This window comes from Bifidobacterium porcinum (assembly GCF_055378475.1).
The window spans coordinates 1209412-1267082 of record NZ_AP029603.1 but is presented as its reverse complement, the minus strand read 5'-3'; the positions used below and the strand labels follow the sequence as shown (position 1 = coordinate 1267082).

The following is a 57671-nucleotide window of genomic DNA, read 5'->3' as shown; positions in this document are numbered from 1 at the left end:
CGTGACCCCGTAGCGCGAATGGATGCGGGCGTCGCCGACCGAATACCCGACGACCTGCGCAGGCGTGTGGATCTTCACCACCGTATGAGGTCCTTCAAGCTCGATGTAATCCAGATAATCCCCGGACACCAGATGTCCGACGCGTTTGCCCGCGTCCATTTCCGCGTTGATGACATGGCGTGCGCCGATGCGTTGCAGGATACGCGCATGCTCCTTGGATACGGATTTCGCCCACAGATCCGTTATTCCGGCGTCCAGCAGATTGCCGGTGGCGATGACGGAAGCCTCGACGCTGTCGCCGATGGCGACAACCGCGGTGCCGAATGTACCCGCATCAATCTGTTCGACCGCAAGCGCATCTGTCATATCCGCCTGGACCGTCGGAATGGTCGACGACCAACGGTTGACCAGCTCGGGATCCTTGTCCACCGCCAGCACGTCCTGACCAAGCTCGTCAAGCGTGGAAGCCACCGAACTGCCGAATCGGCCGAGCCCAACCACCAGAACGCTTCGATTATTGTCTGCCATCAATCCATCCCTTTCCGACACATCCGGCGCATACGGCACTTCCTGATGCGCCGGCATATCCGACGCTTTCACTCGCCAGCCGTCGCCTTCCACAGCTGCGCCACACTGCCCGACAGTATACCCGCACGGGTATTCAGCCCACGATAATCGGCTCTTCGGGGAAGCTCACCGCCTGAGCCTCGGACGGCCGGTTGATTGCATACGCGATGGTCATCGGCCCGATCCTCCCGATAATCATCGTCATGGCGAGCAACAGTAACGCCGCCGGGTCGCTCTGGTCGGCGACGCCGACCGTGTATCCGCCCAGTCCGAAGGCCGAGCAGGTGTCGAACAGAGCGTTGCTCAACGAGCAGCCGGACATCGCCATCAATGCCAGCGACACCGTGAACACCAGTATTAGACATGTGGTCATGATGCTCACCGCGGTCATCGTTGTGCGCTCGTTGATGCGCTTGTGGAAAACGGTAACATCGCGCTTGCCGCGGAACGCCGCCCGGCATACGAGCAATACCACGGCGAAGGTCGTCACACGGATGCCGCCGGCGGTGGAGGTGCTGCCGCCGCCGATGAACATGACCGCGCTCATGAACACTTTCGTCGGATCGCTCACATCCGGCACCCACGAGGGGTCGAACCCGGAGGTGCGGGGCATGACCGCCGCGGTGAGCGCGTATCGCAGCCGCGTTTGCAGGTCGGCGTGCGAGAACAGGATGTGGTTGTTCCACTCGATGCACCGGAACCATAGCAGCGAGACCGCCACCATGCAGAAGGTACCGATTAGCGTGATTTTGGTGTGCAGAGTCCAGCGTTTCGGCGGCGTGTGCTTGCGAGCGGCGCGCACGAGGTTGAGCAGCACCGGGAAGCCGAGCGTGCCGCAGAACGCGCTGAGCAGCACTGGAAGGCCGACACCCCAGCTGTTGACATGCAAACCCGCGCCATCGGGCGTGAAACCGGCGTTGTTGTATGAGATCACCGCGAAGAACAGCGCTTCCCACAAGGCGTGCCGCACATTGCCGTGATTGACGTGCAACAGTCCGGGGAACAAGGCAAGGAAGGTGATGACCTCGATGAGCAGGGTGGTCACGAGGACCGCGTTGAGTACGCCTTTTGTCTCACTCAGCTTGGTCGCGCCGAGTTCCGTGGCGGTGAGCATGCGCTGCGATGCCTTGATATGCTTGTTGACCGCCAAAGCAATCAGGGACGCGAAGGTCATGACGCCGAGGCCGCCGAACTGGACCGCCAGCAGAATGACCGCCTGCCCGAACAGAGACCAGTGGGTGGTGGTGTTGACCACTTGGATGCCGCATGTCGAAGCGGCTGAAACCGCGGTGAAAAACGCGATCACAGGATCGGTCACCTTGCGGTTATGGGCGCTGATGGGCAGTTCCAGCAGAACCGTGGCCAGCGCAATCAGCGCAAAGAAGTACAGGATGGTCAGCCGACCGGGGTGCGACCACAGTTTCGCCGAGAGGCTGCGGCGCGGCGGACGGCGATTCTGCGCAGCCTGACGTTCGAACGCGTCGCCGGAGAACCACCAGCTGTAGCCGCGCGAGGCTTCGCGGTTCATGGAAGACTCGTCGAGGACGAGGTTCGACATTTTCTGCGCTCCTTACGCGTGCCGATACATGGGCTCAGCCGCTATTCTAGATGAAGTTCAGCTAGGATGGAGCAGTAGGACGGGCGCGCCCACCGGTGGCGGACCCGTGTTCGAGGTTGAAAGGGCGGCGTATGGCTTTGCAGCGGCGTGCTGTTGTCGTGACGCATACCAGGTTGCGTCAAAGCGGCACTGTGGTTTCCGAGGCGGTGGACCAATTACGTGGCGCTGGGTTCGAGGTTTCGATCATCGACAATGTCGAAGCCCCGGGATTCGCGGAACCGACCGCCCAGATTGACGACGATACCGAAATCGTCGTCGTCCTCGGCGGAGACGGGACCATCCTGCGCGCCGCGGAACTCGTACATTGCACGAAAGTGCCGATTCTCGGCGTGAACCTCGGGCATGTCGGCTTCCTCGCGGAATTCGAAAGCTTCCAGATGAGCGACGCGATTCAGCGTGTCGCCGCCCATGACTATTCCATCGACGAACGCATGATCGCGCATGTCGATGTGTGGCTTCCGGGGGCGGACAAGCCGCTGAGCGATTGGGCGCTTAACGATATCACGCTTGAACGTTCCGACCGGGGCAAAATGGTTGAGCTGTCCATCCGTGTCGATGACGTGGAGATGAGCTCGTTCGGCTGCGATGGCGTCATCGTCTCCACGCCGACCGGTTCCACGGCCTACGCATTCTCCGCCGGCGGGCCGATCATCTGGCCAAACGTCGAGGCCTTGCAGCTGGTTCCGCTCGCCGCGCACGCCTTGTTCGCAAGGCCTTTGATCATCGGGGCCGGCTCGTCGTTCACCATGACCATTCTTGACAATTCGACGTCGGATGGCTGGATTTGCTGTGATGGGCGTCGTCAGCGTGCATTGCCCAAAGGCACGCGCGTCGAGGTGCGCGAATCGAAGAGCCGTTTGAGGCTCGCACGGTTGTCCGGCGTGCCGTTCACTCAACGTTTGGTTACGAAATTTGACCTTCCAGTGGTTGGCTGGCGTGAGCATAGCCGCACCCGGCAGACGCACCATACGACCGGAGAAGACACGGCAGGGGAGGATGCCCGCTGATGCTTGAGGAACTTGAGATACGCGATCTGGGGCCGATTCACCACGCGCGCATCGCACCTGCGAGGAGTATGACCGCCATCACCGGTGAGACGGGTGCCGGCAAATCCATGCTGCTGAACGCGATCCGCCTGATTTCCGGTGGTCCCGCCCAGTCGAGGCGTGTCGGCCCGGGAGCCCAGGAAGCGTGGGCGCAAGGCGTATTCGCGGTCGCTGAAGACAATCCGGCCGTCATTCAGGCCAAAGACGCGGGCGTCGATGCCGCCGCGGATGAAGGCGAATTGTACCTGTCGCGCACGGTGCCGGTGGCTGGTAGGTCGCGTTCGGTGCTTTCGGGGCATACCGTGCCGCGTTCTGTGCTGCAGCATGTGTCGGAGCATCTGGTGACCATCCACGGGCAGGCTGACCAACTGCGTATCGCTTCTGCCGCCCGCCAGCGTGAGGTGCTTGACGCCTACGCCGGTGATGCTGCGCTGTTGGAGGCCTACGGCAAGGCGTGGAATGAGCTCAAGGCGATGGACGACCGGTTGGATGCGCTCGAACACCAGCAGGCGGATGTCCGGCAGCGTGCCGATTATCTGCGCGAATCCATCGAACGGATTAACCAGGTAGACCCCCAACCGGGGGAGGACGAAGACCTCAAGGCCAAGCGTTCGCGCATCGAAAACGCCGCATCCATCCAACAGGGTGTCAACGGGGCGATCGCCGCATTGGACGCTTCGCAACTGGACTCGGACGGCGATTCTAATGGAGCGACCGATCTGGTCAGGCATGCCGCGCAGAGCCTGCGTGCCATCCGCGTCGACGGCGACGATACCTACGAGAAGCTCGCTCAGCGGCTTGATTCGATTGAAGCCGATCTGTCGGACGTGGTGTTCACGTTGTCACGCCAGACCGATGACGATGATGATGAAGGCGATCTTGACGCCATCAACACGCGTATCCATGATTTGGGGGAGTTGACACGGCGCTGGGGGCCTGGGCTCGCAGACGTGATCGCATGGCGGGACAAGGCCGCGTTCGAGGTGGAGGATCTGGATGCCAGCCCGGAAAAACTTGAACAATTGCGTACCGACCGGGATCATCTGGCTGCAAAGGCATTGGACGCTGCGCGCGAGTTGAGCGCCGCCAGGGTGAAAGCCGCAGACGAGCTGGGTGAGCGCGTTACCGCCGAGCTCGCTGAACTGGCGATGGGCGGGTCCCGGCTTGAGGTCCGGGTCGTTTCGCGTGCCACAGAATCTGGTCCGGATGCTGGTGCCGGTGCCAGTGCCGGTGCCGATGTTGCCCAGGTGCTCGACGCCCACGGCATGGACGACATCATGTTCGCATTCACCCCGTTCCCCGGTTCCGAACCGCTGCCAATGGGCTCAAGCGCTTCAGGCGGCGAATTGAGCCGTCTGATGCTCGCCCTCGAGCTCACGATTGCGGAGCGGCGTGGCGAAGCAGCAGATATGACCTTCATTTTCGACGAGGTTGACGCTGGTGTCGGCGGCAAGGCCGCGGCGGAACTCGGGCGTAGGCTTGCCAAACTCGCGCGATCCTCGCAGGTCCTCGTTGTCACGCATCTGGCGCAGGTCGCCTCGTGGGCGCAGGAGCAATACGTGGTGAGCAAAGGCCCGACAGCCCCGGACACCCCTGACGAGCCGGGCGCTGCCGGGGTTACCACCACTGTGACCCGTGTGGACGGGGAAGACCGCGTGCGGGAGATTGCACGCATGCTTTCCGGCAGTGAATCGGGAACTTCACTCGACCATGCACGGGAATTGCTCGCGGCGAGTGTAGAGTAGCAATAACGATATGTCCCGCCGTAATGCGGCGGCGGGATTGACGAAAGGAGCCTCAAATGGGTGCCAACAGCGGCAAGGCGGCAATTTTCGACCTCGACGGGACGTTGCTTGATTCCATGGGTGTGTGGGATCAGGTTGATATTGATTTCCTCGGCAAACGCGGCATCGAGGTGCCAGACGACTACATGACGACCGTGTCCTCGATGCAGTTTCGGCAGATCGCCGAATATACCATCAAACGGTTCGACTTGGACGACACGCCGGAAGATCTGATGAACGAGTGGACCGAAATGGCTACGCACGCGTATGCGACCATCGTCGAGGCCAAACCCCATGCCTTGCAATATCTCGCGTATCTGCGGCAAAGCGGGGCCAAACTCGCGGTTGCCACGACGCTGTTGCCAAGCATGCGCGTCGCCGCAATGAGACATACCGGGCTGGACGAGTATTTCGATGTTGTGTGCAGCGTCGATGAGGTCGGTGACACCGGCAAGGAGGAGCCGGATGTGTATCTCAAGGCGGCGCAGCTTTTGGGTGTCACCCCGCAGAACTGCACGGTGTTCGAGGATATTCTGATCGGTATCCGCTCTGCGAAGGCTGCCGGCATGCGGGCATGGGCGATGCATGATGACTCATCCGATGCGGACTGGCCGACCATTTGCGATGAAGCTGACGGCATCATGTTCGATTTCAATGATGCCCCGGTGCGTCTGTAGGCGTGAAGCCCGTGGCATACCCGACTTCCGGGGGTTCAGAATCATCTGCTGAGTGATATACTGATTATCAGAACAGTAGAACAGTTTGTGGCGGTGTGTACATCACCGATTGCGTGTGCGCATGCGCACACCACCGCAAGCCGAAGACACGCATGATAGGGAATGGCATGAAATTCTCGGTATCCGATGATTCAGACAAACCGAAATACGAGCAGCTGAAAACCCAGATCAGGTCGGCGGTGTATTCAGGCGAGCTCACTGAAGGGCAGGCTCTGCCGTCGCTGCGCAGGTTGGCCGCTGAACTCGGGGTGTCCGTCCTCACCGTCGCTCGCGCCTATGATGAACTCGCCAACGAGGGCATCGTGCGCAATGAGCAGGGCAGAGGCACGTTCGTGGCGTTGCGCAGCGGTGAAGTGCTGCGCCGTCGCCTGCTGACCAAAACACGGGAAAACTTGGAGGAAGCGTGCGCCGCCGCCCAGCGTGCGGATATCTCCATGCAGGAACTCGAACAGATGCTCGCCGAAATCTACGCCGACATCGAACAGCAGCGCCTCGGCTAGTCACGCGGATTCTCGCGGTCTTCCGATGCCTCGTCCGTAGGGGAGGGCGGGGACGCAGGACGGATCGGCTCACATGCCCCGGCCGGTGAGGTCGCGGCGTCGGCAGTCGAACCGTCATTGTCGTCCACATCGATCAGATTGCTGCGATACCGCACGGCTCTCAGCAACAAAACCAGTCCTTTCGATTACCACGATTCCGCGACCGTCGATATGTTCATCCGCATAGTTGAAGGCTGCAAGGGAAGGGCATAAGCCATGCCGGCGGAACCGTCGGGTGTTTCACGGTCTGTCGGGTGAATCATAGCCGACAACCGGATGTAACCGGGAGAACTGGCGGATTTGCTTGAACCTCGCATAAACTCCCACACGGGGAGCGGGAGTTTATGGGGAAACATCATCCTGCGGATAATCTCCCAACAGGAACGTTGAAAATCCGCGGTTCAGAACAACCGCCCTAACAGCCGGCATCGGGAGAACGCACGCGAATCCGCAGAATTGCGATAAACTCCCACGCTAATCCGGGACTTCATCGTCCTTTGCTGATGCCGAGACAATCTCCCGCATCAACACGAGACAATGCGCGTCTGACTACCAACATGAAGTCCAAAGCAATATCTTCGATTCCGATATCCCATGGCAGCGGCGCAACGATGCGCCCATATCCCATTCTCGCCAAGAAAAACAACGGCCCGGGACGAAAAACGCCCGGGCCGTTGTTATCAGACCGTGTTACAGCCGATCCGCCGCCTGCTCCACGTAGGCGGGCATGCCGTCGATATCGACGACGTCCGTGAACCGGACATCCGCGTGCTCAAGGCCGCGCAGTGCCTTCGGGGCGGTGGTCCCGCTGTGCTCGGCGAGCACGTCCATGCAATCGAAGTCGGAGCCGGACGCATCCCAGCCCAGCGCCTCGTTGACCACGCGCGGGAACTTGTACGGGCTCGCCGTGCTCAGCAGTACGCGCGGGGTGAGCGGATCGCGCGGCATCTGCTGCATCACGTAATAGCCGCAGGCCGTATGCGGGTCAATCACGTAATGGTTCTTCTGCCAGCAGTCGGCGATCATCTCGCGCACCTGGTCCTCGTCGGCCCAGCCGCAACCGAACAACTGCCGGATCTTCGCCAGCAGCTCGGCCGGCACTTCGTAGGCGCCCCACTGGTTCAGGTCGTTCATGAGCATCTGGATGAGGCGCGTGTCCTTGTCGGACATGTAATACAGCATGCGTTCGAGGTTCGAGGAAATCAGGATGTCCATCGAGGGGCTGATCGTCTGGAAGAACGGGCGCTTGCGGTTGTAGGTGCCGGAGGTCAGGAAGTCGAAGAGCACGTTGTTCTTGTCGCTGGCGACGACCAGATGCTTGACCGGCAAGCCGAGCATCTTCGCGTAATAGCCGGCGAGGATGTCGCCGAAATTGCCGGTCGGCACGCAGAACTCGACTTCGTCGCCCGCGTTGATGACCTGACGTTCGAGCAGCTGCGCGTACGCGGAGAAGTAGTAGACGACCTGCGGCACCAGACGGCCCACGTTGATGGAGTTGGCCGAGGAAAGCACCACATTCGCCTGGTCGTCGATGCGCTTGGCGAGTTCATGGTCGCCGAAAATCCGCTTGACGGCACTCTGTGCGTCGTCGAAATTGCCGCGCACCGCGCACACATTCACGTTCGAGCCCGCCTGCGTGGTCATCTGCAGCTGCTGGACCTGGCTGACCTTGCCTTCCGGGTAGAACACGGTGATGCCCGTGCCCGGCACGTCGGCGAACCCGGCCAGCGCGGCCTTGCCCGTGTCGCCCGAGGTGGCCGTGAGGATCATGATTTTCTCGTTCGGATCGCCGGTCGGGGCGGTATGCGCCATAAAACGGGGAAGAATCTGCAGAGCGACGTCCTTGAACGCGGACGTCGGGCCGTTGAACAGTTCGAGGATGTAGTCGTCGCCCAAGGGCTTGAGCGGTGTGATCGCCGGATCCGACCATTGTTCGCCGTAGGCGTCTCGCACACATTGCGCCAGCTCGTCATCGGTGAAATCCGGCAGCAGCGCGCCCAGCACCTCCTGGGCGATCTGCTGGTAGGACTTGCCGGCAAGGGACGCGACGTCGATCTGCGTGTCGCCGAGCGCGTCGGTGACGAACAGGCCGCCGTCGTCGGCGATGCCCTTGCGGATGGCCTGCTTGGAAGTGAGTGAATCGGTGGTGCTGCGGGTGCTATGGAACGTGATCACGAATCATCCTTGCAAAGTTAAGTGGATCTTATGGGCGGTATTCTACCGGGAACCATGGGCATGTCGGCGTCGCCGTTCCCCGATATGGACACCGTCGTCGGCACCGCCAAGGACGGTGTATCGGCCCGCCGCGGGTCATCCTTTGGCAATAATTGACCCGCCGTGTGAACGGAATCGGCGCGATGCCCGCGGTGTGCGCTACTGTTTTGGCTATGACGAACCAAGAAGACAGCGGGCAGGCCGGGCGCGTCGACGCGCAGGTTTTCAGCGCCGTATGCATGATGGCGGACGCCGCCGCCCAGGCCCAGCGCGCACTCGAACAGGCGAACACCGAAGCGAAGAACGAGCTGCTGCTCGCCATCGCCGACGCCCTCGACACGCATGCCGACGACATCGCCGCCGCCAACGAACAGGACATGCAGGAAGCCTTCGAATCTGGCATGGATGAAGGAAAACTCGACCGCCTGCGTTTCGACGTGGACCGCATCGCCGCCAGTGCACAAGGCGTCCGGCATGTCGCCACGCTGCCCGATCCGGTCGGACAAATCGTGCGCGGGTACAACCTGCCCAACGGGCTGCGCCTCAACCAGGTACGCGTGCCCATCGGCGTCATCGGCATGATTTACGAGGCCCGGCCCAATGTGACGGTCGATGTCGCCTCGCTGTGCCTCAAATCGGGCAACGCCGCCATCCTGCGCGGTGGCCATGCAGCCGAACGCACCAATGCGGCCACATTGCGTGTCATCCGCGAGACCATCGCCGAACACGGGTTCGATCAGGCGCTTGTTGCCACGGTCGACGCCTACGGCCGCCAAGGCGCTACCGCGATGATGGAGGCGCGCGGCCATGTCGACGTGCTCATCCCGCGTGGCGGGGCCGGCCTCATCCAGGCCGTGGTACGCAACTCCAAAGTCCCGGTCATTGAAACTGGCGCCGGCAACGTCCACATCTACGTTGACCGTTCCGGCGACCTCAACAAGGCCATTCCTATCATCCTTAACGCAAAAACCCAGCGTGTCGGGGTCTGCAATGCGGCGGAGAAGCTGCTCGTACACCGCGATGTCGCCGAAGTGTTCCTGCCTCTTGCCGCGCAGGCGCTCGCCGAGGCGAATGTGGTGCTGCGCGCCGACGAGCGAGCCTATGGCATCATCGACGCCGCCGGCATCGAGGGCATCGATCTCGAACAGGCGGACGAACAGGATTGGGACACCGAATATCTCGCGCTGAAAATGGGTGTCAAGGTCGTCGATTCGCTGGACGAGGCGATCGGGCATATCAACATGCATTCGACAGGGCACACCGAATCGATTATCGCCGAGGACTATTCCGCAATCGAGCGGTTCACCCGGCTCGTGGATTCCGCCGTGGTCATGGTCAACGCATCCACGAGGTTCACCGACGGTGGCGTCTTCGGTTTCGGCGCCGAACTTGGCATTTCTACGCAGAAGATGCACGCGCGCGGCCCGATGGGCTTGCAGGAGATGACCACCACCAAGTGGATTGGCTACGGCACCGGGCAGGTACGTCGGTAATTCGCGGCGCAGCACCGAAAGGGGCGTTGGCGATACATCCCGGCATCCCGGTATGACGGCATCAGGGGCGGTTCGTAGGAACCGTGAAGGAAACGAAGGTGACACAAGTGGCAGTGAATGAAGCATTGGCGCGAGACCGCGGCATCGATCTGGACGACCCTAAGCTCGCCCTGCGGGTTGCGGCGGAACGGCTGAGTACCGTGAGGTATGTGTTCCTCGTGCAGATTGAGGACGGTATCGCCACCGCCGCCCAGCGGGCGTCGTTGGAATACGCGGATGCGGTGCTCATCGGGTGGCCGGAGAATGATGCGCCTGACGTGGTCGACCTCGACGAGCAACAGCAGGCGCAGGTCGCCGAGCATATGCGCGTCATGGAAGACCACATCCGCAAGTACGCCTCCATGGAGCGCGACTGGGATATCGACGGGATGACGGATACGCTGATCCGCATCACTGAACGGGTGGCGGAGATCCGGCGCCTGTATCAGCCTGATTTCCTGTTGCCCACCTTCGCGGAGATCCGGCGGGTCGTCCAGCAGGAATGGGACGAGGACATGGGCAAGATCGATCCCAAGGAGCCCGACCCGACCGCCGAACAGATCGAGGAGCAGACCGAGGACGCCGACAAGCAGCAGCGCCAGATCGCCGAGCATGCTGAACGTGCCGAGCATGCCGATCGTTCCGGGCAACCTGAACAGCCCGGTCAGCAACATGCGGGCCATCACGGCGAGCACCACGGAGACAAGGCATGAGTGACAGTCCATCCGAGACGAGCATGCCGGCGCCAGGCCAGTCCGATGCAGGCCGGCGTATGTCGGACCTGCTGCAACGCCCGCAAATCGACACGCCCGGATCATCCTCGCGCAGGTCCGCGCGCGGCAATTGGCATAGCCGGCCACGTATCGGCATCATGGGCGGCACCTTCGACCCCATCCACAACGGGCATTTGGTTGCTGCCTCCGAAGTCGCATGGGTATACGACCTCGACGAGGTGATTTTCGTGCCGACCGGACGTCCGGTGTTCAAACTGGACAGGCATGTCACCAACGCCGAGGACCGGTACCTCATGACTGTCATCGCCACCGCCTCGAACCCAAAGTTCACGGTTTCCCGCGTTGATATCGACCGTCCCGGGGTCACCTACACCATCGACACGCTGCGCGACATCCACGCCCAGCATCCCGACGCCGAATTGTTCTTCATCACCGGAGCGGACGCGGTCGCGGAGATTATGCGTTGGAAGGACGCCGACAAGATGTGGGATCTCGCGCAATTCGTCGCGGTCACGCGGCCGGGGTATACGAGCCCGTCCTCACAGCTGCTTAGCGAAGGTCATGTGGACACCTTGGAGATTCCGGCATTGGCGATTTCGTCGACCGACGTGCGGCGGCGGGCGGCCCATGGCGAGCCGGTGTGGTACTTGGTGCCAGACGGTGTCGTGCAGTATATTGGCAAGCATGGCCTGTACCGCGGGATCACCGGCGGCGCCAAGGACACGCACATGTCCGCCTGAGCCGGTCAATGCGGATGGCTACTATGAAATACGTCCACTTCAGCGAACAACGTTTGGAGACACGGTGAGCGCAATCCTCGAAGGAAAGCCAGATAAAAACCTCATTCTCGTCACCGGCCGGGCGCACCCCAGGCTGGCGCAGGATGTTGCCAAGCAACTTGGCATCGACGTGCTGGAAACCACGGCATACGATTTCGCGAACGGCGAGATGTATGTGCGCTACACCGAATCGGTTCGTGGCGCCGACGTGTTCGTGTTGCAGAGCCACTGCAACCCCGTGAACAAGTCCATCATGGAGCAGCTCATCATGATCGACGCGCTCAAGCGCGCATCCGCCCGCTCCATCACCGCGGTGTGCCCGCTGCTGGGCTACTCGCGCCAGGACAAAAAGCATCGCGGCCGCGAGCCCATCTCCTGCCGTCTCATGTTCGATCTGCTCAAGACCGCCGGTGCCGACCGCATCATGAGTGTTGACCTGCATGCGGCACAGTCTCAGGGCTTCTTCGACGGCCCGGTGGATCATCTGATCGCCATGCCGGTCCTGGTCGATTACATTCGTGACCGTTTCGCCAACCAGCTGGACAATGTCGCAGTGGTCTCCCCGGACGCAGGCCGTATCCGTGTGGCGGAGCAGTGGGCGCAGCGCCTTGGCGGCGGCCCGCTCGCCTTCATTCACAAGACCCGCGACATCACCCGGCCGAATCAGGTCGTCTCCAACCGTGTGGTCGGTGAAGTCGAAGGCAAGGATTGCGTGCTCGTCGACGATCTGATCGACACCGCCGGCACCATCGCCGGTGCATGCCATGTGCTGCGTGACGCGGGCGCGAAGTCCGTGACCGTTGTCGCTACCCACGGTGTGCTGTCTGGTCCTGCGGTCGAACGGCTCAAGAACTGCGGTGCGCGCGAGGTCGTGCTCACCGATACCGTGCCGATTCCGGAGGAGAAGCGCTGGGACGGCCTGACGGTCCTGTCCATCGCGCCGCTGCTTGCCAGCGCTATCAAGGCGGTGTTCGAGGACGGCTCGGTCGCAGAGCTCTTTGACACCTATCCGGTGCATCACGGGCAGGGCTTCCTGTTCGCTTGAATTCTGCGGTTCGTCGGTCCGACAGCGCTGAAAGACGCGCGGACGGATTGACGAAACGCCAGAGTATGGCATAATAGCAACTTGGCGATGAAAACCGCCGATCCCCCATGGTGTAATGGCAGCACACGGGTCTTTGGAACCCTTTGTCTTGGTTCGAGTCCAGGTGGGGGAACTCGAAACGGTTCCGCGCGCGAAACACGGAACCCACGCCGGCCGGGCCCGCGAGTCCGGGTCCGGCAACGGCATCACAAACGCACGCGGCCCAACGGCCCCGTGCGTTTTGCTTTCACCGCCATCCTTCCCACACTCCCTACAAACTGTCTACGCTGAGAGGACTGTCAGCGTAGACAGTTTCGGGGTATCTGCCAACGTGGGCATCCGACGCTGACTTGTTCTTAGGTATCAGCAGAAGCGAACCAAAGCCGCTTCCTCATTTGGCGCTGACATCAGTCAGGCATGGATGACAGCTTGTGCTGACGCCCCCATGTCCGCCCCCGACGGTTACAATCCTCGAAGCATGGCGTGCCGCCGTCAGACGCCTCACGCATGGTCGTCCGGCGCAGCGCCGTTACGAAGAATTGGAGATTTCATCGTATGACATTGTCAGCCGCAATCATTCTTGCCGCAGGGGAAGGCACCCGGATGCGTTCCGCCACGCCGAAGGTGCTGCATACGCTCGCGGGCAAGACCTTCCTTGAGCGGGTCATGGCGTCCGTCGCAGGTCTTGATCCGGAAACCCTCGCCGTTGTCGTCCACTACCAGGCCGATAGCGTCGCTGAGGCGGCACGCTCCTACAACGAATCCGTCGAAATCGTCAACCAGGACGATCTGCCCGGCACCGGTCGTGCAGTCCAGTGTGCGATGAACCAGCTTGCCGCCGAAGGCAAGGCCGACGGCACCGTGCTCATCGCGGCATCCGACATGCCGCTGCTCGATACCAAGACCTTGTCCGGATTGCTTGACTACCATCGCACGAGCGGCAACGACGCGACCGTACTGACCACCGTGCTCGACGACCCGACCGGGTACGGCCGCATCATCCGCGACAGCGACGGCAGCGTGCTGCGCATCGTCGAACAGAAGGACGCCAACAGCAGCGAACTGGCCGTCCGCGAGGTCAACACCTCTGTGTACGTGTTCGACGCGAAGGTTCTCGCCGCCGCGATTGCCGGGCTTGACTCCCAGAACGCGCAAGGCGAATTCTATCTGACTGATGCCCTCGAAACCGCTCGCCACACCGGTCGGGTGGGAGCGTGGGCCGCTCCCGACCCCTTGAGCGTCGAAGGCGTCAACGACCGCGTGCAGCTGGCCGCGCTCGCCGCCGCTCACAACCGTCGCGTCTGTGAATACTGGATGCGTCAGGGCGTGACCATCCTTGATCCGTCCACCACCTGGATTGATGACGACGTGCGCATCGAACGGGATGCGCAAATTCTTCCAGGCAGCTTCCTGCAAGGAACGACCACCATCGGCGAAGGCGCGGTCGTAGGTCCGTACACCACGCTCATCGACGCGCGAATCGACGCCGAAGCGCATGTGGAACGTTCCCGTGTCCAGGAATCGTATGTCGGGCGGGCTGCGAATATCGGCCCGTGGACCTACATGCGTCCGGGCAATGAGCTGGGCGAGGAAACCAAGGCCGGCGCGTTCGTCGAAATGAAGAAAGCCCATATCGGCAACGGCACCAAGGTCCCGCATCTGAGCTACATCGGCGACGCCCAGCTGGGCGAGCACACCAACATCGGCGGCGGCACGATTACCGCCAACTACGACGGGGTGCACAAGAACCGCACGAAGATCGGCTCCAACGTCCATGTGGGTGCCGGCAACATGTTCGTCGCGCCGGTCGAGGTCGGCGATGGTGTCACCACCGGCGCCGGGTCTGTCGTCCGTCACGACGTGCCCGACGATACGATGGTATACTCCGAGAACACACAACACAATATCGAGGGCTGGAAGCCCGCTTGGGAGCGCTGATATGACCGCATTGCAAAGTTCCATCGACGCCGTCCGCATCGCCGCAGCCGCGGCCGACCGCATGAAGGGCACAGATATTGTCGCCTTCGATGTGACCGGGCCGATCGCCATCACCGACGTGATGATGATTGTCACCGCGTCCAACGAACGTCAGGTGCTTGCCGTCGCTGAGGAAATCGAGAAGGACCTGTACACCAAGGGCGGCCATTTGCAGCCGCGCTCGCGCGAAGGCCTGCAGGAAGGCCGCTGGGTGCTGCTTGATTTCGGCGATTTCGTGATCCATGTGATGCACGAGGAGGAGCGGCGCTTCTACCGGCTGGAAAGCCTGTGGAAGGATTGCCCGGCCATCGACCTGCAGCTGCCTGAAGCACCCGAATCCTCCGGCGCGTCCGAACCCGCGTCCGCGGACGCCGACGAGCAGTGAGCATGGTGAATCGTACACCCGGTATGGGTGGGGAATACCAAGGTCCTGAGCATCGTCGCGTCCAGCCGACCGGCCCGCATGTCAGGTCGATTATCATCGTGCGGCATGGCCGTACCGCCTATAACGAGCAGCATCGCTTGCAAGGTCAGGTGGATATCCCGCTCGATGAAGTCGGCGAATGGCAGGTCCGTCAGACGGCACGGACCTTGCGCGATTTGTATGTCGATGGTCGTCCGGATATCCCCAAGCAGCTGATCGTCTGCTCAGATCTTGGCCGGGCTGTGCAAACCGCGCACGCCTTCGCTGATCCGCTCGGGCTTGACGTGCACCCGGATGCACGGGTGCGTGAACGCAGTTTCGGCGCGTGGGAAGGCCTACGGCTTGAAGAGCTTGAACGCGATTTCACCGAGGACTACCAGTCATGGCGGCATTTCGCGGGCGGAGAGCTCAAGCATGGCGCTGAGCCGAAAGGCGCGGTCGGGGAGCGTGGCGTCGAGGCGATTGACGACTGGTCGCATCGCGCCGGCCCGGACACCACGCTGTTCGTCTTCTCGCATGGGGCATGGATTTCCCAGACCTTGCAGACTTTGCTCGGCATGGCGCAAGGCAATCATGACTTCGGGGCGATGACCTCCATGTTCAACGCTCATTGGGCGCGTCTGACCGGAGCTGATCAGCCGGACGGCACCGTGCGCTGGCGGATGACCGAGTATAACCACGGCCCCGCGATTGCGGACACGGACCAGTGGGAAGCCCCGACGCTGCCCTGATTGCTTGGCAATCTATCCTGCCGCCGCAGCTCCCTCTCCCTCACCAACTGGCTACGCCAAGAAGCAGTTAGGCGTAGCCAGTTGGTATGCGTACCCAAACTGGTGACGCAACGGAGGCCGTGAGTGTAGATAGTTTGAATAGTTACTCAAACTGGTTACGCCAGGACCGCCGTGAGCGTAGACGGTTTGTGAATGGGCGCGCGCCGGATCCGAACATCCGCGCATCTTGCATGGCAACGGTTCGGTGGTGCCGGCCGTGTCGCTTTGCAGACCGTGTGGCGCTGTCGGCGGTGCATCGGTGCTCGTCGTGCGCCGGTCCCAGCCATGTCGCGTGCCGACCAGGTTGCGGGGCATACCATGCATTGTGTTCACCGCTTGTTCATCTCTTGCCCGTCACTCGATTATCATCGAAGGGGAGAGGTGATCGCCATGACCACACCACATGAGCATATGCCCGGCAGCGACGTCGCGGCAGGAACAGAACGACGCAAGCCGCGCATACCGACGTGCGCGAACCCGATCTGGCAGGGGGCAATCCGCCAGCCCGCCGTCGCCGGAACGTTCTACCCGGCCGATCCGGACGCGCTACGCGGCATCATCGACCGCCAACTCGACTATGCGCGCACCTTGCTAGACCACCATCACAATCTGCTCAGCCGCTTGCCCCAAGGCGTCCCGAAAGCCATCATCGCACCCCATGCCGGGTACGTATACTCCGGCACCACCGCGGCACTCGCCTACCGTCTGCTTGCGCGCGGCCGTGGACAAATCCGCCGTGCCGTCATCATCGGCCCCACTCACCGCGTGCCGGTAGACGGCACCGCATGCTGCACCGCCGGTTCATGGCGCACCCCGCTCGGCATGGTGCCCCTTGACACCGAAGCCGAATGTGCCGCGCTCGACGCCAATACCCCCGGCTTCATCGTCAACGATGACACCCACCGGCGCGAACATGCCGTCGAAGTACATATCCCTTGGATTCAACGTGTCCTCGGCCCGCAGACCAGCATCATCCCGCTCAACGCGGGGGACACCACGCCCGGCGAACTTGGTATACTAATTGACCGGTTCTGGACGGACCCCGCGACCGTCGTCATCATCAGCTCGGACCTGTCCCACTACCATCCAGAACACGTGGCACGCCAGCTTGACGATGACACGATTGCGCGCATTACCGCCGGAATTCTGCCGATTGTGCCCGATTACGCCTGCGGCGCCTACCCGATTAACAGGCTGATTGACGTGTGTCGGCGTCGCGGCCTTGCCATCAGGCCGCTCGGCTGCTCAACATCAGGCGACGGGGGAGTGCTGGCGCTCGCGGATTCGGGATTGCCGATGCGCCGCCCGGACATGGCCGACCCCGATCAGGCGGTTGTCGGCTACGCTTCTTTCGGCGTGTGGGAGGGTGACAATGACGGCGACAGTGAAGACCGCAAGAACGATGGCGATTGCGAGCACAGCGGTCATGCCGCCCGCAATGCCCGCAATACCGTCAATGCCTGCACAGATCCGCAGAATCAGCAAGAATCCCTGCCGCAGGAAGCCGCAGAAGTATTGCCTCGCCTCGCTCGGGCGGCGCTCGCCAGATATTGCGGCATCGACATCGACGGACCGACCGCAGCGGAAACAAGCGAAGCCCACCCGTGGCTGAAGCATGACGGCGCCTGTTTCGTCACCTTGCACGAGCAAGGCGATTTGCGTGGGTGCATCGGATCGCTCGAGCCGACCCGTCCGTTGGGCGAGGATGTCGCCTGTCATACCGTGGACGCCGCCTGCCATGATCCGCGCTTCCGCCCGGTGGAACCGTGGGAATACCCCGCCATCAGCATCGAAGTGTCCGTCCTGTCCCCGAAGCGGGCGTTGCCTGTGACCTCGCGCGCGCAGCTGGAAGCCTCGCTTGTGCCCCGGCGTGACGGATTGGTCATCGATGACGGGCACGGGCACTGGGCCACGTTCCTGCCACAAGTGTGGGATCAATTGCCGCATCCGCATGATTTCGTCGGTCATCTGCTGGCCAAAGCGGGCTTGCGCGCGGACACCACGTGGAATGATGCGCGGTTCGCGGCATGGACGTACACCGTCAGTACCTACGATGAGAAGGGAATACAGGACACGCGAATCGGCACGTCGGAGACTGATGCAGATGCCGCCGGTGCCGCCGCCCCCGACGCAGCCGACACCGATGCTACCGGCAAGGAAAGGAACCACCATGCATGAGCGCGAATCACAGCCGTCACACGGATCCACGGATGCCGGGCAGCCGATCGATCAGCCCCACCCGGACGAGGTCGCGGCATCGATGCGTGGGGGATTCCAACCGACCAGCCCGTTTCCGCACACCTATGAGGCGCCGTCCCCGCGCCCGGACGGCCGACGCGAGGTGACGACGGGTCCTGTTCCCGGCGATCCGGCGATCGGCAGATGGCAGCATCGTCTGGAGGACGGCCGTGTGCAATGCGACTTGTGCCCGCGCGGATGCAAGCTGCGCGACGGTCAGCGGGGCTTCTGTTTCGTGCGTTCCAACCATAACGGTGTCATCACGCTGGACACGTATGGACGCAGTTCGGGATTCGCGTTGGACCCGGTGGAGAAAAAGCCGCTCAATCATTGGCATCCTGGCACCGCGATCTTGAGCTTCGGCACCGCCGGATGCAACAGCGGCTGCCGGTTCTGCCAGAACTGGGATATTTCGCGGTCCCGTATCTGGGATACTTACGCGGTCGATGCTCAGCCCGATGACATCGTATACGCGGCGAAGGGGTGCGGCGCGTCGTCTGTCGCGTTCACGTACAACGATTCCATCGTATTCGCCGAATACGCCATCGACACCGCCCACGCCTGCCGCGACCATGGCATCGGCACGGTAGCGGTCACGGCGGGGTACATGTCCGCCTGCGCGCGGCCTGAATTCTACCGGTACATGGATGCGGCGAACATCGATTTGAAAGGCTTCACCGAGGATTTCTACTGGCATGACACCGGCACGCATCTGGCTGATGTACTGGCGACAATCGACTACGCGGTCAACGGCACGGACACCTGGGTGGAATTGACGACATTGCTCATTCCCGGTCATAACGATGACGACGGGACTTTGCACGCCGAATGCGCATGGCTGCGTGAACATTGCGGACGCGATGTGCCCCTGCATTTCAGCGCATTCCATCCCGACTACCGCATGCGTGACGTGCCTCCGACACCCAAGGAGCGGCTCTTGCACGCACGCCGGATTGCGCTGCAAGAGGGATTGCGCTACGTGTATACGGGCAACGTGTCGGACCGTGACGGCGGCACCACATACTGCCCGTCTTGCGGGGCGAGGTTGATTGAGCGCGACTGGTACGACATCACCGGATACCGGCTGACCGCCGACGGGACATGCCCTGATTGCGGGGCGATTATTCCCGGCGTATGGGATGAACATCCGGGCACCTTTGGCGGGATGCACGTGCCGGTTGATATCCGCCGCTATGCAGGCCGGTAGCGGGGTTGTGACAGAAGCAATATAACGAAAAGCGGCGGCAGACGGGTTTCCGTCATGCCGCCGCCCGCGTTCTTGCCCGCGTTCAGTCCTTTTCGATGACCGTGCCGGCCTTCGCGCCCGCGGTCAGGTCGTCGATTTCGGTGACCTCCAGCACCGGCACGACCGCCGGCTTCTTGGTGCCGTTGCGCTCCGCGACCTTGACCTGCTCCTCATAGATCGCGTCATCACTGTGCAGCGTCACCTTGCCGCGGAACCGGTAGCCGGTCTTGGTCTCCAGATCCGCGACGCCGATGACCAGCTCGCTGCCGTCCAGCAGATTCTGGTAATGCTGGCGGGCGGTACGCTCGTGGTAGGCGATGTGATGGTCGTCAAGCACGAAGGTGGACATCTTCGGGCCGATGTTGAGCTGTCCGTCCTTGCTGATGGTAGCCACCCAAGGCAGGTGGTTGGCGATGAATTCCTTCATTTCCGGGGTGATGGTGGCCATGATGTTCCTTTCGCTTGTGGTTCATGGTACTGGTCTGCGTGTGCCGTTCGGGCGCCTTGTGCGCCGCCGCGTCGCGGCTGCCGACCGGGTCGTCGGCGCTTGTACGAACCGGTGATACCAGCTTACGGCAGTTCCCGGGTCATTGCAGGTATGACACCGCGGATTGTGAGGTATCTCACGACGGTTTCGCCGCGGGCGTCGAGACCTTCGAGTCGACACAGGTCGTCGTCGGCTGGACCCGTTCGACATTGCCGAGACGCCCCGCTTCAGACGGCGGCGTGAGATTTCAACGAGGTGAACCTTGTGAAAAATCGGATGACTTCCGGGCGTGTTCTTTCCGCGCGATGGCTATCGTGAGTACGGCAAAACCGGCGATGGCCAGCACACCCACGCCGGAATCATCATGCCGAGCATCGAAGCCCGCGAGGCGAAGGAGGAGAGATACATGCGTGCACGCAGCCGCTTTCAGGAATTCCGCAGCCGTATGTCACGTACCTTCCCGCCGAACCTTGCGCGTGTCATGCTGTTGTGCTGTGCCGCCCTGTGGGGTGGCAGCTATCTGGTCGCGAAGGTGGCGATGAGTGCCATTACGCCCCAATGGCTCATGGCTATGCGTATGACCGGCTCCTGCTTGATTATGTTCGTCCTGTTCCATCGGGTAATCATTCCCGCGCTCACCCGCGAGATCATCATTCCCGCGCTGGTTGTGGGCATCACCTACTACGGCACGATGGTCATGCAAACCGAAGGCCTGAAAACCATTGATCCTGGCCGCAGCGCCTTCCTGACCGCCTCGTATTGCGTGCTCACCCCGTTCGCCGCATGGCTGGTCGCCAAACAGCGCCCTAAACTGATCAATCTTGTCGCCGCAATCATCTGCCTGACCGGCGTAGGCTTCGTCGCCCTTAAACCCGGATCAGGCTCGCTTGCGCTCAGCCAAGGCGACTGGATGACCATCGCGAACGCGGTGATTTTCTCGTTCAATCTCACCTTCCTGGGACGCTACACCCAGCACTTCCATCCAATTGCCGTCACGTTCATGCAATTCGCCGTCGCCGACGTGTTCTTCCTGATTGGCGCGCTGCTGACTGAACCGCTTCCGAACGCGTCATGGCTTGCGCCCGATGTCATCATGAGTTTCCTGTATCTGCTGATCGGAGCGACCACGATGGCGCAGATCATGCAGAATATCGGTCTGGCGCACGTGCCGCCGTCGAGCGCGGCCATCATCATGTGCACGGAAAGCCTGTTCGCCGTCGCATTCTCCGCGATGTTCTGGGGCGAAGCAATCGGCTGGACCTCGATTGTGGGTTTCTCGCTGATTTTCGTGGCGGTCATTATGTCCGTGGTAACCAAACGCAAATAATCCTGCCGTCGGTCTTTGTGGCTGTTTCCGAAACTGGTCACGTTAGACGGGACTCGCATATCAGCGGTGCGGGAAAAACAAACCCTACAGTGTGTTGCGCGTGTGACCTTCTACCGACACTGAGGGACGCTTCAGCGTCGGTAGAAGCAGAACACCAACCTTCTGCCAACGCTGAAGCAACTCCCGGTGTCGACAGAAGATCGGTAGCCGTCCCGGTTTCTGCGCGAATCCAATACCGTGGCATACTCAGCGGCGGCACACTACCGGAACGCGAGGCAGCCAAGTCGTATCCAAGTTGTATTGATGCGTGGAACCGGTATCCCCGGCAATCACTTCTCGAGCGAACCGAGCTCCATGAAATTCGCCAGATCGTCGAGGCCGAGCCCCACATAATCCTTGATATTGGTCACCTGAGGACCGTCGAAGACCACGCCTTCTGGTGTGAACCCGGTGATTGCGACGACGGTCGCGCCGCTCGCGCCGCCGGACTGCAAACCGACAGGGGAGTCCTCGAACACCAGGCAGTTGGCAGGGGCAGCGCCCACGATTTCTGCGGCGCGCAAGTATGGTGCCGGGTCCGGCTTCGCGGGCAGACCGTCCTCGCCGCACACGTATCCGACGAACGCGCCCTGGGGCGCTTGGCGGGCCATGTTGTCGACCATCGCGCGAGGGGAAGCGGACACGATCACGTTCGGGATTCCGGCCTGCGACAGCACGTCAAGCAGTTCGACCGCACCGGTCGCCCAACATGGTTTCTCGCGCTCGCGGTCAATCACATAGCCGATGATTTCAGAGCGCAGTGTATCGGGGTCCACATGCGCGGGAATGTACTCCTGCACAATCTGGAGCAGACGCGGGGTGGACTGGCCGCGCGCACGCAGTGGTACCTCGTCGCTGAACGTGCCGCCATGCAGCTCGATGACATGCCGTTCGGCCGCCGCCCAGTAAACTTCCGAATTGATCAGTGTCCCGTCCATGTCCCAGAACACAGCTTCCGGAAGGCCTTCCGGTGCATCGAGTACGGCGGACGATTGAGAAAATGTCAAGGTGTCGTTGAAAGTCACCCGGCTTATTATTCCCATACGCGCGAACAAACAGCCCGGCCGTTGAACGGACCTGAGCCGACGTCGCACCGTGTATACGGCGGGAAGGAACGACAGCGCAACGACTTAACCGATACATCTGCCGTTTGCGACACGCATCCGCATTGTGAGCATGGCGCGATTTTTCAGCCCACGCCCAGCGTGTTCCTGCTTTTTTCGATACAGTCAGCAATGTGAAGAACTTTTTCAAGGGAATCTCTGTACCGCAACTTGTCGCCGGTGCGCTCGCGGCGGTCACCTCGTTCCTGCTGTCAGCCAGAATCGGCATCGCCGGATCGGTGATTGGCGTGGCCGTCGGCTCGATTGTATCCGCGGTGTCCTCGCAGCTGTACCAGAACATCCTCAAAGCGTCTTCGGAAAAACTCCAGGATGTCAAAGGCGGCGATGACGAGCAGATCGAGGGGGAGCAAACCGACCAGACCGCTGATGCGGACGGCGCGAGCGGGGAAACCGCGAGGCAGCCTCGTCGTATCAGCAGTGACGAGACCACCGTGCTGCCCGTGCAGGGCGCCCAGAGTGCCGCGAACGCAAGGAATATCCAGGGTGCAGGGGAGGCCAAGTCCGATGCAACGCGTGCCATGCCCACGGTTGGTGCTGCGGACGTGACCACGGTGATGCAGCCTGCGGATGATGCCACTCGTGTGATTTCCGGTGGTGTTGTGGATGATGCCACCCGTGTTATCTCCGGTGCATCCGCGGCCGCTCATGCCCATGCCGGTGCGGACGGCCATCAGGGGCGCGTTATTGTTTCCGGCAACGAGACCGGGACGACGGCCGCCCGGCACCTGTCTGGTTCGGCGAACACTGAACGCGCTCGCAAGACCAAACGCGTGGCGATTATCATCTCCGTGGTCAGTGCGCTGGTGGCGGTGGGTATCACCGCAGGCGTCATCATGCTGGTCACCCGCGGCCAGGGCACGGATAGCGTGGTGCGTGACATGGTCGGCAATGCGCGGGTGACTCCGACCCCCAGCGATTCGCAGACGCGGCGTGATGACGATCATCAGCTCGAGAAGCCAAGCGACAAGCCGTCCACGACCGCGAGCCCGTCCCCGTCCGCAAGCTCCAGCGCCTCAGCCTCGTCGACTGCAAACCCGTCCCCGTCCGCGACTGCCAGTGCGTCCCCTTCGGCCAGCGCGTCGAGCAGCTCGAGCGCAGCCTCGGGTTCAGATTCTGGTTCGTCGGCGGGTTCAAACGGTGGTGGGACTTCTGATTCCAGCACGACCGACGGATCTGATTCGGGTACTACTGGCACAGACTCGGATACTTCTGGAACCGGTTCGTCGTCATCCGGTTCGACTGATAGGTCTGGTACTGCGACGAAATAATCAATCGATAATATCGATGACAGCAATCTCCGGTGGGCGGTTACGCGTTTGCGTGCCGCCTGTTGTTGTTGGGTGGTTGTGCGGTTTGCAACCGATGGATGGCCGGTAGCCGACTGGGTGGCTTGCATTATCTAGCGCCAGACGCAACGATTCGCCCCGGTTCGAGTATCAGCTCGGTCATATGCCGAACGCGTGCCCCTTGACGAGAATCACCACACCGAGCGCGATGAGCACAAGTGGGAACAGGTACCGGTCCGAACGCTCGAGCCATTCGCCGATTCCCGGTCGGGTCGCGATGAAGCGCGCGAGCAGCACCAGGACGGTGACCAGAACAAGGAATACAACGCAATACACGATGACCACCGGGAGGCTGTTGGATACGAATACCGGCACGTACACGCCGATATTGTCTCCACCGTTGGCGAAGGTGACCGCTGCGACTGTCGGCAGGGTGATGCTTTTGCCCTCGCCGGTGTCGTCATCGTCTTCGCCACGGATGCTGTCCCATGCGGCTTTGATGCCCAGTGCCAGCGGAATCAGACCGAAGTAGGGGATTGCTTCGGCAGGAAGCAAGGTCACGGCACCGTATGAGGTGACCACGGCGATGACGAGGATGCCGAAGAATCCGAGATACTGGCCGAGCAGAATAGTTCGCGTGGTGTTGCGTTGTTTTGCTCCGCGGGCGAAGAACAAGGCAAGCACGATGATGTCGTCGATGTTGGTCACGGCGAATAGCGCCACGGCTTGGATAATGGATGCGATCACGGTGGACCTTCCTGTTTGGTTGGTGTGTAGCTGATTCTTGGTGTGTGGTGATCGGTGTGCGGTCGTCGCTGTTGGCTGCCGGTTACTGGCCCCTGCGTCTCTTTTGGTTTCGATCGATTGACATTTTAACTCTAGTGGACTTCAGAATTTCTGTCGGACTCTATTGTCGCCCCTGAACCGCGGTCCCGGAAGCACGATATTCCAACCAACAGCAACCCTTCAAGCGGTATTCCTGACGAGGATGTGCCGTCGTGGAATCAAGTGCGACACGCCGAGAGGGGTGGTCGATTTTGATATCAGCCAATGGTGTTGTAATGTATACGAGGTCCGCGAAGAACGGACGAGATAACTGAAGACCGACCGGGGCTATGGCGCAGCTGGTAGCGCATCTCCATGGCATGGAGGGGGTCGGGGGTTCGAATCCCCCTAGCTCCACGGACAACCCGCATCGCAAGAGCGATGCGGGTTTTTCATTTCAGGTGACATTCCCGGAGTCGCGGATGTCGTCGTCCCGTCATCTGGTCATCTCGTCCTCACGCCATCCCGCACGTGTCGTGCCATGTCGTCCGTGTGCGAAACGCGCGTATAGGAAGCAGACCGCATGGGAACCAAAGCGAACCAAGGCGTATGAAAGCCAACGGTGTTGCCTGAGACGTTCCATCTGGTTGCGTGTGCGGCGGCATACGCAACGCCGCAGATCCCCGGAGATGATGCCAACGGCTTGCAGCAGACCGACGGTTTGCGTATGCCCAAACATACGCAACCCCGCGGAATGCACTGAAGAACGGCGGTGCCCCGTGACGACCGTCGTATTACGCATGCCGGGACATGCACAGCTCAGCGGATGTTATCGGCTATCGCCATCCCTCGTCGGGTTTTGCCCGGGTGCGTATCCCGCGGCATACGCAGCCTGACGAACCACCATCGACCATGGCAAAGCGGTGGAGACATTCGGCGGTTACGTATGCTGCGGCACGCGCGGCTTGACGAATCCCGCCCGCTGTCGCGGCCGTACACGGTGTTCCGCAGTTGCGCGCGTCCGGGCTCGCTGCTGCCCCATTTAGACACGCCTGTTGCGATTATCGTGAAATGTGGGTATGATGCGAACGTTGCCGCAATGAAGATGTATGAATCTCCCGCGAGCAGCGACTGCGCCAGTAGCCCAATGGATTAGAGCAGCTGACTACGGATCAGCAGGTTGCAGGTTCGAATCCTGTCTGGCGCACGTTCAAACCCTGGGAACAGTCCCGGGGTTTTTTCTTTCCCGCCGATTCTGATTTTGGGGGCTGCCGGTTGTCATTGCTTCAGGCGGACGGCTTTCGGTTGTCTGAAGTCCGAACAACTCGCGTCCGTCGGTCGTTTTGGCGAGATATTGAGATTTCTCGGCGAGATGAGGACAGGGTAGGTTTCTTGAACAGCTTGGAATATCAAGGATTTCAGGCTATCGGTTGTTTGAGATGAGAGTGACTGGTTCTTAACAAATCGCGGGAGGGCTCCTTCGTGGAGAGATATTGAGATTTTCTTCTCAATTTCTCGATGAAATCGGTCGTATCGTCGAGATGTTGAGATTCCGTCCGACGGTCATATGGCGGACATCGCTGCGGTCGGTATGCTCGCAAGCCCATGCACCGCGTAGCGTAACCGGTAACCCGCGGTTCCCTGCGGCGTGGTCTTGTGTGTTTTCTCCAAAACACGTCTCGCACAGCGCACCCGACAACCCGCGACCCAACACCCGGGTGGCTGTGAAACAAACGCGCGCTGAACATCGCGTTACGTCAGGGGGTGAAACCGCGGGAAGACGGTTTCGTCCCAGCCGTGAGGGATTATGCTTATTTGGGATTCTTCGGCGGTCGCCGCGACTCGTTTGGAGTCAGGCCGCGGAACATCCACAGAAGGACGGTGGCTCAGGCGCACGATTCGCGTACGGCGAGAGCATAGATGAAAGGCAGGTGAGCGCATGCTGAGAATGTTCAGCACCATCAACGGTCAAGTGGAGCAGATCGAGAAACCGGAAACCGGCGCATGGCTATGTCTTTCGGAGCCGACCGACGTGGAGCTCGCCACGGTCTCCCAGGAAACTGGCATCGATCTGGCCGACCTGCGCGCCCCGCTCGATGACGAGGAACGTTCCCGCGTGGACGCCGAAGACGATTACACGATGATCATCGTCGACATCCCGACCGTCGAGGAACGCAGCGGCCGTGACTGGTACGAGACCATCCCGTTGTCGATCATCGTCACCCAGAACCTCATCATCACCGTGTGCATGCAGGACACGCCCGTCCTCCACCCCTTCATGGAGGGCACCATCCGCGGCTTCAACACGTATATGAAGTCTCGATTCATCCTGCAGATCCTGTACCGCAACGCCACGATGTACCTGCGATACCTGCGCATCATCGACCGCGAAACCGACAAACTCGAACTGCGTTTGCGCCACTCGATGCAAAACCGCGAGATCCTCATGCTGCTCGAATTGAGCAAGACCTTGGTCTACTTCACCACAAGCCTGAAATCCAACGAAATCGTGATGGAAAAACTCACCACGCTCTCACGGATTAAGCAATACCCGGAGGACGAGGATCTGCTCGACGATGTCATCACCGAAAACAAGCAGGCAATCGAGATGGCGAACATTTACAGCGGAGTCCTTGCGAACATGACCGACGCCTTCGCTTCGATCGTGTCCAACAACCTGAACAATGTGATGCGCATCTTCACCATCATCTCCATCGCGTTGTCCATTCCGACGCTCGTGTTCTCCATGTATGGCATGAACTTCCAGACCGGCATGCTCGGTATGCCGCTGACGGCCAGCAAATGGGGCTTCCTTATCGTCATCGTCCTCGCCATTGCCGCGGGCGGCCTGACTGCGTGGTTCCTCGCCCGTTCCCGTCTGTTCAAGTGATGTGAACCTGAGCCCGGGTGCCTGCCGATCGGCATACCGCCTAGGTAGACACCAGAAGGTAAGGTCAGACACCAGACGCTCGCCATCGCCGGCGGTGATTCGCAGGCCGGTGACACATGGCAGCGGCATATGGCGGTGACACTCGCAACGGCGACGCATACCACTGCGACACGCGTAGCCGCGATACGCACAACGGAGGTGATCAGATGCGCACACCACGACGAATACTTGCCACCGTGCTTTGCTGCGCCCTCGCAGCCGCATCCCTGACAGGTTGCGAAGGTGCCTCAGACGCGTCCGCCAATCTGCCGGAAGGCCCGACCATCACCATCGGCGTCGCCGCAGACATGCCGGGATTGAGCCGCTTGCACGACGGCTCCTACTCCGGATTCGACGTGAATGTCGCCACCTACGTGGCCAACGAGCTCGGTTATGCGAAAAAGCAGATCATGTTCAGGTCGGTCACCGTCTCCGATTACAGCAAACGGCTCAACGACCGCTTCGTCGACATCGTCGCGGCGCCCCTGCCGATTGGAATCACCTCCAGCGACGACGCCACAACCTTCGCCGGCCCGTATTTGAGCGCCGCACAAGGACTGCTCGTCCGCGCCGACGACGCCGACACGATTACCGGCACCGATGACCTGGCAGGCCATACCGTGTGCACCGTCACCGGGTCGGGAGCTTCCGACGGCATTCGCAGCCTCCAGCCCAAGGCGCGCATCCAGGAGCGTGCGACCTACCTGCAATGCGTCACCGCGCTGCTCGTCGGGGAGGCTGACGCAGTCAGCGGCGATGACGCGGCGCTCGCCGGTCTCGCCGCGAACGAAGGGTCGCAGTATCTGCACGTTGTATCCGGCCGATTCGGCACGTCCTTGCACGCCGTAAGCGTCAAGGCGGGGGAGGGCGCACTCGCCTCGAAAATCGACGCAATCCTCAAGCAGATGGTCACCTCCGGCACCTGGCGCTCTTTCGCCGATGAAATGACCAATCAGCTCGGTTACCACCCGTACGCGAAGCTCAACCCGCCGACAATACGTTCGGATAATGGATAGGCACTCGCGTCGTGTCCCGTTGTGCGGCAATAATCCTTGTTTATGACCGACAACACGCAAGCACACGAAGGCGAGCCGGCGTACCGCTATAACGCGAAGCTCGCACAGACCATCGAGGAAAAGTGGCAGAAGACCTGGGACGAGCAGGGCACGTTCTGGGCGGCGAATGTCAAGGGTGACCTGACGGACGGCAACGGCAAGAACGCCGACGGCCGCACCCCCTACTTCGCCATGGACATGTTCCCCTACCCGTCCGGCAAGGGCCTGCACGTCGGCCACCCGCTCGGATATCTGGCCACCGACGTGGTCAGCCGCTACCACCGCATGAAGGGCGAGAACGTCCTGCATGCCATGGGTTATGACGCTTTCGGTCTGCCGGCCGAACAGTATGCGGTCCAGACCGGCCAGCATCCACGCGTTACCACGGAGCAGAACATCGCGAATATGAGCCGCCAGCTGCATCGCATGGGGCTGAGCTTCGACAACCGCCGCAGCTTCGCGACCATCGACCCCGATTACATGCGCTGGACGCAGTGGATTTTCTCCCGCATCTACGATGCTTGGTACGACCCTGATTTCATCCGCCGCGACGGCGGCAAGGGTTCCGCCCGCCCGATCAGCGAACTGGTCGAGAAGTTCAAGTCCGGTGCCAAGCCGATTCCCGGCTTCGAAGGCAAGGCGTGGAGTGACCTCAACGCCCGCCAGCAGGCCGACGTGCTCAACGATTTCCGTCTCGCCTACATCTCCAAGTCCCCGGTCAACTGGTGCCCGGGCCTTGGCACGGTTCTGGCGAACGAGGAAGTCACCGCGGAAGGTCGCTCCGAACGCGGCAACTATCCGGTTTTCCAACGCGAGCTGCGCCAGTGGTCGATGCGCATCACCGCGTACGGCCACCGCCTGATCCAAGATCTCGACACCATCGACTGGCCTGAGAAGGTCAAGCTCATGCAGCGCAACTGGATCGGCGAATCCCACGGCGCCGCTGTACACTTCCCGGTCGCCTCGGAAGACGGCGAACAGGATATGGAAGTCTATACGACACGTCCCGATACCCTGTTCGGCACCACCTTCGCGGTGGTCTCCCCGGAGCACGAACTGCTTGAGCATGTTCCCGCCGCTTGGCCGCAGGATGTGCCCGAAGCATGGAAGGGCGGGTACGCGACCCCGAAGGAGGCTGTGCACGCGTACCGGCTTGCTGCCGAGGCGAAAACCGCCAAGGACCGTGTCGACGAGGGTGGCGAGAAGACCGGCCTGTTCACCGGCCTGTACGCGACCAACCCGATTACCGGCAAGCAGCTGCCAATCTTCACCGCCGACTACGTGCTCATGGACTACGGCACCGGCGCGATTATGGCGGTACCTGGCGGCGACCAGCGCGATTACGATTTCGCCGCCAAGTTCGGTCTGCCGGTCATCTACACCGTCAAGCCGTTGCCCGGCTCAAACGACGACCTCGCCAACTATGAGGGTAAGGCCCCGTTCGTCTCCCATGACGGCATCGTCATCAACTCTTCGACCGAATCCACTTATGCGAAGGGCGACAGCCTGTCGCTCGACGGTCTGCGTGTTGACGAGGCGATCGACAAGGTCATCGGCTGGCTGGAAGCCGCCGGTGTTGGCAAGGGTACGGTCAGCTACCGTCTGCGCGACTGGCTGTTCAGCCGCCAGCGCTACTGGGGCGAGCCATTCCCGATCGTCTACGACGAGGACGAGGTGCCGCACCTGCTGCCCGACAGCATGCTGCCGATCAACCTGCCTGACGTGCCGGACTACAGCCCGAAGACCTTCGACCCCGAGGACGCCGAATCCGACCCGGAGGCACCGCTCAGCCGCAACGACGACTGGGTGAACATCACCCTCGACCTGGGCGACGGTCCCAAGCAGTACCATCGCGACACGAATACCATGCCGAACTGGGCGGGCTCCTGCTGGTATTACATGCGCTACATCGACCCCAACGACGCCGAGCACATGGTGGAGACCGACGAGTTCAACTACTGGATGGGCCCGCATCACAACAAGACCGCAGGCGAATCCGGCGGTGTCGACCTGTACATCGGCGGCGTGGAGCATGCGGTGCTGCACCTGCTGTATTCGCGCTTCTGGCACAAGGTCCTGTACGATCTGGGATATGTCAGCTCGCCGGAACCGTTCCACAAGCTGTTCAACCAGGGCATGATTCAGGCTTACGCCTACACGGATGACCGCGGACAGTACGTGCCCGCCGACGAGGTCGAGGAAGGCCCGGCCGGCCCGGATGGCGAGCCGACCTTCACCTGGCATGGCCAGCATGCGAACCGCGAGTTCGGCAAGATGGGCAAGAGCCTGAAGAACATCGTCACCCCGGACTACATGTACGAGAACTACGGTGCCGACACCTTCCGCCTGTATGAGATGAGCATGGGCCCGCTGGACGAGTCCCGCCCGTGGAACACGCGCAACGTGATCGGCGGCATGCGTTTCCTGCAGCGCCTGTGGCGTAACGTGGTCGACGAGAACACCGGCGAGATCAAGGTTTCCGACGATCCGATGGACGAGAAGACCCTGAAGCTCCTGAACAACACGATCGCCGACGTGACCGTGGAAATGGAGAACATGCGCCCGAACACGGCAATCGCCAAGCTCATCGTGCTCAACAACCACCTGACTGGTTTGAAGTCGGTGCCGCGCGCCGCCGTGGAGCCGCTGATCCTCATGCTCTCGCCGATCGCCCCGCATATCTGCGAGGAACTGTGGAACCGGCTGGGGCATGCCGAGTCGCTCGCCCATGAACCATGGCCGAAGGCTGATGAACGCTACGTCGGCCAGGACACGGTTACCGCGGTCGTGCAGATCAAGGGCAAGATTCGCGCCAAGCTGGAGGTCAGCCCGGATATCGCGCCCGAAGAGCTCGAAAAGCGCGCGCTCGAAGCGGTCGCCGATCGTCTCGGCGGCAAGGAACCACGCAAGGTGATTGTCAAGGCCCCGAAGATCGTGTCAATCGTCCCGGCGGAGTGATTCGCCGGCCAAAGGTGTTCCCGCATCAGGGAATCATCCTTTGACCACATTTGCCTCGACGGTGTGCAAAGCACCCATGTCCCCGGCATGCTGGAGACATGGGTGTTGTATTTTCCGAGTATGATGACGCGTCCCCGGGCAGTCTGCTTTCGCCGCCTCCGCCGCCTTGTAGAGCAGGGGCGGCGGCCGAGTCCGCCGGCGGAACCAAAACGAACACTGCCTCAGTGGCCGCATCTGAGACAGGTCTGGCGCCTGCCGGCGAATCAGCCGAACCGGCAACCGGCACGGGGCATACCAGTCTCGCCGCGCTTGCCGGCGTGAGAAGCACAGATGCGGCCGTGGCATGCCAAGACACGCCGGGGAAACGTCGCCCGCGACTGACCTGCACCCCCGGTCAGGCCGCCATCATCATGCTCATACTCATTGGCGCGTTATGCGCCAGTTTGGGGCTCCTGATCCGGCAATCCGTCAATCTTGCACGGCTTGACGGGCACGATGCCGCAACCCATGCATCTGTCGCCCCTACCATGGGATCGGCCTTCGCATCCCCGAACGATGCGACACCAGATGCCGGCACAGTCGCCGGCGGGCAGTCGCAAGCAGGGGAAGACGGGCAGAGCGGACGATCCGGTGCCGTACAACAGTCCGACGCGCCTGCGCCGACACCGGCTGCAACGGATGACGGGCGTATCGACATCAACACTGCGGATGCCGCACAGCTGCAAACCTTGAACGGCGTCGGTCCGGTCACCGCGCAACGCATCATCGACTACAGGAATGAGCATGGCCGGTTCTCCAGCGTCGACGATCTGCTCAACGTCAGCGGCATCGGGGCGAAAACCCTCGAAAAACTGCGAGCCCAGGCGGTCGTCCGATGAGCCGGACGTCAACCGGAGTGCGGCTCGATGGCCGCCGCGATCTGAGACTACTGCCTGTCGCCATTGCCATGTGGGCGGGGGAGCGCGCCGCCTCGGCAGTCTGCAACCGTGCCAACCCCGTTGCTGGCGCCTCCCCGGGTGCCCGGTTATGGACGGCGTCCATGATGCACGCTTTTCTTGTGATTTTTCCTGTCAGCCTCGCATTGCTCGCAGCGATGATATATGCCCGCCGTAGTCTTGCCTGCATTATCCGCACAGCATGGCGGGGCACGGTTCCCACAGGCGCAGGCATCGTGCTGCTGGTCATGATCCTTACGGCGGGCGGGGCAGGAATACTGGTCTCAAGTGCCCACCAGCGGACGCAACAACGTGATCCAGCCATGCGTGTAGCCCAACAGACGTCAGCGTCGCGACTATCCACGCTTGATATGCGTATCGACACGCCGATGACCGCATCATCGAGACGCGGGGCTGATTGCCAGGCGGATGTCACCATCATCGGTGTGCATGAAGCTGCGCGCGTGACACCCTCGCATGCGAGCGCACGGCTGTTTGCCAATGGCGACACCTGTATCAGCCTCGACCACGGCATGCAGATTCGCACACAGGCAAGCGTGAGCCCAGCCGCATTCGGCAGTCGACCGCTGTGGGTGGATGACCTTAAGCACACCGGGATTACGCGCGCGCCGCAACCTGCCCGCTCTCTTGCCAATCGGATGCGCCACAACTTCGCCGCCGTGACCGCGGGACTGTCGGATCAAGGCCGGATTCTCGTGCCGGGATTGACTTGCGGCTTGCTCGGACAGGATTACATCGGTCCGGGTGCCTTGGAACAGCCGGACACCACGTATGCGGCACGGGTCGAACAGGAATTCCGCACGAGTGGCATCATGCACCTGATGGCCGTGTCCGGCGGACATTTCATTCTCGTCGCCCAACTGGCCCAATGGCTGGGCGCCGCCATTCGCCTGCCACGCCCTGTTGCCGCGATCGGCGTTATCGCAGCCTATCAGGGGCTCGCCATCCTCGTGTACCCGTCGGATTCCGTGCTGCGCGCCCAGATCATGGGAACGTTCAGCGCCATCGGCATGCTTTTCGGTCGTCCGCCGCAGACCGCCAGTGCGCTCGCATGGACCACGATTATGGTGTTGGCGCTTGCTCCGGGAAAATCCGCAAGCTACGGGTATGCGCTTTCCAGTGCGGCGGTGCTCGGCATCACTCTGTGCACCCCGCCGTTGCAACGGCGATTGGATCGCCGACTGCCGCACACAGCAAGTCAAGCGGTCGCAACGACCCTGTCCGCGCAGATATTCACCTTGCCCATACAAATCCTTATGGAACCGCAGATCCCGCTGCTGTCCGTCCTTGCCAACATCATGGTGGCGCCGTTTGTCAGCTGGGCCACCATCACCGGGCTGATTGCGCTGATACTCGCGCCGTTCGTGCCGGCTTTGGCGTTCGCGGCCGCATGGCTGGCTAGTTGCGGTACCGCCATCATGGCGTGGACCGCCCATGTGTGCGCGGCCCCGGATTGGACAGCGTTGGCATGGCCGTCCGGCATCCCGGGGGCGCTACTGGCACTCGCCGTGCAAGCGGTCATCGCGTTGCTGCCCGGCATCATCCGTTTGGGTGCGCATGCCATAGGCGACCGTGCAATCCGCTATGGTCGCCCGCGAGCGGGCCGGGAACAATCCGGGCAGGATACATGCACCTTCATGAATCCCGGACACACACGACGGCCGCACCCGCCGATCGCGGGCAACAGCCGTGCGGGTTGCACTCCGGCGGGACGCCCATGGCGGGCATGCGGGAAGATTGGGGTATGGCTTGCCGAAACACGCGGTATGATCGACGACCAATGGCACCGGCACGATTGATGACTTGTCGCATCCCGATACCTCACACACCCGAAGATGTCCACCGATACAGCGAGATTGGAACCATGGCAGCCACGAAACACACTTTCCCGCCGTTCTGCATTGTCTGTGGCGGGGATTCCTACCTCAACGAGGAAGCCGTACGCGATATGCGTCGACAGGCCTCAGCCGCGCGGCCTGACGCCGAAACCGTGGAGCTCGATGCCTCTACGGCAGACCGTTACGCCTTCGACGAAGCCGTCAGCCCCTCGTTGCTGTCGCCTGTATCCATCGTGACCGTCACCAATATGCAGAACGCCGACGAACAGCTCGGCGACAGCATGGTCGCCTACTGTAAGCAGGCAGTCGCCGACCCCGGGCAGGCAAGCATTGTCATCGCCCAGCATGAAGGCGGCCCCAAAGGCAAACGGCTGCTCGAGGAGCTGACTCGCGCCGGAGCGCGTGTCGACAAGCCAGCCGACCTGAAAAAACCGAAGGCTAAAGTCCAGTTCGTCACCTCGCAGTTCGAACAACGGCACCGGCGGATTGAGCCTGCGGCCGCGCAGCAACTTGTCGCGGTCCTTGGAGAGCGTACTGGCGAGCTCGCCGCCATGTGCGAACAATTGTGCTTCGATTTCGACGATGACCCCATCGGGCTTGATCGTGTGAACCAGTACTTGACCGCCAATCCGCAGGTCACCGGCTTCACCGTCGCCGACACCGCCATGGCGGGCAACACCACACAAGCCATCATCGCCATGCGATCGGCTGTCCAACAGGGCACCGACCCGATCGCGCTCATCGGCGCGCTCGCCCTGAAACTGCGCACCATCGCCAAGGCATCAGCCGTGCGAGCGGGCACCATTTCCGTGGCTGAAGCGAAAACCAACCCATGGGTCATGCGCAACACCATGCGCCAGCTGACCGGTTGGACCTCCGCAGGGCTGTCCGCATGCATCCAACAGCTCGCGTGGGCCGACGAACAAAGCAAAACCAACGGCGGCGACCCCGTATACGCGCTCGAACAAGCCATCCAGCTCATCGCCCGCAAAGGCAGGCCGGCGGCCTGAACAAGAACCGGACACACCGAACAACCAGACATCGAGAACACGCCATGACACACACCATCAATCCAAACGTAAGTTATACCGGTACAACCCATACCAACGTGGGCGGCGCTAACACAGCCCACAGCGAGACCGGCACGACGCTGAGCGTCGAAGTTCCCACCGCCGACGCGATGCGCGCGCTCGGCATCCGCATCGGCAGCATGCTGCACGGCGGTGACGTCCTGCTCCTGTCCGGGCCGCTGGGAGCCGGGAAAACCACGCTCGCCCAAGGCATCGGCGCCGGACTGCACGCCGACGAGCCCGTCGTGTCGCCCACATTCACCATCGCACGCGAACTGCACGGCCGATTCGCCGACGGTACGCCGGCAACCCTCATCCATGTCGACGCCTACCGGCTGGGTGGAAACGCGTACGCGCCGGGACAAGACAGCGTGGACCGGCTGCTTGACGAGCTAGAATCCATCGGCCTTGACGAAGAACTCGACAACCCGAGCGACAACACCGTGATCCTCATGGAATGGGGCGAGCAAATGGCTGCCGCGCTCGCCGACGAACGGCTCGACATCCACATCGGCAGGCCTTTGCCAGCCGCCCCGCACACTGGCAGGGGAGCGGAAAGCGCCACGCCGGAACTGACTAGTGACGGCATCAGAACCGTCGAACTCATCCCCGTCGGTCAACCATGGCGGCGACGGATTGACGCCATAGCCGACCTCCGGTAAGCGCCGCTCACGTCCTTGCCTGGGCACTGCAAGCTTCAACGCCCGAGCATCACCCGCGCGACAAGAGTAAAGTAACTGAGGATCCGCAAACACGCAGGAGGCACCATGACGCATACGCTGGTCATCGACACATCATATGGTTCGACGGTGGGGCTCGTCGGACACGAGCCCATCATCGAAACCGACTCACGAACCCATGTCGAACGCCTCCAAGTCAATATCAGCCGCGCCTGCGAGCAGGCGAACATCCAGCCGCAGGACATCAGCCGCATCATCGTAGGCACCGGTCCGGGGCCGTTTACCGGGCTCAGGGCGGGAATCGTCACCGCCAAAGCACTCGCTTTTGCGACCGGTGCCCAGCTGATCGGGCAGAACATTCTCGACGCGCAGACGCTACTCGGCCTCCTGCGCAAAGAAGACGGCAGCCTCACATCCATCACCGGCGAACAGGCGCAAGATGAGGACACCGATCCGGACGAGCCGTACAGGCTCATTCTTGCCGTCAACGATGCCAGGCGCCGCCAACTGTACTTCCAGCTCGTCGATGCGCAGGCCTACCTCGACGCGTTGCGCACCTCGCAACCCGTGGAAGAACGCGGTCGTATCGCCACGTTGATCGGCATGGATATCGACTACCCGGACAATATCGTGCAACGGGTGAACGCCGTCGTCCAACAGCTGCGAGAGGCCGACGGGCGCGGCAGACAGATTGACATCATCGTCGACGTCATCGGACATGGTGCCCAACGCTACAGCCAAGCTTGGAACCAGCTTGAACACCCGGGTGCCGTCCTCGATGCATCCCTGCCGGAACAAGGCGAACCAGGATTGCGGGCCTTCGCTGAACTGGCTATGACCCAGCTTAACGCGGGAGCGACCCCGGCAAGCGCAGAACCCCTGTATCTGCGCCGGCCCGACGTGTCCATCCCCAATCCGCTCAAACACGTGCTCAACCACGGCGCCGCAACCGCAGCCGACAGCCGTTGACCACGTAGCTGAACTGGGATACAAGACATACGGACCGACAGCCATGATTGTCGACTACACCACACTCGAACGCGAACCGCTGATCGCCACGCTCGCCGTGCTCGAACGCGACCTGTTCGGGCGCGGATCGTGGACAAGTACCATGATTCGCCAAGAACTCGACGCACCCGCGCGCACGTACCTGATTGATATCGTTTCTGATTCCGCCATCGACCATTCGACGGCGGCGCAGCCCGGAACCCTGCCAATCCGTGGATATGCCGGCTATTGGTATGACGGTGACGACGCAGAAATCATGACCATCGGCGTCGCCCGCGCATATCAACGCCAAGGCATCGCAACACGGCTGCTGGGCAAACTCATCGACCGTGCACGAGAGCAAAGCGCCCAGCGCATCCTGCTCGAAGTGCGCGTCGACAACGAACCCGCGCTGGCACTGTACCGGCATCAAGGATTCACCACACTCGGCCGGCGCAAACACTACTATCAGCCGGATAACGTCGACGCCTACACCATGGCGCTCGATCTGACACCCCATATCGCCGGATTTGCGCTTCCCAGTGATGACGCGACGGACGGCATGCGACATGACCCGTGAGACGCCTTGAGAAACGTACGAACAGCACGAAAAAACAGCAAGCGTGAACGGCACGCATTGCAACGCATATGATCAGCATCCAAAGGAATCAACCATGAACCAGCCAACCATTCTCGGCATTGAATCAACCTGCGACGAAACCGCCGCAGCCATCGTTCGGGGCACCACTCTGCTTTCCAACGTCGTCTCCTCATCCATGAACGAGCATGCGCGCTACGGTGGTGTCATCCCCGAAATCGCCTCACGCGCTCATGCCGAAGCCTTCGTGCCCTGCGTCCAGCAGGCGCTCGCGGATGCCGGGCTTGAGCTTTCCGACGTCGATGCGATCGCCGTGTCCGCAGGCCCTGGGCTGGCAGGCTGCCTCGCCGTCGGGGTTTCCGGAGCCAAAGCGCTTGCATGGGCTGCGCACAAGCCGATTTACGGTATCAATCATGTCATCGGGCATATTGCGGTTACGCAGCTGCAATTCGGCGCATTTCCGCCGGACACGCTCGCGCTGATTGTTTCCGGCGGGCATACGTCACTGCTGCATGTCGAGGATGTCGCGCGGCATATTGATGTCGTTGGCACCACGCTCGATGATGCGGCGGGGGAGTGCTTCGACAAGGTTGCGCGCCTGCTGGGATTCCCGTATCCGGGTGGCCCGCATATCGACCGGCACGCGCAGCAGGGCAATCCGCATGCCATCCGCGTGCCCCAAGGGTTGACGCAGGGTAAGGCCGGACGGGAGCATCCGTACGATTTCAGCTTCTCCGGTGTGAAAACCGCTGTCGCCCGGTGGATCGAGGAGCAGCAGGCCGAAGGACGTGCCATTCCGGTGGATGACGTGTGCGCGTCGTTGGCGGATTCCGTGGCGAGCGTGTTGGCCCGCAAGGCGATGCACGGCTGCGAACAATATGGGTCGAAGACGCTGATTGTCGGAGGTGGTTTTTCGGCAAACTCCCAGCTGCGAGCCAAGCTGCTTGAAGAAGGAGAGCGTTGCGGGGTGGAGGTTCGTATCCCGCAGATCAAGCTGTGCACAGACAACGGGGCGATGGTCGCGATGCTTGGCGTGAACCTGGTCGAGGCTGGCGTCAAGCCGTCCGATCCGGATTTCCCGATTGACTCGGCCATGCCGCTGACGACGATCAGCGTGTGAGCGGGTGAGCGGGTGAGGATGTTGCCGGGGCGACGAGGCCGACAGTGCCGACGGGCTGCGGGCGTGCACGCGAGGTCTTGCTCCAGTCACGACTACGCGTGCACGATGCAGTGAGAACGGTCAGCGGACGGTGTCTGATTGAGTCCGAATGATTGCAATGACTTGCGACACGCCGGATGCCAGCCCGATTTGCATATCCGCTCGACACGTGTAATATATATCAATTGTGCGCGGGAGTTAATCCCACGGACAAAGCGAAAGCAGATATTCCTGCGTAGCTCAGTTGGCAGAGCATCCGACTGTTAATCGGACGGTCGCTGGTTCAAGCCCAGCCGCAGGAGCTCCATCAGCCCCCGGGTCACCGGGGGCTGTTTCCGTATCACCCCCATGCACCTTCCGTGACTGCTCCATCAGCGTGTCGTCCAGCAAAGTCTGGGGAGGTATGCACCCGTATTGTTCATTGGGCGTATAGGAAAAACGTGGTGCTTTAGACTTCGTTCTTTGTGGGCGTATAGGCCAACAAGTGTTCCAATGCCGGTGCTCCTGTAGCTCGCAAACCGTGCGTCACACCTTCTGCCGACGCGGCATATAGGAGCCAAAGTTATTGCTTTAGACTTCACGTTCAGGTGTTGAAGACGGGCATGTGCAGGTCAGTCCATTCGATTGAGGTGCCGGGTTCCGGCTTGGCGCTCTTCATGTAGCATGCCCATTCGCATGCGAGGACACGGTGTCGTCCGGGATGGCCGCGTGTCGCGCCCGTCGTCCTGCAACCCGGGCACATCCAGCGTTGGCTCCCGAGCCGGTCATTGCCGTTTTTTCCCCATCCTGTTCCCAACGTATTGTGGTTTCCTTTCCTTTTGGGTGGGGAGCAGGGCGAAGGAGGGCGGGTGTCACCCTGTTGCGCGTTGGTGTGTAGCTATCTGCGTTATCTGTAGTACCTGCTGGAAACCATCTTGTGTATCTGTGTTCGTCAACACCTGATATCCGAAGTAGGGTTATTGATATTCTGCGGCGAGTACCTGCGATGTTGAACATACATGAACACAAATAGCGAAGATACGGTCGGGGAGGTACTACAGATACGCGAGATACGCATCTCCAATACCACAGCCATGCGTGTTAACGATTCAGTCCGGGACGCGCGACGGTCAATCATGCCTGGCATGCCTGCATTTCGACTTCGCTACGCCTATGTGGCATAAGCGTGTCTCGCTTGGACTCAACAATACGTGTATTCCCTCGGCGAATGCCTGTCGTGCCCTCGCGCGCCACATTCCCGTCATCGTCTTCGCACAACCCGCATCCAATACTCCCGCTACAATACTCAGCAACGCGCAACGTTAGCGTCATCGATGGAGGCGGAGATGGGGAACGGCCAGCACACGTGTAAACTCATGGATTTTTCGTCGCTGTTTGACCAGCGGATTCTCGACCGTGCGTATGGGTACCGTGATGCCGGCATGGTCACCGATATCAGACAATCCACGGATGACGCCGATTTGTGGCATGCACAGGTGGCGGGCTCGCTCGGATTCTATGATGTCGATATCCGCATTCACGGTGGTGCGGTTATGTCGGCCGCGTGCACATGCCCCTACGGCCAGAAACACTCGTATTGCAAGCATGTGGGTGCAGTGCTCCTGACGATTGCGGACCAGCAAGATGAGCGGCTGGCAGATGCCGCTCTCCCGAACGACGCTTCGGAGGCAATTCGTTGGTATTGGAATGATCAGTTTCCGGGCGCGAACGGCTGGAAAGCCGTTGATGCGTTGGACGAGCAGGATTGGAAAGCGGTTCGCCGCGTGCTGGAAACCGCTTTGGGATTGCCTGATTCACAGTTGCACTTGGTGTCGTTGATTCGCACGAACGATTCATACACTAAACGGTCAGCGACTTCTGCCCAGCGGGGCAATCAGACGAATGCAAACATGCGGTTGCTGGTTCCGCTGTTCCACCCCACAGATGTTGCACAGCTGCCTCACGGTTGGTTCACTTTCCTTGAAGCCGCATATGAGCGTCTTGGTGATCGCGAGGGACTGAGGCACATGTACAGCAGGTACATCCTCATGGCCCGCACTCTGCCCGAAGCGGTGTACGTGCAACGGCTTCGCCAGGTCTCGGGGGAGCATTGGCAGGAGGACCGAGACGCCATCGTTGATTTCGCATCCCGGCATTCGCTGGAGATTTCCTATGGTGGAAACAATCCGGCATATGAACGATTGCTACGGGAAGAGCATTTGCCGCAAGCTGCCGCAATATATTGCCGGCACAATGCGAATCCCCGGGTATTGCTGAATCTGCTTGATCTGGTGGCGCAAACCGATCCGGAATGGTGGAAGGGCCGGGTGTGCACGATGCTGCTGCAACCTGATTCGGAGTTCTACCGAGTGAATAACGATGCCTCGGTGCGTTATGTGGCGGCGTGGATCAGCAGGATTGAAACGGTGTTCGGTGAGGAGCTGGCCCATGAATTGGCTACTCAGATTGTTTGCATGTTTCCGCAGCGCGAATGGTTGCATACGCGGTTGCTACCGTACTGCGGCGTCACGGAGAGCGAGCAAGAGCCGGAAACAACAGATGAAGATACCGATGACTCTGACGGTGGGAATGAGGAGAGCAATGAGCAAGAACAATGACTTCCATGATGAGAATTTCATCGAGGAGCGGCCACACGGAACTATGGAATCGTTGCTTGCTGCGACGATGAGCTACCGGTTCGGGTACCGTTTTCTCCAGCAGGATCTGCTTACCGACCCCCAGTGGGAAACGGTCAGAGATATTCTTGAACGCTACTTCGGGATGAAGGATGTCACCACCGCGTTGCGCTACGCAGCTGAGCGCGTACATGATGGGCTGCAGCGAAATCCAGGCGTGCCAGGGCATGCGCGTTTTCGGCAGGATCTGGACTCGATGCTTTGCGCTGGCGAGAATGATTATCGCAAGGGTACCGGTGGCGGCGTTGCCGGTGATGGCAAGGTTGGCAATACCGCAGAAAATACTGTCCCTCCAAGCCCGGGTGAGATTGCCAGGCATGGCCTGCCCGGAGGAGTGTTTGACGTATTGGAGGCTGCGTATGAGCATTTCGATGACAACCAGGGCTTGCTGAGAATCGCAGTGTACGCGATTGTGTCCGATATCGTTCCCGCGCACCGCTACCTTGCCATGGCGAAGGACCTCGCCGGCGATGAATGGCCACAAATTCGCGATCGCATTGTCGAATTGTTCGAGGAATTCGACAACAAAGTATTCATCGGGCGCGACAATCGCAATGTCTCGTACGAACAGCTGCTGGTGCAAGAGCAACTGGGTGATGCCGCGTGGAATTATCTCCGTCGGCGGAAACCTCCCGTCGGTGGATGCGGGCCGATTCTCATGAGCGATAGTGTCGAGGACTGGGATTCTTTGTTCAGTACGCTTGCGCCGGTTGCGGCTCTATCTCAGCGCGAGGCAGTGGTCTCGATGCTGATGCATCCGTTACAGGACGCCGATGGCGATCTGCTCCATGAGGATACCGAGAAGAACCGGGCGAAGATTCAGCGCATCTTCAGGCAGTGCATACGCTTTGGCGCTCGTGACCGCGCGGTACAGGAGCGAGAGCGGTTGCGAGTGATGTACCCGCGCCGCCCGCAACTGCAAATGATGCTGGATAATGCGCTCGAGGAACATGATGACGACGTTTCATGGGAGCGGGACAGCAAGTGACAAGCCCGCATTGCTGTATTGCTGTCATGTAATACAGTATGCTGCTTGCTGACAGGCAGTCCTGCTTGTGGCCTCAACTGGTATTCCGCCTGCACTGTTATCCAGCTTCTCTTCTCTTGTAGTGTTTCCTTGACGTTCAACTTGCTGCCATCTCCTGTTCGCGACGGGTAGATTTTCATGCCTTAGCCTGCCGGCAGGAGGACTGCATCTCATGTATAAGACTGTTGAAATTGGGTATCATCCGAAAGCCAGCGATATGGCTGCAGCGATCGAGCACGCTGCGAATGAACTTGCCGCGCAAGGCCATCGTGTTGTGTCGTTTTCTGTGACGGGCAGCGCCAAAGCCATTGTGCTCGCTGAAAGAGAGTCCGATGATGCCTGCACGGGGAAGGATATTCATCATGAATACTAACCTGCGCAGGGCGCTGCTCATCATCGGTGTCATCGGCATCGTCTTCGGGGTCGTCGGTTATATCGGCCTTCTGATTGGCAGCAACTTCGGTGCGTTCGCCAAGGGCATGACCCCTGGCATCCTGCTTGGTTTCTCTGCACTGGTGATTATCGTTGTCACCGGCAGGGGGCAACGGCACGGCGACTGAGTTTACAATCACCGGTGTGTGGGTTGAAGCACATCGGTGACTCTTGACTCTTCGCATGTTTGTGCCAGTGACACTGTGCGCTCAACAAACTGTGGAACTAGAACACCCTCGCAGTTGTTGCCGCTTGTCAATGATGGACGCCATGATTATGAGCCCCGCTTGGGTAGAATCAGTGAACCTATCTTGTCACGACAGGTGGGTTCGGTCGTGACCGGCTTTCGGGCTGTCCGAACATACGAACACCTTACGAACACCATGGTGGCTTTCAAGCCGGTCAGACTGCCGAACTTCATACGCACTGTATTGCATTGCCCCCTACTTCAACACCGAAATGTATTATGCCATGTTACGGTTTTTCAGAAGTATGATCCATAGGTGTTCATCTCGACCACTACTCTGTCCCCATCAACTGCATATTTCCCCTCGACCGAGAAAGTCTCGTACCCTGTCCACATTCTGCGTATTTCCTTGTTGAAGTCATCCGGTGCCTCGAACGTGCGTTTCACCCTTCCGTCATATCTGGTGCTGTAAGTCCCATCTATGCTGACATTGTCGATTGTCGGATAGAAATCCATCGACCAGCTGATGTTGCTGATGGCGGGATCTTCACCTGACCAATAGATCGGTGTGAAACCGAAAGGACATGCTTCGCTCCTCAGCGTCTTCATGGTCGCGCATTCATTCAATGCGCTTCGCATCTCCTTTGAGATTGCGGCTTCCAAATCCGCATTGGGTTCCACGTCAATCTCCCTGTCAAACAACAGGGTGTTCTCGTTTGTACGAATGGTCACTGTACTCGTATTGAAATACCGCCCGACATCGGCTTTGACGACATACGTTCCCGGATAAGCAGTAAAAGTCAGCGTCCTGTCATCAACGACATGCCCTGTGGTTTCAGCTTGTTCCGCGTTAAGCTTCACGTCGTTGACAAGATAGTCGTCCTGTCCTTTGGGCGCACTAAAAGAGACCTGCTTGAGTAGCGGCCTGATGATTTTCCAATTGTCGAAGACCACATATCGTGAACCATCCGGGGCAAGTATAATTTCGTCACTGCAGGTTTCCCCGTTCAATTCATATGAGATATCTACAGCCAATGTCTCGTCGGAACGTGGACGAATCGAAACGACGCGAGGCTCGGAGATTCTCGAGGATTCAGCCCGCCCAACCTTGTCGGTGAGCATCGCTCGCTTGTTTGCTTGAAGTCTGGGCTCTGCGAGTTGTGTAGCACGCTGATAGTTACCAGAGGCGATCGCTGCAAGGTATTCATTGACAAGGGTGTTTGGGCTGAAAATCGTGCGAGACAATACTGTGTAGCATCCGTAACCAGCAGCAGCTACTACTGCGAGAACAACCATGATAATCACCATCTTGTTCCTGAACAGTTGGTGCAACCGTGACCGAGTCGTGGTGAGTAGTGCTGATAAACGTCCGGGTATGGATTGCTGCTGCCCAACATCACCGATGGTTGTCGGCGAACCGCATCGCGGGCAGGACGATGTTGGATGATCAATTGAGAACTTACATGTGTTGCAAAGCATATATTCCCCCTGGCCATTATCGTGTATGGATCATTCCATATGGTCGCGGGCGGATATCCGCCCGACGATGAAGAACAGCTTATCCAAAATCAGGGACCCATGGGAGGAACAGATCTGGCACAGTGCGATAAATGCAAATAGAATACTCGAAGATATCGGCGTGTCGGGATGATGAGAGGATTTTTGTTGTTGTTTTGTGTGTGGTGTGTGGTGTTTTCGACACGCCGGTGTTTGCTTGTGTTTTGTAAGGTTTGTGGGGTGGTGGTTGGGTGGTTGGTTTGCGTGGGTGGTGTTGGTGGTGTATGTTGTTCTCTTGCTGCCGCTCGCCGGCCGGCTTCCTTCGGGGGGTTGGTTTTGTCGGGTGTGTGGTGGTGGTTTGAGAACTCAAGAGCGTGTCTGTACTACTTCTTTATAGTCAATGATTGCCAGTCCGGTCCCCGCTTCCGTGCGGGGTGTTTGATTGTCCTGCGTGGGAGTCCGCGAGGGCGGTTGATGGGGGTCGGGGTTTTCGTGCGAGTCGCCTTTCCTTATTAGGCGACCGTCAATTATTTTGTGAGAGTCTGTTATTGGCTTTCCGCATTGTTTTTTTGTGGAGGGTTCGATTCTGGCTCAGGATGAACGCTGGCGGCGTGCTTAACACATGCAAGTCGAACGGGATCCTGCAAGCTTGCTTGCGGGTGAGAGTGGCGAACGGGTGAGTAATGCGTGACCAACCTGCCCCATGCTCCGGAATAGCTCCTGGAAACGGGTGGTAATGCCGGATGTGCCGGGCTCCTGCATGGGGGTCCGGGAAAGCTCTGGCGGCGTGGGATGGGGTCGCGTCCTATCAGCTTGTTGGCGGGGTGAGGGCCCACCAAGGCTTCGACGGGTAGCCGGCCTGAGAGGGCGACCGGCCACATTGGGACTGAGATACGGCCCAGACTCCTACGGGAGGCAGCAGTGGGGAATATTGCACAATGGGCGCAAGCCTGATGCAGCGACGCCGCGTGCGGGATGGAGGCCTTCGGGTTGTAAACCGCTTTTGTTTGGGAGCAAGCCCTTCGGGGTGAGTGTACCTTTCGAATAAGCACCGGCTAACTACGTGCCAGCAGCCGCGGTAATACGTAGGGTGCGAGCGTTATCCGGATTTATTGGGCGTAAAGGGCTCGTAGGCGGTTCGTCGCGTCCGGTGTGAAAGTCCATCGCCTAACGGTGGATCTGCGCCGGGTACGGGCGGGCTGGAGTGCGGTAGGGGAGACTGGAATTCCCGGTGTAACGGTGGAATGTGTAGATATCGGGAAGAACACCAATGGCGAAGGCAGGTCTCTGGGCCGTTACTGACGCTGAGGAGCGAAAGCGTGGGGAGCGAACAGGATTAGATACCCTGGTAGTCCACGCCGTAAACGGTGGATGCTGGATGTGGGGCCCTTCCACGGGTCCCGTGTCGGAGCCAACGCGTTAAGCATCCCGCCTGGGGAGTACGGCCGCAAGGCTAAAACTCAAAGAAATTGACGGGGGCCCGCACAAGCGGCGGAGCATGCGGATTAATTCGATGCAACGCGAAGAACCTTACCTGGGCTTGACATGTTCCCGACGACGGCAGAGATGTCGTTTCCCTTCGGGGCGGGTTCACAGGTGGTGCATGGTCGTCGTCAGCTCGTGTCGTGAGATGTTGGGTCAAGTCCCGCAACGAGCGCAACCCTCGCCCCGTGTTGCCAGCGCGTCATGGCGGGAACTCACGGGGGACCGCCGGGGTTAACCCGGAGGAAGGTGGGGATGACGTCAGATCATCATGCCCCTTACGTCCAGGGCTTCACGCATGCTACAATGGCCGGTACAGCGGGATGCGACATGGTGACATGGAGCGGATCCCTGAAAACCGGTCTCAGTTCGGATCGGAGCCTGCAACCCGGCTCCGTGAAGGCGGAGTCGCTAGTAATCGCGGATCAGCAACGCCGCGGTGAATGCGTTCCCGGGCCTTGTACACACCGCCCGTCAAGTCATGAAAGTGGGCAGCACCCGAAGCCGGTGGCCTGACCAGTTCTGCTGGGGGGAGCCGTCTAAGGTGAGGCTCGTGATTGGGACTAAGTCGTAACAAGGTAGCCGTACCGGAAGGTGCGGCTGGATCACCTCCTTTCTACGGAGAATTTCATTGTTTGCCTGGCATGGTATCGCGGGGGTCGTCCCCGTGGGTGCCGGGCGTGCTGGCGTGGAAGGATCGTTGCGCCTCCTTTTCGGGGGGCGGGTATGGGCATGCTGTTGGGTTCCCTGGCCGCCACGGCCTCCTTGTGTGGGGGTTGGCGTTCGGGTGCCCGCCATGGGTTCCTTCCCGGGTGTTCCGGGTGGGGGTGTGTGGTGTGGCGTGGTGGTTTGAGAACTGGAGAGTGGACGCGAGCGGACCGCGTGGCCGCCCCTGTGGGGGTGGCTGGTCGTGGTCTGCTTGTACTGATGTATTTCGACCGGGTCCCCTTTGTTGGGGGTCTGGTTGTTTGTTTGATCGTTTTGTGATCGCAGAGTGTTGATGATCTGTCGTCCGGTGTTCGTTTGGTCTTGCGGGTTCCCCGTGTGTGGGGTTGCCTGCAAGGGCGTATGGTGGATGCCTTGGCAGACGGGACCGATGAAAGACGTGGCGGGCAGCGATATGCCTCGGGGAGCCGCCGAGCTGGCTTTGATCCGAGGGTTTCTGAATGGGGTGACCCGGCAGCCGTCATGGGCTGTCACCGCAGTTTTTGCGGGGGGTACGCAGGGAAGTGAAACATCTCAGTACCTGCAGGAAAGGATATTCCGTGAGTAGTGGCGAGCGAAAGCGGACCAGGCCAAACCTTGCGCGTGTGATACCCGTCGGGGGTTGCGCGTGGGGTGTTGCGGGCCTGTGTGTCCGGTCTCCGACGGGGCCGGGCCGAGTGATAAAACGACGTGTGAGGCGAGCAGGATTGAATGCCTGGCCGTAGAGGGTGATGGCCCCGTAGCCGTATGCGTGTCGTCTCGGTATCACAGTTTGCCCAAGTAGCACGGGCCTCGTGGAATCCCGTGTGAATCAGCCCCGACCGTGGGGTGAGCCTAAGTATTCCCGTCTGACCGATAGTGTACCAGTACCGTGAGGGAAAGGTGAAAAGCACCCCGGGAGGGGAGTGAAAGAGTTCCTGAAACCGTGCGCCTACGATCCGTCGGAGCCTTCTTTGTGGGGTGACGGCGTGCCTATCGAAAAATGAGTCTGCGAGTCAGTGGCATGTGGCGTGCATAAGCCGTGTGGCGTATGCGTAGCGAAGGCGAGTCTTAAAAGGCGTTTGTCGCGTGTCCTGGACCCGAAGCGGGATGATCTAGCCCTGGGCAGGTTGAAGCGTGGGTAAGACCGCGTGGAGGACCGCACCCACCTGGGTTGAAAACCGGGGGGATGACCTGGGGCTAGGGGTGAAAGGCCAATCAAATTCCGTGATAGCTGGTTCTCTCCGAAATGCATTTAGGTGCAGCGTCGCGTGTCGCCTCCGGGGGGTAGAGCTACCGGATGCTTGAGGGCCCGGTTCGGGTACCGACAGCAGCCGAACTCCGAATACCCGTGAGGTGTGGCGCGGCAGTGAGTCGGCGGGGGATAAGCTCCGTCGTCGAGAGGGAGACAGCCCAGAGCGTCGTTTAAGGTCCCGAAGCGTGTGCTAAGTGGGAAAGGATGTGGGGCCGCATAGACAGCCAGGAGGTTGGCTCAGAAGCAGCCATCCTTGAAAGAGTGCGTAACAGCTCACTGGTCTAGTGGTCCCGCGCCGACAATGTAGCGGGGCTCAAGCACACCACCGAAGACGCGCCAGCAGGTTTCCTGCTGGGTAGGAGAGCGTCCCCCATGGGGCGAAGCGGCCGCGTGAGCGTGTCGTGGACCGTGGGGGAGTGAGAATGCAGACATGAGTAGCGAGAGACGGGTGAGGATCCCGTCCGCTGGATGACCAAGGGTTCCGGGGCCACGTTCGTCGTCCCCGGGTCAGTCGGGTCCTAAGGCGAGGCCGACAGGCGTAGTCGAATGGATGAACGGGTTGATATTCCCGTACCGGCTGGGGACCGTCAAAGCCGAAGCGCGTGTGCTAACCTCCGCTTCCCGTGGAAGCGCCTTTCGGGGCGTGGACGCGGGTGGTGTTGGGATCCCGCGTGTGGTAGGCCGACGCAGGAGTGACGCAGTCAGGTAGCCGGCCGCGGAGGTGGTTTTCCGTGGTCAAGCGTGCAGGCCGTCCCGCAGGCAAATCCGCGGGGCATAAGGCCGAGGCGTGATGATGGGCCCCCTAGGGGGCGAATCCGGTGATCCCTTCTGCCGAGAAAAGCTTCGGCGCCAGGGCCCCATGCCGCCCGTACCCGAAACCGACACTGGTGGTCTGGTAGAGTATACCAAGGCGATCGAGCGAATCCTGGTCAAGGAACTCGGCAAACCACTCCCGTGCCTTCGGTATAAGGGAGACCCCTTGGGGTGATGCGCCTCGCGCGTTGAGCCTTGGGGGGTGGCACAGGCCAGGGGGTAGCGACTGTTTACCAAAAACACAGGTGCATGCGAAGGCGCAAGCCGCTGTATATGCACTGACGCCTGCCCGGTGCCGGAAGGTTAAGAGGATCCGTCAGCCCTTTGGGGTGAAGCGGTGAATTCAAGCCCCGGTAAACGGCGGTGGTAACTATAACCATCCTAAGGTAGCGAAATTCCTTGTCGGGCAAGTTCCGACCTGCACGAATGGCGTAACGACTTCCCCGCTGTCTCGACCAGGAGCTCGGCGAAATTGCAGTACGAGTAAAGATGCTCGTTAAGCGCAGAAGGACGAAAAGACCCCGGGACCTTTACTATACCTTGGTATTGTCGTCAGGTCTGGATTGTGTAGCATAGGCGGGAGGCTGTGAGCCGCGGGCGCCAGCCCGCGGGGAGCCGGAAGGTGAAATACCGCTCTGTCCACACCTGGCGTCTAACCTCGAAGAGTCATCCTCTTCAGGGACAGTGCCTGGCGGGTAGTTCAACTGGGGCGGTTGCCTCCCAAAGAGTAACGGAGGCGCTCAAAGGTCCCCTCAGCCCGGTTGGCAACCGGGTGTCGAGTGCAATCGCACAAGGGGGCTTGACTGCGAGACCGGCGGGTCGAGCAGGGACGAAAGTCGGAGATAGTGATCCGGTGCCGGCGCACGGGCGCGGCATCGCTCAACGGATAAAAGGTACCCCGGGGATAACAGGCTGATCATTCCCAAGAGTCCATATCGACGGGATGGTTTGGCACCTCGATGTCGGCTCGTCGCATCCTGGGGCTGGAGCAGGTCCCAAGGGTTCGGCTGTTCGCCGATCAAAGCGGCACGCGAGCTGGGTTCAGAACGTCGTGAGACAGTTTGGTCTCTATCCTCTGCGCTCGTTGGAATCCTGAGGAGGCCTGCCCATAGTACGAGAGGACCTGGGTGGACGAACCTCTGGTATGCCGGTCGTCACGCCAGTGGCGCGGCCGGTTGGCTACGTTCGGGAGGGATAACCGCTGAAAGCATCTAAGCGGGAAGCCTGCTCCGAGATCAGGATTCCGTGACCCCCTTGGGGGTCTGGAGACTCCATGCAGAACACGTGGTTGATAGGCCGGACGTGGAAGCCCCGCGAGGGGTGGAGCCGACCGGTACTAACAGTCGAACGGCAACACCACACGATCACCCCGTCAGGGGTGGCAAGAACAAGCATCACCCGGACGACAGGGAGACACCCTGCACGTCACATGGATCATTCCTTCAGTCGCGTCCACTATCCGGTCCCCAACCCACCACGATCCCCCAAGGGAACACGTGGAGACACGATCCCGTGGGATGTATAACACAAGATTTGCGGCGGCCATGGCCCAGGGGAGACGCCCGGACCCATTCCGAACCCGGAAGCTAAGACCTGGCACGGCGATGGTACTGCACCCGGAAGGGTGTGGGAGAGTAGCACGCCGCCGCACCCAAACCTCACAGGGAGGGGACACCACCAGCGTGCCCCCTCCCTTTTCCACATACCCCGGACAAACACGGCGGGCGACCACCCGTTACCCGTATACGCCCACACGACCCACGGCACCCGGCACGCCGGGACAAGCCCATGCCACACCCCATCCGTGAACCGGCAAGCACCAAACCACACACACGACAGGCCCACACCACACAAACCCGCCACCCCCAGACAACCCCACCAACACAACCCGTCTGCAAGAAGCGGCATATAGGTACGGCAGTCCATCGATATTGACGTTCCGTCAGGTTGCGTATGCTGTCCGTACGCAACCACACGGACTGCGCAGCGGAACCATAAGATCGCTTGAAGTCCGCAGGCCAGTGCATGCCCGAGTACACGCATGCCTGCATCGGCATATCAGGGCTGCCAGGTGACTGCTTTCCTCGCACTGCGCATGTCCAGGCATACGCATTTGAAATTCCCCGGACCACACGACAAGCTCGGTTGCATCCCCTGCGGCCGGTGAAGACGCTGGGATGCACGTCCGATGCCCCGACACACATATGGCGACAACGCCTGCGGGGATTATTCGCAATAACTCTGGTTCCTATATGTCCGAGAAGCACCAAACCTTGAATACAGGGGACAGAAACTGTACAGAATGTTTGACAATCTGGTGATATGCGCCAGCAGCGTGACACGCAGAACAACACGCGTCACTGAAATTGGCACCTTCTATTAGACTGTTTATAGATATGTCCATACATCATGGCCTCGTGATCATCATGTGATTGCAAGGCCTACGGGATTCGTCCCACGGGAGAATACATGACGAGAAAGATCATCAAGGAATACACTGAGCCACTCACCACACCGATCAATGCGGATCGCAGCATCTTCACCATCCTTGAGGATCGTGCCGAGCGGACTCCGGAAGATACGCTGATTGAGTATCATGGCGCTGACGGCGGCTGGCAGCACTTCACCGCACTTGAATTCAAGGACAAAGTCGTTGCCTTGGCCAAAGGACTAATCGCACGCGGCATCATGCCAGGCGATTCTGTCGGCATCATCGCCCATACATCATGGCAATGGACTGCCCTTGATCTGGCCATCATGTCCATTGGCGCAGTCACCGTTCCGGTATACGAGACCAACTCTCCTGCACAAGTACGCATGATTTTCAACGATTCGCATGTGCGCATGGCTTTCGCCGAAGATGACGGTCAGCGTGACAAAATCGAGTCCGTCCGGCAGGAATGCCCTGAGCTGGGAGACGTCTATGTTATTGCGATTGATGCGCTCGACGCCATTGAGACTTTCGGCAAGGGCGTGTCCGACCGAGAGTTCTATGAACGTGCGCATGCTGTCAAGGGTGACGATCTTGCGACCATCGTCTATACGTCCGGTTCTACCGGTACTCCAAAGGGTATCGAGCTGAGCCACGGAAATTTCGTATTCATCGTGATGTCCGGCACTATCACCATGCCTGATGTCGTCACCAAGCCCGGTCGTCGTCTGTGGCTATTCCTTCCGCTAGCCCACGTCTTCGCGCGATACATGCAGTATGTGTGTTTCGCCGGGAATGTGACGCTCGGTCTGTCCAGCAATTTCAAGTCGATGCTCGCTGATTTCCATGCGTTCAAACCGACCTTCGTCCTTGCTGTACCGCGAGTCTTCGAGAAGATCTACAACGCCGCCTCGCAGAAAGCCGGCAAAGGCACAAAAGGGCGGATTTTCGCTCGTGCCACCAATATCGCACGTGCATGGTCCCGTGCCCAGCAGAGTGGTAGCATTCCGGTTTCTCTGCGGATTCAGCATGCCATCTACAACCAGCTCGTATACAAGCAGATCATGGACGTCTTCGGCGGACAATGCGAATACGCGGTGTGTGGCGGCGCCCCTCTGGACAGGTCCATCGCGCACTTCTTCAACGGCGTCGGTCTGCCACTGCTGGAAGGCTACGGTATGACTGAGACCTGCGCTCCTGCTTGCGTCAACCCGACGGTCGGCTATCGTATCGGCACATTGGGCAAGCCGTTCCAAGGAGTAAGTTTCGCAGTCGCCGATGATGACGAGCTGTGCATCAAGAGCCCGGCCGTCTGCATCGGCTACCATAACCATCCCGAAATCACCAAGAGCCAGATTGTCGACGGATGGCTGCATACCGGCGATTTGGGAGATATCAGCGAAGACGGGTACATCAAGGTCACCGGGCGCAAGAAAGATATCATCATTACCGCCGGCGGCAAGAACATGTCTCCGGGCGAGGTTGAAGCCAGCGTCATGACATCCCCTGTTGTCGATCAGTGTGTGGTGATCGGTGACCGCAAGCCGTTCATCGCGGCACTGGTGACGATTGATTTGGCCGACGCCAACGCGTGGCTTGAATCCCAAGGTGCCGAACCATGCAAGAACCTTGATGAAGCCAGTCGCAATCCGATTATCTACTCGGAGGTCGAGCGTGCGGTCAACAAGGCGAACGAGCTGGTATCAAGGGCTGAATCCATCAGGAAGTTCGAAATCCTGCCGGACACCTTCACCGAACAGAATGGTATGCTGACGGCGAGCCTCAAGGCGCGGCGCCAGGCGATTGTCGAGCACTACAAGGATCTGATTGATCATCAGATCTATGTGCCGCGTAAGAAATAACGCCAATCAGTAGCTCCAACGAGACGAGGCCGTTTGACGGGTTCCGACCGTCAGACGGCTTTCGACTTACTGCGGGGCGGAACTCCCCGGTGGCACCATGTGTTCCGTACCGAAACCGGGAAAGGAGGAGTATGAGCGAGCATCCAACCGTTCATGCTGCCCGAGATGCACAACCAGAAGGCGCCAATACCGCAGATGGATTGGCACATTCCTCGGTTGCCGGTTCCGCAGCTGATGACCAGAGAATCGTTGCTCCGGTCGGCGTTGAGCACCGTGAAAGCGTGGATTCCGGTGTTTCCGACCGTTTGGCTGCATCCGACCGTCATATTGATTGTGCCGACAGCCGTACTGCCGGCCAAGTCACCGACCATATCGTCGAACACGATATTGACGGCGATTCTGCGTCCGCTTCCGGATTCGTCTCTCACGCCTCAACCGAATCAAGGCGCGACCGTATCCTAACGGCCCTGCGGTGGGCATGGCCAAACACGCTGCCTGTCTTGACCGGATACCTGTTCCTGGGTATCACGTATGGGGTGTTGATGACCACTCACGGATTCCCGTTCTGGCTCCCCATCGTTACGGCATTGGTGATTTACACCGGTTCGATGGAATTCCTCCTCGTGGGGATCCTGTCATCGTCGTTCAACCCTTTGTCTGCGCTCCTGACAGCTGTGGTGGTCGGGGCGCGCCACCTGTTCTATGGGATCGCAATGCTTGGCAAATACCGGAATATGGGTTGGAAAAAGCCGTATCTCATTTTTACGACGAGCGATGAGACGTTCTCGGTGAATTATTCCGCCCGCATTCCGCGCGACCGGCACGTGGACCGCGGATGGTTCTACTTCTGGGTTTCCTTCCTCGACCAGATGTACTGGGTCGTGGGATCAGCGGCAGGCGCGGTGTTCGGCAGTCTCATCACTGTGGATATCAGCGGTCTTGATTTCGTGATGACGGCGATGTTCATGGTGATTTTCCTGCAGCAATGGTTCCAGGATGGCACATCGTTGCGCCACGTATTGACCGACCATGTCTGCGAACTCATCGGAGTCGTAGGCTCTCTCTCCGCGTTGCTGGTGTTCGGTCCGGAACGCTTCATCATCCCCGCCATGGCTATCATTCTTGTACTGCTGCTCGCGATACGCCGTCCGTTGGAACGCGGCATGAAACCTAAGGAACAACAATGACTTGGCAACAGCAGCTGATCACGATACTCGTGGTGATTCTGGGCACGGTGGCCACACGGTTCACCCCATATCTCGTGTTTTCGGAAAACCGCCCGATACCGCCCGTCGTCAAGTATCTGGGCAAAGTGCTGGCGCCTGCGGTGTTCGGGCTGCTGATTGTCTATTGCCTGAGGAATGTGAGTGTCATCAGTGGCTCACACGGTTTGCCGGAACTCATCTCCTTGCTGGTCGTCACGGGATTATACGCGTGGAGACATGACATGCTGACACCGATGGTCGGGGGAACGCTGTGCTATATGGTGCTCATCCACCTGTTGTAGTGCGGTATCGGCTTTGGCATGTGCAATGCATGCAGCATTGTAGCTCCGCCCGGGTGCTGACAAATCGATTTGCCGACGCTCGGGCGGAACTATCTCTCGCGGCTGCTGCCGCGCTTACTGATTGTTGTTGTCCGCTGTTGTCGTATCCACGACAGTACAACGCGGATTCCGTATGATATCCACCAGGCCCAGCACGCCGTTGATGAGCAGCAACAGTCCGACGATTCGCCACAGCATGTCGTTCGCGCCTCCGGGATGGATCATGATGGCCAATCCGACGACGAGCGCGACAATATCAATGATGACCGTGCCAAGTTGCTGAGAGACACCGCCTTCTCGCAAGACAGGCACCAGATCCAATGCCGCGGACACCATGATGATGATACCCAGCGCCACAAACACCAATGAGACGAATACGCCGGACGAAATCAGGAATACGACACCGACCACAGCACATACCGCACACGAGAACAGCGTCAGCGTTGACTCGTTGCCGGTTGCATCGTCGTCCGATTTGCGGGCTTTCAGACCGGTATAGCCGAGAAATACCGCGCACAGAATCAGCACAACTCCCGTGAGCTGCACCAACAGCAGACTGGAATCCGGTTTGATGAGCAGCAACGCGCCGAGAATCATGTATAGTATCGGTCTGATCATTGGTGAATTCATGTTTGGCCGGTTCTTTCAACCACTTCGTCGATGAACGTTTCAGTCTGGTCATCCAGCATGGTACTCGTCGGGGCGTCTATGCAAGTCATGTCAGCACACGGTATCCGGTTATTTTTCTCGGCGTGTCGCCGGGATAGAATGGCCATACACCGACATTCTACGTGCAAGAGCCATGACCATGAGAAAGGCAAGCTGATGATCCTGACCACCACCCCCACCATCGAAGGCCACGCCATCGTCGAATACAAGCCCATCGTCTTTGGCGAAGTCGTCTCGGGCGTCAACGTCGTCAAAGACATGTTCGCCGGAGCCAGGAACTTCTTCGGAGGCCGTTCTCAGTCATACGAAGATGAACTCATGAAAGCGCGCGAGCAGGCGCTTAATGAGATGGCGCAACGTGCCCAACAGTACGGCGCGAACGCCGTAGTCGGCGTTGACATCGACTACGAGACTCTGGGCGAAGGCTCGAACATGCTGATGGTCACCGCGAGCGGCACGGCGGTCGTGGTTTCTTGATACTGGCGGCGCAGCGCAGCTTATTGCGTATCTTCGAATAGAAGATTCCACTTTGCATCCGCGGGCTGCATGGCGGAATATGTTCACCGAGTGTGCCTGGCTGCAGTATTACGGACAACGCGGAGACGATATCGGATGGCTCAATACCGACCTCAGCGCAAACACTGAACGTACAAACAAAGGATGGCTTGAAATGAGCGGGACTGAACCTACACTAACAGGAGCGACACCGGGGCACGGCAGGCGCGAATCGTCCGGTCGTGATGCTGTGCGCGGACATGATCTCAATCCCACCGGGAGCGAGACCGCGGCGATCAAGCTGTCCGGCGTTGAATTCCGCAGACGAGGCAGGGTGATTCTCACCGATGTGAACCTGACCATCGCTCGAGGGGAGAAATGGGTGTTGTTCGGCCCGAACGGCATCGGAAAATCCACACTCGTCAACATGATGAGCACCAGAGGATTCCCTTCGGAGGGCACGGTTGACATCCTCGGCAACAGGCTTGGCAAAGTCGATGTGTTCTCATACCGTCCCTTGGTCGGATTGAGCTCCGCGTCGCTCGCCAGGGAACTGCCCCCTCAGGAGGACCCGTTGGACGCAGTCGTCACTGCGCTCACGGCCACCTTGGGCCGTTGGCATGATACGTATACTCCTAAGGAGTATCAACAAGCGCGGAAGCTGATGGCCGAATTCAACATCTCCTATCTCGAAGGCAAGCAAATGTATCGCCTGTCTGAGGGGGAACGCACACGTGTACTCATCTGCCGTGCGCTGATGGCTGATCCTCAGCTGCTGATTCTCGACGAGCCCACAACAGGTCTTGATTTGGGTGGTCGTGAAATCGCGCTTCGCGCGCTCGCCAGAATCGGCAGGGAAGACAGAGACCGGACCGTGGTGCTCGTGACGCATCGGCTGGAAGAAATCCCACAAGGATTCGACCATGTCGCGATTATGGGCAGGCTTGAAGGCTCCGAAGCAGACGCTTACGAAACCAATGTCGCCGGGGGAGACCCGCAACCGGGCACCATCGTCTACGCAGGCGATCTTGAGCGCGGATTCACCTCTGAACGGCTCAGCGGCATATTCGGTTTGCAGCTCAACGTCACCCATGAGCACAACAGGTGGGGTGCCTACGCCATCTGATGCTGCATCGGATTCGCCATCCGGCCAGAGCTGGTTCGCGTGGAGACGATGATGGGCGATGATGACTGGAAACGATGACTCGTTCAAGCGAAGAAGCGGGTACACCGACGGGACTTCGCCGACGGCGATAGCATAGACACAGAGTAACGAACAGCGCGTAGTACGCGGGGAAAGGACAGTATGCCGAACCGAGGAGTGTTGCAGGCCGGTGAGAAGGTGCAATTCACCGACCGAAAAGGCAAGCGGATCACTGACCAGCTGACCGTAGGCGGTACGACCCAAACCGAACACGGCTTGATCATGCATGACCAGATCATCGGGCAGACCGAGGGGATTGTGGTCACGACTGTCAGAGCGAAACGTGAGGCACAGATCAACCAGCAGCATCCCGAGCGTGATGAAGGCAAACCATGGAAGTCCGCGCGCGCGATCGGCGGGTGGGAGTACGCGGTGATGCGTCCGCGTCTGGCCGATTATGTGCTGTCCATGCCTAGGGGCGCGCAGATCATGTATCCGAAAGACATCGCGCAAGTCATCCAGTTGGGAGACATCAGGCGAGGCATGAGGGTTCTGGAGTCCGGCGCGGGGTCCGGGGCCATGAGTCTGAACCTGCTGGATGCCGTGGGGTGCGAAGGGTCGCTGACCACCATCGAAATGAGGCCGGAATTCGCGAAGGTCGCCCTCGGGAACGCCACCGTGTATTTCGGTGAGCGTCCTGGATGGTGGGATTTGCGCATTGGGGATTTTGACAGTGTCGCACGTGAACTGCCGGAGCATGCCTTCGACAGAATCGTGCTCGACATGCTTGATCCGTGGAATCGCCTGGAACAGGCATATCGTGTCATCGCCCCCGGCGGGGTGCTTGTCGCCTACGTCACCACGACTACGCAGTTGAGTCGTATGGCCGAGTCTCTGCGGCAGACGGGGGTGTGGACCGAGCCGG

The 57671-nt window shown here is 60.2% G+C and carries 45 protein-coding genes, 4 tRNA genes and 3 rRNA genes (2 of these 52 only partly in view); 43 read left to right on the top strand and 9 right to left on the bottom strand.

What is annotated here, in order from left to right; genetic code table 11:
* Both ACZ41G_RS04995 and ACZ41G_RS04990 read right to left on the bottom strand, forming a co-directional pair.
* Positions 1 to 528, bottom strand: partial view of a potassium channel family protein gene (locus ACZ41G_RS04995; protein WP_464144748.1) — the 5' portion only. Its footprint begins 126 nt before the window's first position; 528 of the gene's 654 nt are visible here — the first part of the coding sequence; it begins with the start codon at positions 526 to 528; the stop codon falls past the left edge of the window.
* Between the two features lie 133 nt (positions 529 to 661).
* Positions 662 to 2125 carry a TrkH family potassium uptake protein gene (locus tag ACZ41G_RS04990; RefSeq protein WP_464144746.1) on the bottom strand — a complete coding sequence of 488 codons (1464 nt, stop codon included), beginning with the start codon at positions 2123 to 2125 and terminating at the stop codon, positions 662 to 664.
* 131 nt (positions 2126 to 2256) lie between these two features.
* On the opposite strand from ACZ41G_RS04990, the gene ACZ41G_RS04985 reads away from it, so the two are divergent.
* The 4 genes from ACZ41G_RS04985 to ACZ41G_RS04970 all read left to right on the top strand — a co-directional run bounded on the left by ACZ41G_RS04985 (position 2257) and on the right by ACZ41G_RS04970 (position 6252).
* Complete coding sequence (locus ACZ41G_RS04985) at positions 2257 to 3192, top strand: NAD kinase (protein ID WP_015451260.1); 936 nt, start codon at positions 2257 to 2259, stop codon at positions 3190 to 3192.
* Positions 3192 to 4976: a DNA repair protein RecN gene (gene recN, locus ACZ41G_RS04980; protein ID WP_464144744.1), complete on the top strand. Its 1785-nt coding sequence runs from the start codon at positions 3192 to 3194 to the stop codon at positions 4974 to 4976. The genes ACZ41G_RS04985 and recN overlap by 1 nt, the downstream gene beginning before the upstream one ends.
* Positions 4977 to 5032: 56 nt before the next feature.
* Positions 5033 to 5692: an HAD family hydrolase gene (locus tag ACZ41G_RS04975; protein ID WP_321046225.1), complete on the top strand. Its 660-nt coding sequence runs from the start codon at positions 5033 to 5035 to the stop codon at positions 5690 to 5692.
* A gap of 167 nt (positions 5693 to 5859) precedes the next feature.
* Complete coding sequence (locus ACZ41G_RS04970; RefSeq protein WP_033507469.1) at positions 5860 to 6252, top strand: GntR family transcriptional regulator; 393 nt, start codon at positions 5860 to 5862, stop codon at positions 6250 to 6252.
* Here the strand turns inward: ACZ41G_RS04970 and ACZ41G_RS04965 are convergent.
* The gene (locus tag ACZ41G_RS04965) at positions 6249 to 6422 is read right to left on the bottom strand and encodes a hypothetical protein (protein WP_464144742.1); all 174 of its coding nucleotides are present in this window, start codon (positions 6420 to 6422) and stop codon (positions 6249 to 6251) included. The genes ACZ41G_RS04970 and ACZ41G_RS04965 overlap by 4 nt on opposite strands.
* A gap of 559 nt (positions 6423 to 6981) precedes the next feature.
* Positions 6982 to 8466 (bottom strand): threonine synthase, encoded by a 1485-nt coding sequence (gene thrC / locus ACZ41G_RS04960; protein ID WP_441482145.1) that lies wholly within the window; start codon positions 8464 to 8466, stop codon positions 6982 to 6984.
* Positions 8467 to 8496: 30 nt separating this feature from the next.
* Here thrC and ACZ41G_RS04955 point away from each other — a divergent pair, with 30 nt between their 5' ends.
* The 11 genes from ACZ41G_RS04955 (at position 8497) to amrS (ending at position 19250) form a co-directional block, all read left to right on the top strand.
* Complete coding sequence (locus ACZ41G_RS04955; RefSeq protein ID WP_464144740.1) at positions 8497 to 8622, top strand: hypothetical protein; 126 nt, start codon at positions 8497 to 8499, stop codon at positions 8620 to 8622.
* Positions 8623 to 8678: 56 nt separating this feature from the next.
* Entirely contained in the window at positions 8679 to 9998 is a 1320-nt protein-coding gene (locus tag ACZ41G_RS04950) for a glutamate-5-semialdehyde dehydrogenase (RefSeq protein WP_033507505.1), read from the top strand.
* A 98-nt stretch (positions 9999 to 10096) separates the two neighbouring features.
* The gene (locus ACZ41G_RS04945; protein ID WP_464144738.1) at positions 10097 to 10750 is read left to right on the top strand and encodes a phosphoribosylglycinamide synthetase; all 654 of its coding nucleotides are present in this window, start codon (positions 10097 to 10099) and stop codon (positions 10748 to 10750) included.
* Entirely contained in the window at positions 10747 to 11511 is a 765-nt protein-coding gene (gene nadD, locus ACZ41G_RS04940; RefSeq protein ID WP_044098753.1) for a nicotinate-nucleotide adenylyltransferase, read from the top strand. The genes ACZ41G_RS04945 and nadD overlap by 4 nt, the downstream gene beginning before the upstream one ends.
* Before the next feature lie 64 nt (positions 11512 to 11575).
* Entirely contained in the window at positions 11576 to 12595 is a 1020-nt protein-coding gene (locus ACZ41G_RS04935; RefSeq protein WP_015451252.1) for a ribose-phosphate diphosphokinase, read from the top strand.
* A 101-nt stretch (positions 12596 to 12696) separates the two neighbouring features.
* Positions 12697 to 12767: transfer RNA gene (locus tag ACZ41G_RS04930), tRNA-Gln, on the top strand.
* 422 nt (positions 12768 to 13189) lie between these two features.
* The gene (glmU, locus tag ACZ41G_RS04925; protein WP_464144737.1) at positions 13190 to 14572 is read left to right on the top strand and encodes a bifunctional UDP-N-acetylglucosamine diphosphorylase/glucosamine-1-phosphate N-acetyltransferase GlmU; all 1383 of its coding nucleotides are present in this window, start codon (positions 13190 to 13192) and stop codon (positions 14570 to 14572) included.
* Between the two features lies 1 nt (position 14573).
* Positions 14574 to 14996, top strand: coding sequence for a ribosome silencing factor (rsfS, locus tag ACZ41G_RS04920; RefSeq protein WP_015451250.1), 423 nt, complete (start codon positions 14574 to 14576; stop codon positions 14994 to 14996).
* Between the two features lie 23 nt (positions 14997 to 15019).
* Positions 15020 to 15766: a histidine phosphatase family protein gene (locus ACZ41G_RS04915; protein WP_464146229.1), complete on the top strand. Its 747-nt coding sequence runs from the start codon at positions 15020 to 15022 to the stop codon at positions 15764 to 15766.
* Between the two features lie 429 nt (positions 15767 to 16195).
* Positions 16196 to 17983 carry an AmmeMemoRadiSam system protein B gene (amrB, locus tag ACZ41G_RS04910; RefSeq protein WP_464144735.1) on the top strand — a complete coding sequence of 596 codons (1788 nt, stop codon included), beginning with the start codon at positions 16196 to 16198 and terminating at the stop codon, positions 17981 to 17983.
* Complete coding sequence (amrS, locus tag ACZ41G_RS04905; protein WP_464144734.1) at positions 17976 to 19250, top strand: AmmeMemoRadiSam system radical SAM enzyme; 1275 nt, start codon at positions 17976 to 17978, stop codon at positions 19248 to 19250. Before amrB ends, amrS begins: the two co-directional genes overlap by 8 nt.
* An 82-nt stretch (positions 19251 to 19332) precedes the next feature.
* On the opposite strand, the gene ACZ41G_RS04900 is transcribed toward amrS, so the two are convergent.
* Positions 19333 to 19737, bottom strand: coding sequence for a pyridoxamine 5'-phosphate oxidase family protein (locus tag ACZ41G_RS04900; RefSeq protein ID WP_033507463.1), 405 nt, complete (start codon positions 19735 to 19737; stop codon positions 19333 to 19335).
* Between the two features lie 445 nt (positions 19738 to 20182).
* Between ACZ41G_RS04900 and ACZ41G_RS04895 the strand changes: the two genes are divergently transcribed.
* Positions 20183 to 21103: an EamA family transporter gene (locus ACZ41G_RS04895; protein ID WP_081966588.1), complete on the top strand. Its 921-nt coding sequence runs from the start codon at positions 20183 to 20185 to the stop codon at positions 21101 to 21103.
* A gap of 329 nt (positions 21104 to 21432) precedes the next feature.
* Here ACZ41G_RS04895 and ACZ41G_RS04890 read toward each other — a convergent pair whose 3' ends face one another.
* Entirely contained in the window at positions 21433 to 22185 is a 753-nt protein-coding gene (locus tag ACZ41G_RS04890) for an HAD family hydrolase (protein WP_464144732.1), read from the bottom strand.
* A gap of 194 nt (positions 22186 to 22379) precedes the next feature.
* Between ACZ41G_RS04890 and ACZ41G_RS04885 the strand changes: the two genes are divergently transcribed.
* The gene (locus tag ACZ41G_RS04885; protein ID WP_464144731.1) at positions 22380 to 23534 is read left to right on the top strand and encodes a hypothetical protein; all 1155 of its coding nucleotides are present in this window, start codon (positions 22380 to 22382) and stop codon (positions 23532 to 23534) included.
* A 177-nt stretch (positions 23535 to 23711) separates the two neighbouring features.
* Here the strand turns inward: ACZ41G_RS04885 and ACZ41G_RS04880 are convergent, their stop codons facing one another.
* A complete protein-coding gene (locus tag ACZ41G_RS04880) occupies positions 23712 to 24299 on the bottom strand; it encodes a cadmium resistance transporter (protein ID WP_033507461.1) in 588 nt (195 codons plus the stop codon).
* A gap of 362 nt (positions 24300 to 24661) precedes the next feature.
* Between ACZ41G_RS04880 and ACZ41G_RS04875 the strand changes: the two genes are divergently transcribed.
* The 17 genes from ACZ41G_RS04875 (at position 24662) to ACZ41G_RS04795 (ending at position 42809) form a co-directional block, all read left to right on the top strand.
* Positions 24662 to 24734: transfer RNA gene (locus ACZ41G_RS04875), tRNA-Ala, on the top strand.
* 716 nt (positions 24735 to 25450) lie between these two features.
* Positions 25451 to 25524 (top strand) — tRNA-Arg (locus ACZ41G_RS04870).
* Positions 25525 to 26256: 732 nt separating this feature from the next.
* Positions 26257 to 27207 carry a magnesium transporter CorA family protein gene (locus tag ACZ41G_RS04865; protein ID WP_033507459.1) on the top strand — a complete coding sequence of 317 codons (951 nt, stop codon included), beginning with the start codon at positions 26257 to 26259 and terminating at the stop codon, positions 27205 to 27207.
* Between the two features lie 206 nt (positions 27208 to 27413).
* Entirely contained in the window at positions 27414 to 28262 is an 849-nt protein-coding gene (locus ACZ41G_RS04860) for a transporter substrate-binding domain-containing protein (protein WP_033507485.1), read from the top strand.
* Between the two features lie 42 nt (positions 28263 to 28304).
* Positions 28305 to 31259: a leucine--tRNA ligase gene (gene leuS / locus ACZ41G_RS04855; protein ID WP_464144729.1), complete on the top strand. Its 2955-nt coding sequence runs from the start codon at positions 28305 to 28307 to the stop codon at positions 31257 to 31259.
* Positions 31260 to 31483: 224 nt separating this feature from the next.
* Complete coding sequence (locus ACZ41G_RS04850; RefSeq protein ID WP_464144728.1) at positions 31484 to 32137, top strand: ComEA family DNA-binding protein; 654 nt, start codon at positions 31484 to 31486, stop codon at positions 32135 to 32137.
* 179 nt (positions 32138 to 32316) lie between these two features.
* Positions 32317 to 34014: a ComEC/Rec2 family competence protein gene (locus ACZ41G_RS04845; RefSeq protein ID WP_464144726.1), complete on the top strand. Its 1698-nt coding sequence runs from the start codon at positions 32317 to 32319 to the stop codon at positions 34012 to 34014.
* Between the two features lie 65 nt (positions 34015 to 34079).
* On the top strand, positions 34080 to 35063 hold the full coding sequence (gene holA / locus ACZ41G_RS04840) for a DNA polymerase III subunit delta (protein ID WP_412170679.1): 984 nt from the start codon (positions 34080 to 34082) through the stop codon (positions 35061 to 35063).
* A 170-nt stretch (positions 35064 to 35233) separates the two neighbouring features.
* Positions 35234 to 35785 (top strand): tRNA (adenosine(37)-N6)-threonylcarbamoyltransferase complex ATPase subunit type 1 TsaE, encoded by a 552-nt coding sequence (tsaE, locus tag ACZ41G_RS04835; protein ID WP_044098754.1) that lies wholly within the window; start codon positions 35234 to 35236, stop codon positions 35783 to 35785.
* Between the two features lie 105 nt (positions 35786 to 35890).
* The gene (gene tsaB, locus ACZ41G_RS04830; protein WP_464144725.1) at positions 35891 to 36772 is read left to right on the top strand and encodes a tRNA (adenosine(37)-N6)-threonylcarbamoyltransferase complex dimerization subunit type 1 TsaB; all 882 of its coding nucleotides are present in this window, start codon (positions 35891 to 35893) and stop codon (positions 36770 to 36772) included.
* 43 nt (positions 36773 to 36815) lie between these two features.
* Positions 36816 to 37370, top strand: coding sequence for a ribosomal protein S18-alanine N-acetyltransferase (rimI, locus tag ACZ41G_RS04825; protein WP_464144724.1), 555 nt, complete (start codon positions 36816 to 36818; stop codon positions 37368 to 37370).
* Between the two features lie 94 nt (positions 37371 to 37464).
* Entirely contained in the window at positions 37465 to 38508 is a 1044-nt protein-coding gene (gene tsaD / locus ACZ41G_RS04820) for a tRNA (adenosine(37)-N6)-threonylcarbamoyltransferase complex transferase subunit TsaD (RefSeq protein WP_464144722.1), read from the top strand.
* A 268-nt stretch (positions 38509 to 38776) separates the two neighbouring features.
* Positions 38777 to 38849 (top strand) — tRNA-Asn (locus tag ACZ41G_RS04815).
* A gap of 1053 nt (positions 38850 to 39902) precedes the next feature.
* Complete coding sequence (locus ACZ41G_RS04810; RefSeq protein ID WP_464144720.1) at positions 39903 to 41144, top strand: SWIM zinc finger family protein; 1242 nt, start codon at positions 39903 to 39905, stop codon at positions 41142 to 41144.
* Positions 41128 to 42210 carry a hypothetical protein gene (locus ACZ41G_RS04805; protein ID WP_464144719.1) on the top strand — a complete coding sequence of 361 codons (1083 nt, stop codon included), beginning with the start codon at positions 41128 to 41130 and terminating at the stop codon, positions 42208 to 42210. Before ACZ41G_RS04810 ends, ACZ41G_RS04805 begins: the two co-directional genes overlap by 17 nt.
* A gap of 211 nt (positions 42211 to 42421) precedes the next feature.
* Complete coding sequence (locus ACZ41G_RS04800) at positions 42422 to 42622, top strand: hypothetical protein (RefSeq protein WP_015451225.1); 201 nt, start codon at positions 42422 to 42424, stop codon at positions 42620 to 42622.
* The gene (locus ACZ41G_RS04795) at positions 42612 to 42809 is read left to right on the top strand and encodes a hypothetical protein (RefSeq protein ID WP_464144717.1); all 198 of its coding nucleotides are present in this window, start codon (positions 42612 to 42614) and stop codon (positions 42807 to 42809) included. The genes ACZ41G_RS04800 and ACZ41G_RS04795 overlap by 11 nt, the downstream gene beginning before the upstream one ends.
* A gap of 356 nt (positions 42810 to 43165) precedes the next feature.
* On the opposite strand, the gene ACZ41G_RS04790 is transcribed toward ACZ41G_RS04795, so the two are convergent.
* On the bottom strand, positions 43166 to 44176 hold the full coding sequence (locus ACZ41G_RS04790) for a hypothetical protein (protein WP_464144715.1): 1011 nt from the start codon (positions 44174 to 44176) through the stop codon (positions 43166 to 43168).
* Positions 44177 to 44933: 757 nt separating this feature from the next.
* Between ACZ41G_RS04790 and ACZ41G_RS04785 the strand changes: the two genes are divergently transcribed.
* The 6 genes from ACZ41G_RS04785 to ACZ41G_RS04760 all read left to right on the top strand — a co-directional run bounded on the left by ACZ41G_RS04785 (position 44934) and on the right by ACZ41G_RS04760 (position 54399).
* Positions 44934 to 46463: ribosomal RNA gene (locus tag ACZ41G_RS04785) — 16S ribosomal RNA — on the top strand.
* A 432-nt stretch (positions 46464 to 46895) separates the two neighbouring features.
* Positions 46896 to 49959, top strand: a 23S ribosomal RNA gene (locus tag ACZ41G_RS04780).
* 174 nt (positions 49960 to 50133) lie between these two features.
* Positions 50134 to 50250 (top strand): 5S ribosomal RNA (gene rrf / locus ACZ41G_RS04775).
* The 16S, 23S and 5S rRNA genes sit together here, the layout of an rRNA operon.
* An 818-nt stretch (positions 50251 to 51068) precedes the next feature.
* Positions 51069 to 52892: an AMP-dependent synthetase/ligase gene (locus ACZ41G_RS04770; protein WP_464144714.1), complete on the top strand. Its 1824-nt coding sequence runs from the start codon at positions 51069 to 51071 to the stop codon at positions 52890 to 52892.
* A gap of 131 nt (positions 52893 to 53023) precedes the next feature.
* The gene (locus ACZ41G_RS04765; RefSeq protein WP_168984552.1) at positions 53024 to 54079 is read left to right on the top strand and encodes an AzlC family ABC transporter permease; all 1056 of its coding nucleotides are present in this window, start codon (positions 53024 to 53026) and stop codon (positions 54077 to 54079) included.
* On the top strand, positions 54076 to 54399 hold the full coding sequence (locus ACZ41G_RS04760; protein ID WP_033505687.1) for a branched-chain amino acid transporter permease: 324 nt from the start codon (positions 54076 to 54078) through the stop codon (positions 54397 to 54399). The genes ACZ41G_RS04765 and ACZ41G_RS04760 overlap by 4 nt, the downstream gene beginning before the upstream one ends.
* Before the next feature lie 114 nt (positions 54400 to 54513).
* Here ACZ41G_RS04760 and ACZ41G_RS04755 read toward each other — a convergent pair whose 3' ends face one another.
* Positions 54514 to 55056, bottom strand: a complete 543-nt coding sequence (locus ACZ41G_RS04755; RefSeq protein WP_464144712.1) for a DUF308 domain-containing protein — start codon at positions 55054 to 55056, stop codon at positions 54514 to 54516.
* A gap of 204 nt (positions 55057 to 55260) precedes the next feature.
* On the opposite strand from ACZ41G_RS04755, the gene ACZ41G_RS04750 reads away from it, so the two are divergent.
* From ACZ41G_RS04750 to ACZ41G_RS04740, 3 genes are all read left to right on the top strand, one after another.
* Positions 55261 to 55584 (top strand): putative heavy metal-binding protein, encoded by a 324-nt coding sequence (locus ACZ41G_RS04750; RefSeq protein ID WP_202962331.1) that lies wholly within the window; start codon positions 55261 to 55263, stop codon positions 55582 to 55584.
* Positions 55585 to 55777: 193 nt separating this feature from the next.
* Complete coding sequence (locus tag ACZ41G_RS04745; RefSeq protein ID WP_464144710.1) at positions 55778 to 56728, top strand: ABC transporter ATP-binding protein; 951 nt, start codon at positions 55778 to 55780, stop codon at positions 56726 to 56728.
* 180 nt (positions 56729 to 56908) lie between these two features.
* On the top strand, positions 56909 to 57671 hold the 5' portion of the coding sequence (locus tag ACZ41G_RS04740) for a tRNA (adenine-N1)-methyltransferase (protein WP_464144708.1). The gene runs 359 nt beyond the window's last position; the window shows 763 of its 1122 coding nt (coding positions 1-763); the start codon lies at positions 56909 to 56911; its stop codon lies off the right edge, out of view.

Bases quoted from the DNA above. Each gene is read 5' to 3' on its own strand.
- rsfS (WP_015451250.1), top strand. From the start codon at position 14,574: ATGACCGCATTGCAAAGTTCCATCGACGCCGTCCGCATCGCCGCAGCC.
- ACZ41G_RS04970 (WP_033507469.1), top strand. From the start codon at position 5,860: ATGAAATTCTCGGTATCCGATGATTCAGACAAACCGAAATACGAGCAG.
- ACZ41G_RS04760 (WP_033505687.1), top strand. From the start codon at position 54,076: ATGACTTGGCAACAGCAGCTGATCACGATACTCGTGGTGATTCTGGGC.
- ACZ41G_RS04860 (WP_033507485.1), top strand. From the start codon at position 27,414: ATGCGCACACCACGACGAATACTTGCCACCGTGCTTTGCTGCGCCCTC.
- tsaE (WP_044098754.1), top strand. From the start codon at position 35,234: ATGCGCGCGCTCGGCATCCGCATCGGCAGCATGCTGCACGGCGGTGAC.
- ACZ41G_RS04900 (WP_033507463.1), bottom strand. From the start codon at position 19,737: ATGGCCACCATCACCCCGGAAATGAAGGAATTCATCGCCAACCACCTG.
- tsaB (WP_464144725.1), top strand. From the start codon at position 35,891: ATGACGCATACGCTGGTCATCGACACATCATATGGTTCGACGGTGGGG.
- recN (WP_464144744.1), top strand. From the start codon at position 3,192: ATGCTTGAGGAACTTGAGATACGCGATCTGGGGCCGATTCACCACGCG.
- ACZ41G_RS04950 (WP_033507505.1), top strand. From the start codon at position 8,679: ATGACGAACCAAGAAGACAGCGGGCAGGCCGGGCGCGTCGACGCGCAG.
- ACZ41G_RS04805 (WP_464144719.1), top strand. From the start codon at position 41,128: ATGAGCAAGAACAATGACTTCCATGATGAGAATTTCATCGAGGAGCGG.
- ACZ41G_RS04955 (WP_464144740.1), top strand. From the start codon at position 8,497: ATGGGCGGTATTCTACCGGGAACCATGGGCATGTCGGCGTCGCCGTTC.
- amrS (WP_464144734.1), top strand. From the start codon at position 17,976: ATGCATGAGCGCGAATCACAGCCGTCACACGGATCCACGGATGCCGGG.
- leuS (WP_464144729.1), top strand. From the start codon at position 28,305: ATGACCGACAACACGCAAGCACACGAAGGCGAGCCGGCGTACCGCTAT.
- ACZ41G_RS04810 (WP_464144720.1), top strand. From the start codon at position 39,903: ATGGATTTTTCGTCGCTGTTTGACCAGCGGATTCTCGACCGTGCGTAT.
- ACZ41G_RS04755 (WP_464144712.1), bottom strand. From the start codon at position 55,056: ATGATCAGACCGATACTATACATGATTCTCGGCGCGTTGCTGCTCATC.
- ACZ41G_RS04745 (WP_464144710.1), top strand. From the start codon at position 55,778: ATGAGCGGGACTGAACCTACACTAACAGGAGCGACACCGGGGCACGGC.
- ACZ41G_RS04975 (WP_321046225.1), top strand. From the start codon at position 5,033: ATGGGTGCCAACAGCGGCAAGGCGGCAATTTTCGACCTCGACGGGACG.
- ACZ41G_RS04985 (WP_015451260.1), top strand. From the start codon at position 2,257: ATGGCTTTGCAGCGGCGTGCTGTTGTCGTGACGCATACCAGGTTGCGT.
- ACZ41G_RS04790 (WP_464144715.1), bottom strand. From the start codon at position 44,176: ATGGTGATTATCATGGTTGTTCTCGCAGTAGTAGCTGCTGCTGGTTAC.
- nadD (WP_044098753.1), top strand. From the start codon at position 10,747: ATGAGTGACAGTCCATCCGAGACGAGCATGCCGGCGCCAGGCCAGTCC.
- ACZ41G_RS04800 (WP_015451225.1), top strand. From the start codon at position 42,422: ATGTATAAGACTGTTGAAATTGGGTATCATCCGAAAGCCAGCGATATG.
- ACZ41G_RS04890 (WP_464144732.1), bottom strand. From the start codon at position 22,185: ATGGGAATAATAAGCCGGGTGACTTTCAACGACACCTTGACATTTTCT.
- amrB (WP_464144735.1), top strand. From the start codon at position 16,196: ATGACCACACCACATGAGCATATGCCCGGCAGCGACGTCGCGGCAGGA.
- rimI (WP_464144724.1), top strand. From the start codon at position 36,816: ATGATTGTCGACTACACCACACTCGAACGCGAACCGCTGATCGCCACG.
- ACZ41G_RS04770 (WP_464144714.1), top strand. From the start codon at position 51,069: ATGACGAGAAAGATCATCAAGGAATACACTGAGCCACTCACCACACCG.
- ACZ41G_RS04865 (WP_033507459.1), top strand. From the start codon at position 26,257: ATGCTGAGAATGTTCAGCACCATCAACGGTCAAGTGGAGCAGATCGAG.
- holA (WP_412170679.1), top strand. From the start codon at position 34,080: ATGGCAGCCACGAAACACACTTTCCCGCCGTTCTGCATTGTCTGTGGC.
- glmU (WP_464144737.1), top strand. From the start codon at position 13,190: ATGACATTGTCAGCCGCAATCATTCTTGCCGCAGGGGAAGGCACCCGG.
- tsaD (WP_464144722.1), top strand. From the start codon at position 37,465: ATGAACCAGCCAACCATTCTCGGCATTGAATCAACCTGCGACGAAACC.
- ACZ41G_RS04990 (WP_464144746.1), bottom strand. From the start codon at position 2,125: ATGTCGAACCTCGTCCTCGACGAGTCTTCCATGAACCGCGAAGCCTCG.
- ACZ41G_RS04765 (WP_168984552.1), top strand. From the start codon at position 53,024: ATGAGCGAGCATCCAACCGTTCATGCTGCCCGAGATGCACAACCAGAA.
- ACZ41G_RS04895 (WP_081966588.1), top strand. From the start codon at position 20,183: ATGCGTGCACGCAGCCGCTTTCAGGAATTCCGCAGCCGTATGTCACGT.
- ACZ41G_RS04915 (WP_464146229.1), top strand. From the start codon at position 15,020: ATGGGTGGGGAATACCAAGGTCCTGAGCATCGTCGCGTCCAGCCGACC.
- ACZ41G_RS04795 (WP_464144717.1), top strand. From the start codon at position 42,612: ATGAATACTAACCTGCGCAGGGCGCTGCTCATCATCGGTGTCATCGGC.